Source organism: Streptomyces sp. NPDC088252 (assembly GCF_044740965.1).
Classification (GTDB): domain Bacteria; phylum Actinomycetota; class Actinomycetes; order Streptomycetales; family Streptomycetaceae; genus Streptomyces.
This window is the reverse complement of record NZ_JBIURS010000025.1, coordinates 56616-113403: the sequence shown is the minus strand read 5'-3', so window position 1 is coordinate 113403 and position 56788 is coordinate 56616. Positions and strand designations below refer to the sequence as shown.

Below are 56788 nucleotides of genomic sequence, written 5' to 3'. Positions count from 1 at the left end.
TGTGTCGGAATATCCCTGCGAAGCCTGATGTTGCGGGCCGGTTCCCGGGCGGCGGTCGAGGCCCTCTCCCCACGCGCCACTGGGCTTGATCCGCCTTGACGGACCACTGGGATCAGTGGGGGGCTGAGCCCCCGGAGAGACGGCCGGAGACCATGGCCGAGACGTCGGTCTGTGCAACGCGGTGACCGGTCCATCGGCCAAGCATCCGGTCCTGTGTGGCCGCGCTGCGCGCCTGCGACGTGGCTGGCGCGGAGCATGCCAGGGTCACCCACTTCCGCAGCATCGAGAAGCGGGCCGAGCGGGAGACGCGTGGGGCGGAATCACCGGCGTCTCGGGCGACGCACTCGTCAACCAGAGGCCAGTGGGCGAGAGTTGATCCCGGGGCCCATGTCCTTCGCGAGGGCCACCGCGAGCGCCCGGAAGATCCGCACCCCCGGGTTGTCGTCACCGGCCCGCACCGCGAGATAGCTGCTCTCCCACCGCGCATCGAGGACGGGTACGAAGACGGCGCCCGGCCACGCGTAGTACCGCGCGAAGGAGCGCAGGCCGGAGCCCGCGGACCGCCCGGTGACGACGCCGGTCAGCACCTCCTGCGGCGTGACGGCGAACTCGGTACTGCGGCGCTGGGTGCGGTCGTCGAAGTACAGATACTCGGTGAACGAGTGCGGGGTGTGCCCCGGGACTCTGAACAGCGGCAGGTCGGTGAGGTCCGCGACGCCGACCCCGGACGTCCGGGCGTCGGCCAGCGGCGACCGCTCGTGCACGACGACGATCCGCTGCTCGGTGGTGAGGACATCCGCGACGAGTCGCTCGTCGTCCGGGCTCGGTCGCACGAAAGCCACGTCCACCCGGTCCTCCACCAGCGCGGTCACATGCTCGGTGAAGTCCAGCTGCCGGATCTCCACCCGCACCTCGGGCCGGGCTCGCCGGTAGGCGTTGATGGCCGCGGGCGTCAGCTCCGCCGAACCGTGACCCATGATCCCCACCCGCAGTGGCCGCCCGCCGTCAGCCTCTTGTGTGATGTCCGCCAGATCGTCGAGTGCGGCATTCGCGGCGTCGAGGAGGGTGCGCGCGTGTCCGGCGAGCCGCACCCCGGCGGCCGTCGGCACGACGGGGGAGCCGGACCGGTCGAGGAGCCGCGCGCCGACCTGGCTCTCCAGGCGGCGTACGTGCTGGGTGACGGCGGGCGGCGACAGAAAGAGCCGCGCTGCGGCCCGCCCGAAGTGCCCCTCCTCGACGACCGCCAGGAACGACGACAGCAGCCGCAGGTCAAGCGCCATACGACCAGGGTAGACGGGGAGCCGGGCAGGCGGCGCGGGCCGTTCACGAATCGTGAACGTTCGGCGCGGGCCGAACGGTCGGGCACGTACGAATGGGAGCATGACCACACCCCCTGTCACCTCCCCTGTCGCCGCCGCCCCCGCGGCCACCGGCACCCGGGGCGTCCGCGCCGCATGCATCATGCTGGCCTCCGGATGGAGCGCCAACCAGTTCTCGGCCCTGCTCGGCGCCTACCGCAGCCACCTCGGCCTCACCGAGTCCACAGTGACCGGTCTGTTCGCGGTGTACGTCGTCGGTCTGATCCCGGCGCTGCTGATCGCGGGCCCGCTCGCGGACCGCAGGGGACGGCGCCGGGTGGCGCTCGTGGCCCTCGCCCTCAACGTCCTGTCCACCCTGCTCCTCATGGTGGGCGGCGCGTGGGGCGGTACCTGGCTGCTGCTGCCAGGCAGCTTCCTGACCGGCGTCAGCGCGGGCGCGCTGCTGGCCGCGGGCAGCGCCTGGATCAAGGAACTCTCCGACTCGCCGCGCCGCCCCGGCCTGTTCGTCTCCGCGGGCTTCGCGACGGGCGGCCTCGTGGCGGCGCTCATCGCGCAATGGGCGCCCTGGCCGATGGTGACGGCGTACGTCCCGCACGTCGTCCTCGGGGCGGCGGCGGGGTGGCTCGCACTGGCCGCGCCGGAGACGGTCAGACCGGTCCCGGTCCACGGCTCCGAAGCCAGCCCGGCCCACGGCCACCTCGGGCCTCCTGGTCGTCGCGGCCGGCACGGCGACCGCCGCCGTCGCCGCCGCGACGGGGAACGAGCCCCTCGCCCTCCTCGCCGCGATTGTTCTCGGCGCGGGCTACGGACTGGCCCTCACCTATGGCCTCACCCGGACCGCGGCCCTCGCCCCGGCCCACCAACTCGCCCGCTGGACGGCCCGGTTCTGGACAGCGGCGTACCTCGGCATGTTCACCCCGTACGTCCTCACACTCCTTGGCCACGTCACGACAACGCCGGTGCTGCTGGCGGTCGTCACGCTGCTCGCCCCCGCCCACGCCGGGTTCGGTTCGTACCAGGTCAAACGGCTGGCGCGACGCCATACGCCCGGGCAGACGCGGTCTGGCCGGGCGTGGTGCTCGCCGACGACCAGGTGATCGGGCAGGTCACTGTCGGAGGCATCCTGCCGCAGCCGCACCTGCGCCGCGGCTCCTCGGAAAGCCCGCCAATATCACGCTGACCAGCGCCGGGCCGCGTCTGCTCGACTTCGGCATCGCGGCGATCGTCGACGGCACCCGGCTCACCCGCGCCGGCGGCGGCCCGGGAAGGCTGACGTACATGGCGCCGGAGCAGTTCGGCGACGAGCCGGTCGGCCCCGCCGCGGACACCTGGGCGTGGGCGTGCTGCGTGGTGTGCGCGGCGCGCGGCACCAGCCCGTTCCAGGCGACCAGTACGGGCGCGGTGATCCGTCGGATCGTCGGCACCGCGCCCGAGCCCTCCGCGCTCGCAGCGGTGCGGGCGCTGACCGTCGACCCCGCAGGACGCCCGGTGCAGGGCGCAGCCCTGGTGGACTGCTGACCGCCCGCCAGGGGCCGGACACGCTTCCGGACGCGAACGCGGTGCGGGACCAGATCACCGAGGGCCGGCGCACCCTGCCCCTCTGATCACCGGAACACCATTCCCACGCCTCGGACGCTGCCGAGGCCCACAGAGGGAACAGCCGGCCCCCGCCGACACCGCCGCAGTCGCGCACACGTACACGTACACGGTCACGACCCGCACCCACCCCGACCATCTCACCGCGCGCCTGCCGAAAGCAGGCCGCGGAACGGCCCGGGCGAGCACAGCGGTGACGAGCGCTTCGTGCCGCTGCCGAAATCCCAGACTTCGGCAGCGGCAGGCACTCAGCCTTTCAGTTCGTGGCACAGGTTGAGAAAGAGATCGGCGTTGGGGATGTCCGCGAGAGACCCGGGCCCGACCACGAGGCGTTTGTCGTGGCCGTCGAACGAAACGTGGCCGTCGTGGGTTCGCACCTCGCCGATCCCCGACCAGGCCACGCCGCGCTCGCCGTCCCGCAGGCCGTGGCGGTCGGCTGTGAAAGGCCGGAAGCCCATCGCCTCACCGCGCGCGATGCGGGTGAGGACTCCGGGCAGCTGCGCCCGGGTGATGCCGCGAAGCATGTAGTCCCCCCAGTCGCCCGGATACAGGAACGGCGCACCGTGCACCACCTCGGTGATCCCCAACTGCTCCTTCTGCCGCTGGAGGAAGCCCCGGCTGCCCGGACCGATGTTCAGCGCGTCGCCGCTCGGGGCGATCAGTGTGTAACGGGCGTCCACCAGGGCGCCGTTGACCCGCCGGTAGTAGCGCAGTGCCCGCGTCGTGGGCCAGTCGTAGGCGGCCTCGAAGCCGTCGAAGCTGCTCAGCGCCGCCCACCGGTCCGGTGCTGCGCCCGCAGTGGCCCTCGTTCGATGGCGCCAGAAGCTGGTGGACCGGGTGCGCCTTACGGACACGGACCTGGAGATCGGAACCGGACCGGCCCCGGCCGGGCCCCGGCCTCTCCCTGCTGCTCGCCGTGTCGGGGTGCCGGGTGGCGCTGGACGACCTCTCCGGACCGGGTGCCGCCACGCTGGAGGAGGGTTCCTGACCGTTCGTCATCGGTTCCCTCTCCTCCCTTCGCCCGCTTCCTGTTCCTCTGCTCGAACAACCCTGTCGAACGGCGCTGTCAGTGGCGCGCGGTAGCTTCGGGATTGTTCGAGATCACGGGGTGAGAGGAGTGAATTCGTGAGTGTCAGGCATGCGTTGAGCGTCGTCCTGGTCGACGTCAACGACGAGGTGGTGACGGCTTGGCGGTCCGCGTTCGCGGACACGCCGGAGGTCGAGATCAGGCGGGGTTCCCTTCTGGATGTGGACGCCGACGCCTGGGTCTCTCCCACCAACGAGCGTGGCCGGATGGACGGTGGGGTCGACGCCGTCGTCAAGCGGTACCTCGGTGCGGGCATCCAGGTGCGGGTGCAGCGGGCGATCCGCGACCGGTTCGGCGGACGGCTGCCGGTGGGCAGTGCGGTGTGCGTCCCGTCCGGGGCGGACGTACCCCGGTACCTGATCTCGACGCCCACCATGCGCCAGTCGTCGCAGAACGTCAGCGACACGATGAACGTGGCCCTGGCCTGCGCGGCCGCCTTCCAGGCGGTGCATCTGCAGAACCGGGCGAAGCCGGGCAGCATCCGGTCGGTGGCCCTCGTCGGGATGGGCGCGCAGACCGGGCAGGTGCCCGCGAAGGTGTGCGCCAACCTGATGTGGACGGGCTACACCCTCTTCCACGACCACGGTTTCGCGGACTACGACGAGTTGCGGGCCGCCGTACTGGGGCAGCTCGACGACATCGAGGGAGCGGGGTCCGCACGGCGGGTCCGGATCAACGTGCCGCAGCGGCCTTCCTTTCGTCACTGACCCGAAGGCCTCGCAGGCCGGTGCCGCCCAGGGGGCGGACACCGGCGACGATCCTGCCGTATCTGTTCAGCATGCCGGGGCGCCCGTGGAGGCGTCCGGTTCGAGCATCGGGAGTTCCACCCTCGTGAATGATGTCGACGTGACGGCCGCGGGCGATGCCGGTTCCGCGGCCGGGGATCCGCTGGGACTGGCCGGCCTGTTCACCGGTGGCGGCGAGCCGTGGCTGCCGCTGCTGGGGCCGGTGATCGAGGCGCAGCCGGGAGCCGCCGACTTCATCGGCCCGAAGCGCAGCCCGGAGGTCGTTCCGGTGCGCGAGCTGACGTTCCAGGCGTTGAAGCCGCATCCGCCGGAGAAGTGGAAGGTGGTCGTCTTCGGACAGAACCCCTATCCGCGGGCGGAGAGCGCGACCGGCATCGCGATGTTCGACAACACCTTCAACGACTGGAAGGACAGCCAGTTCGGCCGGGTCGTCAGCATCCGCTGCCTCATCAAGGCGGCCGCGATGTGGAAGTACGGCATCGTCAAGAAGACCCCGATCGCCGACGTCCGCGCCCTGCTGAAGAAGGAGGACACGGTTCAGCCGCCCGAGTGGTTCCAGGCGATGCTCACCCAGGGTGTGCTGCTGCTGAACGCGTCCCTCACGGCGAGCGCGGACGGGGCGATGGCGACCGATCGGCACACGTCGTTCTGGCGCCCCGTGGCCGAGCAGATCGTCGAGGAGATCCTCCGGGCGAAGCAGGACGCGATGGAGGCGGACGACCGGGGGGTGGTGTTCGCCTGGTGGGGTGCGCACGCCCGGAGTCTGAAGAGGGTCGTCCAGCGGCTGGAGAAGAAGTACCCGGGGGTGCAGGTCCGTCACCTGGACCACGCGAATCCGGCTGCGCAGGGGGATCTGTTCTGCGAGGGCGACCACTTCGCCCAGGTGAACGACGCCCTGGTGGCGGTGGGGGCCGAGCCGGTCGACTGGCTGCCGCGGAAGGGCTGGGACCAGGGGACGGGCGGGGCCGGCGGGCCGGAGGACGGTGGTGTCGCGCAGCGGATGGGGGCGTTCATCGCGTCCACGATGGAGTTGCACCAGCTGTATCTGGAGCGGCTCACCAGCGTCAAGGACGAGGGCCTCGTCCTGCCGCCCGTCACCGGGGTGTTCGACACGCCGCTGATGGACTTCCGGAAGGCCGTCGAGCCGGTCTCGCGGGTGCTTGCGCACCTGGATCGGCATATCGACCTGTCGAGCCGTTTCGGGGAGACGAAGGCCGCGGAGGCGGCGTCCGCGGGCGCGCTGTCCGGGGAGGCCGTGAGCGCCCTGTCGGCCGACGCGATCTCGGCCCTCTACCTGTACACGTGCGAGTCGGGCTTCTACCGCGAGATCAACGCCGTGCTGCGCTCGTCGGACCGCGAGCGCGTGGTGCCGTACCTGCCGTACCTGCGGTTGCTGTTCTCGGCGATGGAGGCGTTGCCGGCGCAGACGCGGCCGCTGTGGCGTGGTGTGGCGCTGGATCTGCGGTCCCAGTACCCGCTGGGGCGGACGGTGACGTGGTGGGGCGTGTCGTCGTGCACGTCCGAGCTGGGTGTGGCCCACGCGTTCCTCGGCGGGCGTGGCCGGCGGACGCTGTTCGAGGTGACGCCCGTGCGGGCGGTGGGGATCCGGCGGTTCTCCGCGTTCACGGGTGAGGAGGAGTACATCCTCGCGCCGGGGACGCAGCTGAAGGTGACGGAGGTGAAGGCCGAGCGCGGGGGTCTGTGCACCGTGCGGCTGACCGAGCTGGATGGGGCCGGCCTGGTGTCGTGACGCCCCGGGCCGGGCATACGAGCGCCCCGTGGCGGGCCTGAGCCGTGCCGTGGAAGAGAACTGGCGAAGCCGTACCTCTCGCCCTTCACTCCGACCTGGACGGAGCTCGAAGTGCCGCGCAACGGCTGATCGTCTCCCGGAGGTTGTCCAGGGCCTGCCCCTGGCTCTGCCCGACGCTGACCAGTTGCCGTAGCTTCACCACCGCCGGTCCAGCGGCGGCGGCCGAAGGGCCACCAGCTCCGACGTGTCCGGAGGAGGGGCGGGACGGCCGGTCGTGGTGGTGCAGGCGGCCGCCGCGGCATAGGCGGGTGTGCCGGGGGCTTCGGCTCAGCGGGTGGCGTCGTATCCGGTACGGCCGGACGGGGCGTCGGCGTCGGCGGACTTGGGGGATGGCTCGATCGACGGTGCCGCTGGCGCCGAAGGCGGGACCGCTGGCGGGGCAGCCACTGGCAGTGCGGCGGACGTGGGCTGCCCGTTGGGGCGTGACCTGGGGGAAAGACGGGCCGCCCGATCCGATTCGGGTTTGCGTTTGGCTGCCGCCTCGCGGGCCTGGCGAAGGGTGCGCTGGGCAAGGGAGAGCGGTGGCGGGCAGGCAGGCTGGCCGCTGTGGCCGGTGGCGGCGTCGTAGTTCCAGTGGGCGAGCTGTCAGTGTTCCTTGGCGGACACCGCAGCTCGGGTCTGCCTCGGTGGGGTTTCCAGACTGCCCAGGCGCCGACGGCCAGGACATAGGCGCCGACCTTGAGCGGGGTGAGGGAGCTGGTCGGAGCGGATGCGTACGGTGAAGCCGTGCCCGTCGGCCAGCCAGAAGACCTGCCGCTTCTCGCCGTCTTGTTCAGCAGCGGTGATGCGGCCGTAGACGGCTACCGGGTGTCCGGGCTTCGCCCGGTGGTCAGACGCGCGTGCGGGCGGGCATGGCCGCCGGGGTGAGGCCGTGGCAGAACTCGCCCCAGTCGCCGGGGTTGACCACGCGTGGCGACGCCCGCGGTTCCCCGGGCACGCGTTCCCGCGCGCCGCGGGACTCGCCAGGGTGGTGCGCCCCCCCCACAAGCCCGACAGTTCCTGCCTCGCGTGGCACAGACCGCGTCATCATCCCGTCGCTGTCGATCCTTGCCGCGGAGCGGCAGGTCACGGGTGCGGGCAGAATGCGGCGTCCCTGCGGTTCGCGGAGAGCGTTCCGTTCACCGCGGCCCACGCGGCGGATGCGATGGACTGGAAAGCCGTGGACCGGCCGGTGGCTCACGCGGCTGCGATCGCCTGGCACGCGGTGAAGGCGGGGGAGCCGCTCACGGTCCTGTCGCTGGAACCCGAGCTGTACGCGGGTACCGGCATCACTCCGCTGAACCCACCCGACCCCGCCCCTCCGGGCGAGGCGCCGCAGTGGGTCCCGGCTCAGTCCAGACAGTCGTACTCGCCCGGCTCCCAATCGGCGAACAGCGTCAGTGCCTCCGCCGTCTCGGTACGTTCCGGCGCTGTGGAAGTGGCCGGCCACCAGTTCTCCACTTGATGTGCGTTCACGAGGACGAAGTCCCGGTATCCATCGAAGTCGCCGGGATCGCCTGCCACGCCGATGTGGATGGGCGCATCATCGGGCAGGTCTTTGAGCGCGTCGCGAAGCTGCGCGGCATTCCAGACCTGCGGGGTGTGCTCGAAGACGTCAGTCATGGGCACAGAGTGCCGGACCTGACCTTGCTACTGGTGGAGACACGGCTGTGCCCCGGGCCAGAGCACTGATCCGGGGCACAGGGGGTTGGAGCGGCGGCTGCACGAGACGTGCACCGCTGCGCGGCACGGCTGACAGGCACTGTCGTCCACCTGCGCCCGAATGGTCCGACACTTGGCTACGTAGGCGAGAACGAGGCCCATGACTGATCACCAATCACCAGGGCACGGCGTTCCGTCCCAGGAGCAGAAACCACCGGTGGGGCCGTCGTCCGGCAGCAGGGCCAGGCGGAGGGCACCCTGGGCGTCGCCTCCGGCAGCAGCGGCCCAGGGGTTGAGATCGGTGGCCTGCAGGCCGGGGGCGAGCGCGTTGACCTAGAAGCCGTCCTCGGCCAGCTTCGGGTGTGTCAATTTAACGGCTGATCTTGGTTGTTGAGGTTCAGTTGTTGGCTGGGGTGAGCCGGCCCTCGAAGGCGATCTGGACTGCGTTGAGGGGTGCCTTCCAGCGCATGGTCCATCGCTTGCGACCCTTGCCGGTCGGGTCGAGGCTCATCAGTGCCATGTAGACGCACTTGAGGGCGGCGGCCTCGTCGGGGAAGTGTCCGCAGGCCCGGACGGCCTTGCGTATGCGGGCGTTCACGGACTCAATCGCGTTCGTCGAGCAGATGACCTTTCGTATCTCGACGTCGAAGGAGAGGAAGGGCACGAACTCTGCCCAGGCGTTCTCCCGCAGTTTGATGACCGCCGGATACTTCCGGCCCCAGGATTCCTGGAACTCCCCGAACCGCTCCGTCGCCGCGTCTTCGCTGGGCGGGGTGTAGACGGGCTTGAGGGCTTTGGCCACCTTGTCCCAGTCCTGGCGGGCCGCGTAACGGAAGCTGTTGAGCAGGAGGTGGAGCCGTAAAGAATCAACTTGTCGGTGTGTCGCTGTCGACGGATGCCAGGAGCTCGGCGCCGGTGGTGAAGCGGGTCGGGCCGGGCGGCAGCGTGATCCCGGCTTCGTGCAGGACGGGTTGGGCGTCGGCGAGGGCGTTGTTGAGGGTGCCGAGGCTGACGCCGAAGGCGTCTGCCAGGACCTGTCGGGTGCCGAGCTTGCGCTGATAGAGGACGGCGGCCAGGAGGCGTTCGGCGTCGGTGATCTTCTGCCGGAAGACGCCTGCGCGGGTGCGGGGCTGGCGTGGCCCGCCCCGCTGCTGGTGTCGACGCCGCTCGATCAAAGCGGCTTGCTGGAGGGAGAGTTGGTCGATGAGGGCGGCGAGGTCACTGCGTTCCATCCCGGTCAGGGCCGGGTCGGCCAGGTGGTGCGTGCGCTGGAGCCGGGCGGTGACCGGGCCCCCGGTGCGTACGAAATCCTCGATCTCCTGGCCGCTTGAGAAGCACAGGGTGGTGGGCGTGAGGGAGATGCCGTGTTCCTGGAGGAGCCGTCGCACTTCCTTGATCGAGGGGCCGATGGTGCGCTGACACAGGCCCAGCATCTCGGCCAGCAGGTTCTGCGAGCACACGTGCCGCAGGTAGATCACGCTCAGTAGGACACGGTCCGCGGGGGTGAGGACCGGGCGCTTGTTGTCTCCGGCCGCATGGCGGCGCGGCCCGCCGCGCTTGCGGTGCAGGCGGTCCTCGCGCAGAGAGCCCAGCTCGGGTGTGATCTTCGCGGTCAGGGCTGCGAGTTCCTCGCGGCTCAGCCTGGTCAGGGCCGGCTCGGCCAGCAGGTCGAGGACACGTCGACGGGCCATCTCCCGGTCGGTGGCCTGCACGGGCTCCTCATCGAGGGGGCCGTCGGTGCGGACGGTGTAGTTCCAGGTGCTGTGCGTGTCGTGGTACTCGATCGGCAGCCTCCTCAACTGGGCCTTGCTGATCGCGAGCCCCAGGGGGTAGCGGCCGGTGTCGAGTTCGGCTTCGACCCGCAGCCCGCTGCGGGTCCGGGTCGAGGCGATGGCGTTGACGACGACTTCATAGCTGGTCAGCGGACGGCCCCGCCAGTTCATCGTGATGTGGGAGAACAGCCGGTGCTCGATCTTGTTCCACTTCGAAGCAGCTGGCGGAAAGTGACAGACGGTGACGGCCAGACCTGTTTCGGCGGCGAACTTGGCCAGCTCCGCCTTCCAGACGCGGTAGCGGTAGCCGTTGGAACCGCCCGCGTCCGCAGTGATCAGCAGCCGTCTGGCCCGTGGATAGTCCAGTCGGCCCCGCACCTGCCACCAGCGGCGGATCGAGGTGAGCGCGAACGTGGAGGTGTCGTGGTCGGTGCCGACGTTGACCCAGCCGGTGTCTGCCGAAAGATCGTAGGCGCCGTAAGGGATGGCGGCCTCGCCGGTCGGCCCGGAGAAGAAGCTGTGGTCATCGACCCGGACCGGGTCGCCCTTCGGCCGCCACTGCCGGCCCGGGTTGGGCAGCTGGCCGATCATCTCTTTCTTCTTCGTGTCCACGCTGATGACCGGCTCACCGTCGGCCTGATGCCGTTTGACCTGCTCGTTGATGTAGCGAAACTGGGCGTCCCGGTCCGGGTGTTGCTCGCCCTCCAACGTCTTGGCCTGGGCCTGGAGGCTGAAGCCGCTGTCCTTGAGGAGCCGCCCCACCGTCATCGCGGAGACCGGATGACCCTGGCAGGCCAGCTCGTCTGCGAGGTTCCGCAACGACTTCGTCGTCCACCGCAGCGGCGACATCGGATCACCCCGCTCATCCGGCTCGACCAGCGCAAACAGCGCGGGCAGCAGCCCCGGATCGATCTCCTCGGCCCGCTTGCGACCTCCACCCGGTCTGCGAGTCCGTCCTGAGGCCGGCGGGGCCTCGCCCGCCTCCAGCTCGAAGACGCCCCTGCGGACCGTGGTTTCGCTCACACCTGCGATCTGCGCGACGGTCCGGACACCGCCATGCCCCACCAACCTCGCCTCTGCAGCCAGCAGCAGACGCCTCTGCCGCTCGTCCAGATGCGGCAACAACACCTCGAACCGCACCGCGAGTTGACCGCGCATCCCCTCCGAAATCGCCATACCAGGTCAACGAGACACCCCGTCGGAGACAACACCTTGTTTCCGTACGGCTCCACGGTGAACCACGCAGGTCTGGACAATCGTGGGAGGCCGGACGGTCTCCACCGCCTCGGGCAGGCCCTTGAGGCCATCGCAGATGAGCATGAGCACATCGTCCAGGCCGCGGTTCTTCAGCTCGGTGAACACGTGCAGCCAGTACTTCGCGCCCTCACCGCCGTCGCCGGCCCAGACCCTCAGGATGTCCCGGGTGCCTTCCGTGGTCACGGCCATCACGACGTAGACCGGCCGGTTCGCGACCTGCCCGTCCCTGATCTCGACGTTGATGGCGTCCACGAACAGAACCGGATAGACACCTTGATTTCCACCGATGGTTGCGAACGCTCAGGAAGGAGATCGTTCGCATGCCTCGCGGAGGAGCCAACCGCAAGCCGACGGCGGCCAGACAGCGGTACTTCGAGCTGGTGCGCCAGGGTCTGAAAGGGGCCGGAGCCGCCCGCCAAGTGGGTGTATCCACCAGCTGCGGATCCAAGTGGTTCATCGAAGCTGGAAGCGTGATCATCCCAGATGCCTCCGTGGCACCACGCTTCCTCACTCAAGACGACCGCATCGCCGTCGCCGACGGCCTGCGCGCCGGAAAGGCTCCCGCCACGATCGCCGCCGCGATCGGGAAGAGCACGTCCACCGTCTACCGGGAGATCGCCCGGGGCGGGAAGGACGACGACAGCTACGACCCCTGGTGGGCGCACAACCCGCGATGCTCGACCGCGAACCAGAGACGGTCACCGACCGGCCAGGGCTGCTGGTGATCTCCGACAAAGGCTTCGCCTCCAAGGAGTTCGAGGCCGACCTGGCCTTGCGGGGTGCCGAGTTGCTGAGGCCGTCGTTCAAGCGCGAGAAGAAGCGCAAGGGCGAGAGCCTCCTGAAGTCGGTGCGGCAGCTGATCGAGTCGGTCAACGACACCCTCAAGGGCCAGCTCGACCTGGAACGACACGGAGGGCGGACGTTCGAAGGCGTCGCCGTCCGCGTCGCCCAGCGCATCCTCGCGATGGCCGCCGCAATCTGGCACAACCACAAGACAGGTCAGCCCATCACACGATCGCTGATCGCCTACGACCACTGATCACATCGGAATGATTCGTCTAGGCTGGCGCGGTGACTGATGAGCAGGAGCGGGTGCGGCCGTCGGGAGTGTGGGCCACGGCGGTGGGGGTGGCCAGAGTGCGGGCGCTGGAGACCGAGCGGGAGAACGCGCTGTTCCGCGACCCACTGGCACAGGCCTTCGCCACCGCCGGCGGCCTGTGGCCCTCCTCGCCGCCGCTGCCCGATGACGAGGCCGCGCGACGCCGTCGGCTGGCCGTGTCGTTCTCCATCGTCATCAGGACGAAGTTCCTCGACGACGTGTTGCAGCAGGCCTCCGCGTCCGGGGTCCGACAGGTCGTGCTGCTCGGCGCCGGCATGGACAGCCGGGCCTTCCGGATGGACTGGCCCGAGGGCACCCGGCTGTTCGAGGTCGACACCGCCGCCCCACTGGACTTCAAGGCTTCGGTGCTGCGCCAGGAGCGGGCCGTCGCGCGCTGTGAGCGGATCACCGTCGCGGTGGATCTGCGTGAGGACTGGCCGGGCGCGCTGGCCGCCGCAGGGCACGACACGGCCGTGCCGACTGCGTGGATCGCCGAAGGACTACTGATCTATCTGCCCGAGGATGCGGTGGAGCTACTGCTGGCCCGGATCAGCACGCAGTCGGCGGCAGGCAGTCGGATGGGGCTGACATTGGGCTCGCGCGGTGTGATCGAGCGCTTCGGCGAGGCCGCCGCGCCGGGATCGGCGGCGTCCATGTGGATCTCGGAGATGCCCGACGACCCGGTGGTCTGGCTGGCCGGGCACGGCTGGGAGGCCGACAGCCACACCCTGCGCGAGCGCGCGGCCGCCTACGGCCGCCCGATCAGCACCCCGCCGCAGCGCGAGGAGTGGCCCGGTGGACTGATCTCGGCGGTCCGCCGGTAGAGCGCCTCCGGGTTCCCCAGATGATCGATTCCAAGGGGGCCTGATGAGTGAGCTCTCTAGTGCCGCATCAGGCAACGTTCGCCCTGTAGTGAGGCCCAGCCTGTCGAGGGCTTCGGCCGCTGGCGATAATCAACCGATGAGCGCCATCGATCGCCCTATGCCGCCTCTGAACGCCGACGAGCGCACGACGCTTGAAAGCTGGCTCGATTTTCATCGCGCCACACTGGCCATGAAGTGCGAGGGCCTGGATGATGAGCAGGCCGCCGTGGCGTCCGTGCCGCCGTCCGGCTTCACGTTGACCGGCCTGGTCCAGCACATGGCGGAGGTGGAGCGGAATTGGTTCCGCCGCGTGTTCGCCGGAGAACAGGCTCCGCCCATCTACGACCCGCAGGCTGACCGGGATGGCCCCGACGGTGGTTTCGATGTGGCTACGGGCGCCGCTCTGAGCGACGCCCTCGCCACTTGGCGCGCGGAGATCGCCCGCGCCTGTGAACACTGCGCTGAGCATGCTCTGGCCGATACAGGTCGCTTCATGGAGCAGGAGGTCAGCCTTCGCTGGATCTACGTCCACATGATCGAGGAGTACGCCCGCCACAACGGTCACGCCGACTTGATCCGGGAACGCATCGATGGCGCTACCGGCGTGTAGCGCCGGATCAGGCAGTGTTGGCCCTGTCGACGACGGCGCGTAGGTGCTGGTCGTGGGCATGGCGGTTTCGCCAGATGACGTAGCGGCGGATCATGCTGCCCTGCTCCTTGTGGCCGGCGTGGTCGGTGCCATCGAGGGTGAAGCAGCGCAGCGCGGTGAACTGGGCCTCGATGCGGTTGAGCCAGGAGCTGGTGGTCGGGGTGTAGGCGATCTCGACGTTGTTGTCCGCAGCCCAGGTGGCGACCCGCTGACATCTCTTCGTGGTCAGGTGCGGGGAGAAGTTTTCGCAAACGATCGCGATGCGGACCTGCGGCGGGTAGAGGCTGCGCAGGTAGCGGCAGAATTCCAGGAACTGCGTCCGCCTCTTGACCGGCTTGATGTGGCCGTGAGCTTGTCCTTGGTCAGGTCCAGGGCGGCGAACAGGTGTCGTACTCCGCCGTAGCGGTTGTAGGTCGCCCGGCGCCGTCGCGGTCGGGGTTCTTGTGCTTGCCGGAGCGTTCGGCCCACTGCCGCCCGGGATGCGGCATCAGTTTGAGCGGCCCGAACTCGTCTATGCAGAAAACGACTTCGGGCTCACCCTCTTCGGGTATGACCTCGCCGTCGGCGATCGCGTAAAGGTGCTCGACCCGTGCCTTCTTGACCGCGTAGTCGGGGGGCGCGGGAGGTCTTCCAGGTCTTCAGGCGTTGAAACGAGACGCCTTCCTCGCGGAGCAGGATGCGCAGGCCCTCGTGGCTGATGTCGTCGACCACCCCCTCAGCGGCCAGGAAGTCCGCCAGCTTTGTCAGGCTCCAGGTCGAAATCGACAGGTCGTGGTCGGTCGGCTTGGACTTCGCGATCTTCTTGATCTCGCGCCGCTCAGGTAGGGTGAAGGTCTTGGGCCGACCGCCCTTGTACTTCGGATACAGCGAGTCGAAGCCGTCGGCGTTGAAGTTGTGGACCACATCCCGGACCCGGCCCGCGCTGGTGAACGACACCTCGGCGATCCTCGCCACCGGCATGCCCTGCGCGGACAGCAGCACCATCTGGGCCCGCCGCCAGGTCACCACCGAACCGGTACCTCTGCGGATATTCCGCAGTAGCCGCCGCCCCTCATCGTCATCGATCTCTCGGACGCGCACTCGTTCTGCCACCCGGATAGAATGACGCCCACACACCGTCCACCACGGCACCCGGACGGCACGTCACATCACAGCGAAGTTGTCTGACGCGGCGCCAGGAGATCCCCTCGGAAGATGGGCTCACGACTTGGGGAGCTCCCCTCGCTGGGTGATGATCCGCATCCACCCCTCCAGGGTCGCGACGAACTCGCCAAGATCGGAAGTGGTGTAGGAGGCCCGCTCATGGTGCCAGTCGGGGTCGAGGACGACGACGCGGAAGCCGCAGCCGCCGTACCAGCCGGCGTCTATGTTGATCTCCCGGGCCCGCAGCCCGCCCTGCTCCGCCACCTCTTGCTCAGTTAGCCACGGTGGTTGTGCGGTACGCGCCCAATACAGGTCCTCGGAGTCGTTGGCCTCGACCCTTCCATCCGGCAGGCGCCGGGCCGACAGTTCGTTGTAGATGACGTTCCAACCGGCCGGGACACGCAACGGGAGCAGATCCCAGTCCTCGGAAATGGCCACGGTCAGCGGGGAATTGGGTGGAAGCTGAAAGATCGGATCCATGCGCCGACAGCATAGTGAGTCAGGCGTGCGTCCCTAGATGCGCGGGTGGAGCCCGGCTCGGCCCCCACCCGCGTCGAAGTCTGCGTCAGTCAGTGCCGGGGCGCCGACTTCGGTGTCAAGCGGATCTGCCGGGTGCTCGGGGCGTCCCGTGCCGGCTACTACCAGCACCTGGCCACCGAGCAGGCCCGCGCCGAGCGCCGGGCCGAGGAGAAGCGGACCGTCAGCGAGATCCGCGCCATCCACGCCGAACACCATGGCGCCTACGGAGCCCCACGTGTCCATGCTGAGCTGCGTGCGAGGGGGCGAAGGATCAACCGCAAGCGTGTGACGCGGCTGATGCGGATCAACCGCATCGTCGGCCGTCACCTGCGGAAGAAGAAGCGGACGACGATCGCGGACAGGACCGCGCCGCCCGCTCCGGCCTGGTGATGCGCGACTTCACCGCGTACACGCTGAACACCAGGTGGTGCGGCGACATCACCTGCACAGCCGTCGGCGCGACGTGGCTCCGCCTCGCCACGGTCATCGACATCTGCTCGAGGAAGGTGGTGGGCTGGTCGATTGCCGACCACATGCGCACCTCCCTGGTCATCGACGAGATCGAGATGGCCGTTGCCGCCCGCGGCGGCCGGGTCCACGGCGTCGTCTTCCACACCGACAGGGGCACCCAGAGCGGCCGCCTTCGCTGACGTCTGCAGTCGCCACGGCATCCGCCGCAGCATGGGCCGGGTCGGCTCGAGCTATGACTGTGAGGATGGGGTCACCGTCGCCGGGGCGGCCTGACTGGTGTTATGACTGACCCCTCGGGTGTCTTTGCTGTTGGTCTGTCGGTCACTCCGGCGGCGGGTGTGATGCGGGCCGTCGACCGTGCGGGCAGTGACCGAATAGGAGCCTGTTGCCCCCAGGCACTCGTCACAGTCCTGTCCTCCCGCCCAGCCGACGGTCTCGCGCTGACCGCCGCTTCCGGGAGGGGAACCGACAGCCATGACCAGCATCCTGCAGGCCGAACCGATCGGGAAAGTCGTCGTCGGAGTCGACACCCACAAGTACATCCACACCGCCGTCGCCGTGGACGTCGTCGGCGGGGTCCGGGGCACTACCAGTGTGTCCTGTCCGTCGACTGTGGCGGCCATGAACAACTCGACACCTGGGCCCGCCAGTTCGGCCAAGTCCAGGCCTTCGGCGTGGGGGGCGCCGGCTCCTACGGCGCCGGACTCGCCTCCCACCTGCGCAGACACGGCCACAAGCTGGTGAGGTCAACCGACCCGACCGGCGGGTGCGCCGCCAGCGCGGCAAGTCCGACCCCATCGACACGGAGAACGCCGCCCGCGCGGTTCTGGCCGGCACCGCCACCGCGACTCCCAAGAGCGGCGAGGGCACGGTCGAGATGAGCCGCCACCTCAAGATTTCCCGCGACGGCGCGGTCAAAGCTCGCACCCAGGCCATGGTCACCCTCAAGGCCTTGATCGTCACAGTCCCCGACGAGCTGCGGCAGCAACTCCAGGGCCTGCCGAAGATGACCCTCATCGAACGATGCGCCGGCCTGCGGCCGGGCCCCGTGACCAGCCCAGCAGCCTCCGCGAAGCACTCCATACGCGCCATGGCCCGCCGCTGGAAAGATCTCCACGACGAGGTCAAGGAACACGACGTTCTGCTGGGGCAGCTCACCAAGGCCCACGCGCCCGACCTGGTCGACGCCTTCGGCATCGGCACGGACACCGCTGCCGAAGTACTGGTAACCGTCGGCGACAACCCCGAGCGCATCCGCTTCCAGGCCGCGTTCGCCAAGCTCGAAGGCGTCTGCCCCGTCCCAGCCTCGTCCGGCAGGACGAACCGGCACCGGCTCAACCGCGGCGGCCACCGGCAGCTGAACTCCGCGCTCTACCGCGTGATGATCGTCCGCATGCGCTTCCACCAACCCACCATCGACTACGTCGCCCGGCGCACGGCGGAGGGCAAGACCAAACAGGAGATCACCGCTGTCTCAAGCGGTACCTGGCCCGGGAGATCTACCAGTACATCAAGGCCAAGCAACCACCTACGAAAGCGATTCGACGAACTATAGGAGCGTCAATGCTCTCGCCGAGCCGTTCTTCCAGGGCCTCAAGCGCGAGTTGCTCCACGGGAGGAGCTGGACCTCCAAGGCACAGGCCCGGCTCGAGCTGTTCCGCTGGCTGTCGTACTGCAACCGGCGCCGTCGGCATTCCGCGCTCGGCCACCTCACACCAGCCGAGTTCGAACAGCAACTGATCACGTCACGTACGCTGTCACTCGTTGCATGAAACCCGGTGTCCACTCCTGGGGATCAACCTCAGCGAGGACGAGCGCCACCGTCGCAGTCACGCCCTTGCCGGTGGAGGCGCTGTAGAACGGGATGTCCGAGGCGACCGTACGGCCGCTGCCGGGATCGGCAACACCCGCCACCGCGTCCACCACAAGCTCACCGTGCTGGTACACCGCGACCTGGATAACCAGCTCGGCGCCCGACTACACCAGCTGGTCAATGGCCTGTTGCACAAGCTTCCGCATGATGTTCCCTCTCGATCTTTGGCTGCGGCTCTTGTGGGAACCATTCACCCGAGAGTCGGCACCAACGGTGGGATCTTGACATCTGCACAGCACTACTCGGCGCTGCCCGACCACCAGCTGGCCATGCCCGGAATGGTCTGGGACGAGAACCCGAACGAATGGGCGCATGCGCCCGCCCATTCGCGGCCCGCACTGGTGACGCTGGCAGGCGGAGGGCCGGGCGCGGCTGGAGGATGCCGTGCCCGAGGAGGTCGCCCGTGTCACGGCGCTCTATGCGGCCCGGCTGGAGGAGTTGGAGGCCACCGGCCCGTAGCGGTCGGTGTCTTCGAGGGCCAGAGGGAGCGCGGCCACGGCGGTGGACCCGGCATGCCTCCGCGGCTGGAGATGAGCAGGCATCAGCGCCCGCGCCAGGCGGGCGATCTGCTCCACGTCGTGACTCGGCCCGCAGGCGGCGCTGGACGGCCCAGAACCGGTCCGCTTCCTGGGACGTGTAGAAGCAGTTCTGCTCGGCAACCAGGGCGGCTGCCGCGCCCGTAGGGCGCTGAGAAATCGTCGCAGCCGGCCTGCGATCTGCTCGGGCGACCAGCACAGGGCCAACTTGGTTGCCACCTGCCACCAGTGCGCGCAGGGCGGGCCGTTGGGCAAGCTTGGTCGCGGTGTCGCGGTGTCGCGGTGTCGCGGTGTCGCGGTGTCGCGGTGGGCTGGTGGTGAGGATCTACTGGTTCCCGCACTGTGCCCGGCGATGACAGGGGACGCCGCCCGGCGGCGGATGCCGTCGGGCGGTGCCTGGGGCGGGCGGCCTCAGCTGTGGTTCTTGGGGTACATGAAGCCGACCTGCACCTCGTCGATCTGGAGTTGCCTGTAGAACTTGGTCACGGTGGGTTCGGCCCAGGTGTCGGCGACGTCGAGCTTGAGGTAGCGGGTCTTCAGGACCGGGCCGCCAGGCTCGCCGAGGTCGATGAAGCGGACGCCCCGGGCGCTCTCCAGGATGCCTTCCTTCACCTGCCGCCAGTGGACGCCGTCATCGCTCGCGGAGATCGTGTAGTCCTTGATGCGTGCGGAGTCCTCCTTGCGGCCGAAGGTCTCCCGGTTGTGGGTCGGGGACCACTCACGCTGGTTGATGCCGAGGTAGGCGGCCTTGCGTACCTCGCCGAGGTCGAGGGTGAAGGAGGCAGGTAGCTGGCCCTTGTTGTCGGTGTAGGTGGTGAAGTCGCCGTCGGTCAGGGCCGGGTCGTCGGCTGTGACGGTGCCCGTGGGATAGATGCCCTGGCGGTGGCTGGTGGTCTCGACCTTGAAGACGGTGTCGTACGGGTCCCAGTCCTGGACCGATCGGATCGTGAGGGTGCCGTTGTACTGGTCGAAGGGGATCTTCTTGCCGGTGCGCAGGTCGGTGATCCGCTTGACGCGGTGGCCATTGTCCCGGATGTTCACCTGGCCGCCCGTGGTGGGGCGGGTGGTGACGTGGATGTACTGGGTGGTGTCCGGGTGGACACGACTGACGGTGGTGTAGCCGTACGCGCCGTCGTTCCAGGCGCCCGGCTGCATACCGCCGTACATGAAGCCGCCGCCGTCCACGCCGTGCAGGGATTCCCAGATGGGCGGAAGGTAGTCCTTCATCAGATCGATGAACTTCTCCTGTTGCGGCGGGAACTTGCCGTCGACCATGGCGGTGAAGTCCATCAGGGAGCGGATGGAGTTGCCTGCGTTGGCGATGTATCGGTCGACGTTGAGGTCGGTGGCGACGGGCCGGTCCTTGCCGTCGTACCACCAGGATCCGGAGTTCGGGACCTTGTAGCAGGACTCGGCCAGGCGCGGCATCGGGGTCCAGATCGCCGAGGGCTGGTCGTAGGCCGGGGTCATTCCGGTCTTCTGCTCGTGGGACACCATGTCCATGATCGAGGTGTCCTCGTTGTTGTTGCTGAGCGTCATGTCCGGACGCGTCTCGTAGATCTTCTCGTACAGGTTGTTCTGCAGCCAGTACTCGTTGTTGTTGTCGATCCAGAAGCCCGCGAGCTTCGGGTAGTTGTGCATGACCTCGAAGAAGTTCTCGTAGGAGAACTCGCCGAAACCGGGGCGGGTGGTGAGGTCGACGTCACGGCCCTTGTAGGCGGAGTAGGCGGCCGAGTCGAGGGTCTCGAAGCCCTGTTCGTCGTGCCATTTGGGGTCGTCGGTCATGTAGAGGATGGTCTTGAGGCCCTTGGCCTCGGCGGCGTCGATCAGCTCACCGAGGATGTCCCGCTTGGTGGAGCAGGAGCCGGGGATCTTCGACGGCCAGGGGCGGGCGTAGCCAAGGCGGGAGTGGAAGGTGGCGAGGACGATGTAGCTCGCCTTGATCTTCTTCGCCTCCTCGATCCAGTAGTCGGGGGTCCAGCCGCCGTCGGTGACGGCCTTCTCCCATGACTCGCACGTGTCGTACTTGGGTGCGGTGAACATGCCCCAGTGCAGGAAGAGTCCCGCAGTGGCGTTGCGGAGCATGGCCTGGCGAGGCGGGTAGGCGGGCGCGGTGGCGGATTCGGGGGCCGCGGGGGCGGCGTCCTGGGCCTGGGCGGCCGGGGTGGCGGTCAGGGTGAGTCCGGCGAGCAGGGAGAGTACGGCCGCCGACAGCACTCCGTGTCTGCGGCGGCCTACGCGGACTCCAGGACCGCGCACCTGATGCGTTCCGGTGGGGGTGGTGCGATTCACGCGTTCACCTCTGTTCCGTTGACGAACACTTTCCTGAGGACCAGATCCGGGGCGAACCCGATGATGTTCGGGTTCGCCGTGTCGGTGAAGTCGCAATGCTCGATGTGGATGCCGAGGAACGGGTCGGAGCCACAGACGTCGAACCAACGGTTCGGGAAGTGCGGCGGGTGGATACGGGCAAGGATGCGGGGGCCTGGCGCGGGGCGTTCCGGCCGACGGGCTCGGCGTCGGGTTGCGCGGCGGCGCCGGCCCGGTCGGGCAGTGCCACGGCCATGGCGGCCGAGAGGGTGGCGGCAGCCTTGCGGTCGTTCGTCTGGACAAGGCGCGTACAACGACGGTCACCTTCCTTGGAACGTGTGGGGGATGTCGGTGGGGGATGTGGTTTGTCCACGCGGCCCGGTCGTCCTTGCCACGGGTCACCAACTGGGTCGGATTGACGAAGCGCAGCGCGGCAGACCCTAATTTTTTCATCGGATGAATTGCGGCCGGTCACTCCACGGACGCAAGGAACAGCGTCGAGTGCAACACCGTCGACGCCCCAGCATGACAGTCTTCGGGTTGGGGTCGGGTACCCGGATTGAGGTGCGAACACGGCGGCTCCTACGGACGTCGGCGGGGGTAGTTCCGATAGGGTGAGACGACGCTCTCGATCCGTGTGCTCGAACAAACTCCTGCGATACATCGGATCTGTCAAGGCGGTACACCCAGACTCGATCACTCAATTCACGAATCACCAGGTCAGCGGGGAGCGTCTCGGGCTCGACATCGCCCTCCCTCGACATCATCCGGGCCGGCGCTTCCTGCGGGAGTCGGCCGAGGACGTGCCATCGATCCCCTCAAATGATCGCAAGGCCCCACGCGGCGAGCGCGAGCGAGCTGCCGATCCGCCCGGAGGTCAACCAGAGGCCGTGCTCCGTGCCGGATCAGGACGCGCGCAGGTGGACCAGCGCCGCGTTCCAGGGTGCCCGCGCAGGATCCGGTAGCCCAATTGCTCCCGGCGCCGCACCGGACGCCTGAATGCCCGTAATCTCCCAGATCGCCGACGGGTCGGGCGGGGCCACGAGCGAGGCGCGGTCGCTCCGATGCGGGTGGAACCCCGAGACGCGGATGAACTTTGAGCAGCCCACCGTCCGGACCGCCGCCGGGTTCGACACCTTCGACCTGACCGTGGACCGGGTCATTGACTCCGACCCCGACCTCAGCCGGTACGAGTGGAAGGACGTGGACGAGTACGCGCACGTGCGGCGGCCCGGCACCGGACACCAGGCCGTTGACGACGCCCGCCCCCAGGCCCTTGCGGTGCTCGCCGGTTGCTCGGGCCAGTTCGAGGCTGCCGCCGAGCGGAGGTCCTGGCGCTGGAACCCGGCCTGATTCAGGCCGTGCCCGTCCCGGCGTGCTGAGGCTCCGGGACCGGCGAGCGGTCCGCGCTCCTGACCGTCAACACCACCGTGAGCGCCCCCGAACCGGTCGGCCGTTGACCGGCCACCGTGGCCCGGGACAAGCCGGGTGACCCCGGGGCAAGCCCCTCCGCGTGGCGGCCTGCCCAGGCCGCGGGGTGGCGCGTCGGGCTGGGTGCTGCTCGTGCCGGACACTCCGACGCTGGACTCGAGGAAGCCGAACAGCGGCTGAGCGTCCCGCTCGAAGGCACCGTGAGCTGCGCTCGGGACCCCGCCCGGGTAGTGCGGACCTGTACGCCCCGGCTGGACCGGCTCGCCGGAGTCTCTCCCGCAGCCTGCAAGTGATCTCGAACATGCCGCCGATGTCGAAGGTCGAGCTGTACGCGGCGATCCGGCGCGATCCCTGCGCGGGCAAGCAGCAGGTCCGACGCGGAGCGGGCACGGTGCAGGGCCCTGGTCATCGGTTTCTCCTGGGAACGCGAGCGCATCATGAAGTCGGCGAACGCTTCAACCGGCGGCGGCGCGGCACCGGGAACAGCGTCGATGCGACGCCGTCGGCGGCCGGCCACGAGCCCCTCGGCTTGATCAGTGGTCATGGCCAGGGCGTGACCGGTGAATAGGGTTTCCAGGGCTTGGGCGCGGGCTGTGGGGCAGTGCCGGATGCGCAACGGCTTCCCTCCTTATGAGCATGAGGGCGGCCCGCCCAACTCCATTGGCCGCCTGTCAGAGGCAATACGCTTGCGCACCCGCCGCACCCGCCGCACCCGCCGCACCCGCCGCACCCGCCGCACCCGCCGCACCCGCCGCACCCGCCGCACCCGCCGCACCCGCCGCACCCGCCGCACCCGCCGCAAGTCGCCCGGACGTCGTGATCCGACAATGACGTAAATTCCGGCGAACAGTCGGGAAACGCTTGGCTTTTCACGTATGAGACGGCTTGTTGTGTGCGTATCTACGCGCGTATCTTGAGCCCGACTTTCGGTGCTTCTCCCTCAGAACCCGTACATCACGAGTCCATACCTGACGTCCGCAAGCACATCCGCAAGAAAGAGCTCACCGTGCCGCCTTTCATACCCCCGGCCCTGCGCGGCCGACGTGCCAAGGCCATTGCCATTGCTCTGCCCATCGGTCTCGCCGGGTCGCTCATCGCGCTGCCGTTCACTGCGCAGGCGACCGCGTCCTCGGATGCCGTCATCTCCGAGGTCTTCGGCGGCGGCGGGAACGCCGGTGCCAATCTCACCAATGACTTCATCGAGCTCGGCAACGCCGGCGACGCTCCCTTCGACCTCACCGGCTGGTCGGTCCAGTACTTGAGCGGCTCGCCCACCGCCACCTCCAAGTGGCAGGTCACCGAGATCAAGGGAGCCATCCCGGCCGGTGGCAACTACCTCGTGGAGGAGGCCAAGGGCGCTGGCGGCGACACCGCGCTGCCCACCCCCGACGCGGTCGGCACCATCGGCATGTCGGCGAGCAGCGGCACCGTCGCGCTCGTCCACTCCACCACTCCGCTGGCCTGCCTCACTGCCGCCGACTGCGCCGCGGACAGCAGCATCAAGGACCTGGTCGGCTTCGGCACCACCGTCGTAAGGGAGACCTCGCCCGCCACCGGCGCCGACAACACGCACTCGGTGAGCCGCGATGCCGTCTTCACCGACACGGACAACAACTCCGTCGACTTCTCCGGCTCGACGCCGAGCCCGCGCAACAGCGCCGGTACGGGCGGCGACGGCGGCGGCGGGGACCCGTCCCCCACCCCCTCGCCCACCGACACCACCCCCGGTGACGTACGCATCCACGACATCCAGGGCGCCACGCGGCTCTCCCCGTACGCGGGCAAGAGCGTCACCAACGTCCCCGGAGTGGTCACCGCGATCCGGGCCACCGGTACTTCGCGCGGCTTCTGGATCCAGGACACGAAGCCGGACAGCGACCCGGCCACCAGCGAGGGTGTCTTCGTTTTCACCGGCTCTTCCACCCCGCAGGTGAAGGTGGGCGACTCGGTACTGGTCTCCGCCAAGGTCACCGAGTACTACCCGGGCGGCAAAGCCTCCGGCTCGCAGTCCGTCACCGAGCTGAGCGGCCCGACGACCACCGTCCTGTCCTCCGGCAACGAGGTGCCCGAGCCCGAGGCGATCGACGCCAAGACGCTGCCCCGGGCCTACGCGCCGAACGCGGACGGCGGCAGCATCGAGCCCCTCGAGCTGGAGCCGTCCAAGTACGCCCTGGACTGGTTCGAGTCCCGTGAGGGCATGCTGGTGCAGGTCAAGGACACCCGGGTGGTGGGTGCCACCAACACGTACAACGAGACCTGGATCACCACCAAGCCCGAGCAGAACCCGACCCCCAGCGGTGGCACCGTTCTCACCGGCTACAACGACCCGAACTCCGGGCGCCTGCTGGTCGGTTCGCTGACCGCCGACCAGCTCAAGGCCAACGTCGGTGACACTCTCACCGGTACGACGGCCGGCCCGCTGGACTATGCCAACTTCGGTGGCTACAACATCCAGGCCACCACCCTCGGCAAGGTCAAGTCCGGCGACCTCAAGCCGGACGTGGCGAAGCCCGGCAAGGCCAACGAGCTCTCCATCGCCACGTACAACGTGGAGAACCTTGCCCCGCAGAACCCGCAGAGCAAGTTCGACCAGCTGGCCCAGGGCATCGTCAAGAACCTCGCCACCCCGGACGTCGTGAGCCTGGAGGAGATCCAGGACAACAACGGCGCCACGGACGACGGCACGGTCGCCGCCGACCAGACGCTCGCCAAGTTCACCGACGCCATCAAGAAGGCCGGCGGCCCGGCGTACGAGTGGCGCTCCATCGACCCGGAGAATAAGACCGACGGCGGCCAGCCCGGCGGAAACATCCGTAACGTGTTCCTCTTCAACCCGAAGCGCGTCAGCTTCGTGGACCGTCCGGGCGGCGACGCCACCACCCCCGTCAAGGTCGTCGGCAGCGGCAAGAAGGGGATCACCCTGTCGGCCTCTCCCGGCCGTATCAACCCGACGTCCGATGCCTGGAAGAGCAGCCGCAAGCCGCTGGTCGGCGAGTTCACGTTCCAGGGCCAGCAGGTCTTCATCATCGGCAACCACTTCAACTCCAAGGGCGGCGACCAGCCGACCCACGGCGTCTTCCAGCCGCCGACGCTGGGCTCCGAGACGCAGCGCCTGTCCCAGGCCAAGGAGGTCAACACCTTCGTCTCCAGCCTGCTCGCCAAGGACAAGAACGCCAAGGCCGTCGTTCTCGGTGACATGAACGACTACCAGTACTCCACGCCGCTCACCACGCTCACCCGGGGCGGTGTCCTCACCGACCTGATCAACAGGCTGCCGGTGGGCGAGCGGTACAGCTACGTCTACGACGGCAACTCGCAGACGCTGGACCACATCCTCGTCACCCCGGGGATCCACAACCCCGGGTACGAGCTGGTCCACGTCAACGCGGAGTTCTCCGACCAGACGAGCGACCACGACCCGCAGGTCGTTCGCATCAAGTAACGCGAAGATCCCAGTGATTTGTGGCGTGCACGCGTTCGACGCGTGCGCGCCACACGTGCGTTCAGACACGCTCAGCCGCTCAGATCGCCTTGCCCGGGTCGAGGACGACGTGCGGGCTGAAGACGGACTTCGGCCGCCGCTGCGGAGCGAGGCTGTCCGGGGCGCGGTTTTTGAGTTGCCCGTGAATGCCTGCCGCTCGTATGAGGGGACGTGTCCAGGTGGGGAGTGGGTAGAGCCGGCATCGGCGGTGGGCTGTGCCGTCGTGGATTTTGACGGTGGCCGCTGTTGCGCTGATGTCGAAGCCGCGGATAAGCGCGAGCCGGCTGAGTCTGCCCCGGTGGCCGCGTGGATGGTCAGGGCTGTGACGTGCAATGGGTGCGCCACCGTGGCCAGTCGGGCGGTGAGGACGTCTGCTGGTGTGCGGTCATGTGGCGGTGCTCCGCTTGTCGTGGAGGCGAACTCGGGTGCGCCTTGGCATCGGGTGTGTGCGGGACGGTCTATGACCATGTCGGCGGGCGGCGTCTGAGGGGTGATCCATTGCCCATCGCCTTGTCGGTGTGGCGGTTCCGGAGAACGCTGCGGCCCGGCGCTTCTCGTGTAGGTCGGCGGGTGCCTTGTCTGGCTCGGAGCGATACGGGCTTGGGGGAGGGGGGCGATGAGGCGGTGCGGGGTTTCTTCGAGGGGTGTTCTCAGGGCGGGGGTGGCCTGCCGGTGCCACAGGAGGGTGAGGCGGATGCCGCACCGCTCGCGGAGGGCGAGCAGTTGTCCCTGGCGGGCGGTGGTGAGGCGGCCGGGCGCCTCGCCCACCAGGCACGGCGCGGCGCGGAGTACGGCGTGCGGACCGGTCCGGTGACGGTCGACCTCACCGCTGTGAGGGAGCGCAAGCGGGCGATGGTCACGGGAGCGCGGGAGAACTATGCGAGCCGCCTGACGCAGGACGGGCTTGACCTGATCGAAGGCGAGGCCCATTTCACGGGGCCCAAGACGATCGAGATCGCCCTGAGGGGCGGTGGGAAGCAGGAGATCAGCGCGCCGGTGATCGTCATCGACACGGGCACCAGGCCCAAGCCGCTGGCGATCAACGGCGCGCAGAACGTCCCTGTCCTGGACTCAACGTCGATCATGGAGCTGGGTGCACTCCCTGAGCACCTGATCATCCTCGGCGGGGGCTACATCGGACTGGAGTTCGGGCAGATGTTCCGCAGGTTCGGCAGCGAGGTCACGATCGTCCAGACCCGTCCGCGCCTGATGACGAGAGAGGGCGACGACGTCTCCGACGGGCGCTGTCACGTTGTTGGGTGTGTGGGTGTCTGATGGTGTGTCGTGGCATGGTGAGGCCTGTGCTCAGGCCGTGGTGGACAGACCGGCGGTGCCGGTGACCTGCTCCCAGGTGGTGAAGCGGTGCTGCCTCTCGGTGCGGTAGCCGGGGGCGGTCATCAGATGGCGGCGGGGCCGGAAGTGCGGTGAGATACCGCTGAACGCGGACAGGAACCGCTGCGCCCCGCCAGCGGAGCGGAAACCCTTCAATCGCACGTTCACGCTGCCGGGTGGGCTGGTGGCTGTTCTCCGCCCGGTTGTTCAGCCCCTTGTGCGAGCGGTGCTCGACCGAGGGCATGACCTCGCGGTGAGCGGCGCCGTAGGAGCGGAGCCTGTCCGTGACGACCACCCGCGGCACCGTACGGGTCGTCTTCACCAGACGACGGAAGAATCGCCTGGCCGCGGTCTTGTCCCGCCGGTTCTGTACGAGGAGGTCCAGCACCATGCCGTCCTGGTCGACAGCCCGCCAGAGGTACTTCTGCTCGCCGTTGATCTTGACGAAGACCTCGTCCAGGTGCCACTTGTCACCAGGCCGGGGCCGGCGGCGGCGCAGCGAATTGGCTTACTGCTGCCCGAACTTCAGGCACCAGCGGCGGATGGTCTCGCAGGAGACGACCACGCCGCGCTCAAGCATCAGCTCCTCGACCTCACGGAAGCTGAGCGGGAACCGGAAGTACAGCCACACGCAGTGGGAGATCACCTCGACCGGGTACCGGTGACCCCTGTACGACGGCGACGCGCTCCCCACGGACGACTCCCCCTCCACCGTGATCAACCGCCCGCGACCACACGACGCCAGCGAGGCACCGATGAGCAGTACGCACATGGTCCTCCACGACCCCGAAGGACGCCTCGAAGCGGAACTCCCCTCGATCGGGAGCTCCACAAGTGCCTGGTCAAAGCCGTGCTGGGATGGACCGGCAACCCCGGCCTACCGCCTGCGGACCTTCAGCAGATCGTGCTGCTGCTCACCGGAACCGCCCGCGCCGTCGCCGCCGACGTCCGCCGCGCCGCGGACCTGCTGCCCGAAGACCACGCCGCCCGCGCCCTCGCCGACGTCGTCCTCGAGGAAGCCGACCAGCGCCTGTCCGTCCCGCTGGAAGGCACCGCGCGCTGCGCCCAGGGCCACGCCCGGCTCGTACGCGCCCTGTACGAGCGCCTGGACCGCCTCGCAGGCATCGCACCCCAGACCGTCACGACCCCCTGAGACCACCGCGCACCCGGCCGGGACCGATCTCCCGGGTGCGCGGTGCACAGCACCACACCCAGCCCAACCCGGGCCGGGAGAGCACCACTCGCTGAGATGAAGGTGAGCGGATGACCAGGACCGATGAGTTGCCGGCGGTTGGCGACGAGGTGATGGAGGGCAGGGTCCGTGCGATCGTCACCGACATCCGGGGCGGTGTCATCTGGCTGCGTACCACCGGGCGGGCGGAATGGCCGGCGGAGAACCCGACGCAGCTGAAGGTGAGGCGGACCCGCGCCGAACTGATCGCCGCGGGGGATCTGTGAGAACCCGCCGCAGGAGCGGGCCGTGGCCCGCCCAAGAACCCCGCTGCCCGCGCCTCCCCCGTCACGGGCAGCGGCCGGAAGCGGTGTTCTGGAACCCTCCCCGTGATGGGTTCCGGGACACCGCTGCGTTCCAGTTCTGGCGGTGTCATGCCCGGCCGGAGCCGGGTCAGCGCCGCATGCGAGTCACGGTGAGGGTGCCGTGCCGGCCGCTCTCGGCCAACACCTCGACGACCATGTCGGTCTCCGGTCTCCACCCGCGTGTACGTCTCCCCCCTGTGCCCGGCGGTCTCCCACCACGGTCGAACTGGTCAGGGCAGAGCCGATACGTGCAGCGAGAACGGGCTCAAGCCGGGCCGGCAACCGGACCGGCCCGCCCGCAGATGTCGGTCGCGCTGGCTTGGCTGATGCAACGCTCGCCGAACATCCTGCTCATCCCCGGTACGTCGTCCACCGCCCACCTGCGCGAAAACATCGCAGGCGCCGGACTCTCTCTTTCCGACGAGGATCTGGCCGAACTGGATAGCATCGGCCACTGAGTAACACACAGGTCACCGACCGAGACCAGGCAGTTCCTTCCACTCGGACTATCGGGCAGACCATAGGAGTATGATCACAGCGCGGATGCTGCGTTTCCGCAGGTGATCGCGGCAACGATCCGATGATCTAAACGAAACGGCCTACCCCTGCGGTGCGGCCCGTCGCACTGCCAAGTAGTCGGACCAGTTCCCGCCGGCGAGGGTGGCCCAGCGTTCGGCTGTCTTGGGGTGGATGCCGAGCAGGTCGGCGATGACCATGGGCGGCAGGTCTACCAGGGCGTCCATCATGGCGGTGTTCCGTGCTGCGCGGGCGGGCAGACCGTGGTGTCTCAGGGTGTCGGCGAGGCCGAGGGGGTTGCGCGGGCGTCCGGGGCTGTGACCGGGCAAGAGATATCGGCGCCTGGCCGTGTTGCTGTGCCGGGGGCCGTGCTGGAGCTGATCGTCGATAAGACGGGCGAGCTTCGGCGGGAGCACGAAGGGGTGCTGGTTGACCGCCAAGTAGGTGTGCTCCTGGTCGCGGCTGATGTGGTCCTCGGGAGCTCGACGATGCGGGTCAGGGGAAGGGCGTAGAGACGGATGAGAGCAGCCGCGACCCAGACGTCCAAGGGCAACGCGGTGTCGTTCAAGCAGCGCAACAGCTCGTTTCGGGCCTCGTCCTCGGCTTGGAAGTGGCCGAGGAGTTGCGAGGCTGGGTGCTCGATGCTCAGACCGGGCGGGCAGAGGCGTCGTGCGGTGCTCCAGCGGAGGAATGGGTTGGAACGGGAGCGCAGAGTTGGCCTGTCGGTCGCCCAGGTGTCCGGATGCGGCTGCTGGAGTCGACGGAGGCTCAGGTGCTGGGAGTCGAGCCAGTTCAGGAAGTCGATGGCGGCCAGCACGTTGCCGCAGTCGCCTTTGTGTGCGGCGTAGGTGTAACGGCCTCGGGCTGAGCGTCGGCGGGTGTCGCGGATGATGTGCCACTCGGCGAACGGACGAATGAGATGGGCGTGCCGCGCTGGGAGTTCGGCCACGGTCCGTGCGACCCAGTTGGTGAGCAGGGCGAGATTCTCATCGCGTGGCGGCAGGATGCCAGCGGTGACGAGCAACCCGCGCACGTAGGCGGTGGCAGCCCGTTGGGGCAGCGTGTCGAGGGATTCATGGTTCAGCGCTCCAGGATCGAGGACCAGGCGCCCCAGGAGACGGGCGGCGGGGCTTCGGCGCAGCCACTGCAGGACGCGGTAGGGGTTTTCCGCGCCGGTCAGCACGACGGCGAGGGGTTGGAGTGGCTGGGCCATGCTTGCGCCGTCTACGGAAAGCAGATCGGTCACGCGGGCGGCCAGGGTGCAGCGGGGACAGCGGTGGCCGGAGGGGAGGTCCGCCGGTTCACCGCAGGCCGAACACTGTTCGACCGGTTCGTCGGGGAACGTGCATGCCTTGCACAGGAAGGTTCCCTCGGCCGTCTGACCGATCAGAATGCGATGTCGACTGCACGAGGCGCACGGCGCAGGGGTCGACAGAACTGCTCGGTAGCAGGAGTCGCACACCGGCCCTCGCGGCCAGAAGACCTTGACCTTCGCCACCTGGCCGCACAGGGCACAGGCGCACGGCCTGCCGCAGCTGGTAGCGCAGCCGGTCGACCAAGGCCCGGTTCTTGTCCAGGTCGGATATGTCGCCGCCAGGCATGGCTACGCCTCGGTCGGCTTGTGGGCGTGCTTGAGCGCCATGCGGGCCTCGACACGGTCGCCGACGTCGACGGAATCCCAGAACGGGTGCGTGGACACGGTGATGCTGAGCTCCAGCAGCCGCGCCCGGAAATTGGGATCGGCTGGAGCCGTTCTTACCTCGTGGTGGTGCACGTGGGGGTCGGTGGAGTGATCAACGGGGTGCTGTACCGGGTGCGGACGGGCGTGCAGTGGCGGGATCTGCCGGAGCGGTTCGGGCCCTGGGAGACGGTCTATAAATGGCATCGCCGCTGGTCAGCGGATGGGACGTGGGAGATGCTGCTGTCGAAGGTCCAGGCCGCCGAGGACGCCGCGGGCCGGATCGACTGGGACGTGTCGGTGGACTCAACAGCGGTGCGGGCCCACCAGCACGCGGCAGGCGCGAGGAAGGCGCCGCCGGCCGCGGTCCCTCAAAAGGGGGGCCGGGCAGGGGACGAACCAGGGCGATCCGGCGCTGCGGAAACTGGCCGCCCGGCTGGAGGATGGTGGCCGCCGCGCAGGCGGCGCAGACGTCGGCGAGCCGCCAGAGGCGGCCGCCGTGTTCCCGGGTGAGGACGAGCAGGACCGGACCGGAGCAGCCGCGGTGACGCGGATGCCAGCTACAGCCGCGCGCGTCGCACTGACAGGTACGCAGATGCTGGGGCAACGCGTCGCGGCGTGCGTGCCGGGCCAGGTGGACCAGTGCCTGGGCGCCGCAGCCCGCACGGGCGGGGTGCCGGGCGGGCACTGCGGGCAGTGGAGCGACGGTCCGCCGCGCCCCGGGCGCAGTTCCACGGTCCAGGTGCGCTGCACCACTGGATGCGTCGTGCACAGCCTCATGAGGCGCGCCTTCCTCCTACCTTCGTCGGGTACCAGTCCGTGCCCCGCTTGTGCGGGTGGGGGAGCGGGGTGCTGGCCGCACACCGTAGTGCAGACCTTTGCCCTCGTGCGCGGTGCGGCGACCTGCGGAAATAGGGCAGAGGTCTGCACTGGCAGGGCAGGGGTCTGCACCTTCGGATGGGGGAGTGACACCTTCCCGCCCGACCCGAACCTCACCGCCCTCCGCCCGGAGCTCGCGCGGCTGAGGAGCGAACGCGGCTGGACCTACGACGAACTCGCCCGCCGCACCGGCCTGGCCGGGCGCACTCTCATCGAGATCGAGCAGGGTCGCACCATCGGATCCCTCAAGACCTGGCACGCCCACGCCCACGCCCTTGACGTGCCCGTCGACCACCTCTTCGGCGCCCTCTGCGAAGGGCACGAGCCACCCGCCGGGTCCGCCGAATAGCACCACTGGCACTGGTGCTGAGCATCACCCGATCCAGTCACCGACGGGAGCTCCCGTACGAGAAGTCGTACACCTGTCCCGCCCGGTTGAGCCATCCGCAGGACATTCCGGCACGCTCACCGCAGCCGCGGCGCGGCGCCTGTCACCTTCGCGGCCATGTCCTCCACTGCCTCATCCGGCCGCCGATGGGACGGAACCCCCAACCGCCCCCACCACCGCCAGCGGGCCCTGTGCGTCGCCTCCGACAGCCCCACCCGCCTCGTGCACAGCGCCCAGCCCAGCCGCTGCTGCGACTGTGGCAACCGCATCGACTGGCACACCCGCCCTGACGCCCGCCCCGTCAGCCTCCACCCGCAAGAAGTCGACGCCACCACCGTTCCGGCCGCCAGCCGCTGGCACGTCAGCTCCGGCATCGCCCACCCCGCCCACGACGGCACCCCCTGGTGCCGCATCCCCCACCTCGCCCTGTGCCCCGCACACACCGCCCCCACCCCGCTCACCCCTCAGATCGCCGCACTGCGCCGCCACCTCGCCCTGAACACCCGCCGGCTCCTCGACAGCGGCACCTTCACTTCACCGACACCGGACACAGCCTCACCCGCAACCGTCCCAGAACTGTGCCGCCCGGCCCGGCCCGGCCCATAGTCCTGGTCCTCCACGCCCGCTACCTCGCCGTCCAGCCCGTCGACACCATCCAGCGCGTAGCCCAGACCCGGCTCCGCCACCGCTGCACCCGCCCTGTCCTCAGTCTCGACGCACCGGCCGGCACATGGACACTTGTCCTCGCCACCGGACGACGCGGACAACTGACCATCCCCGACGGCCTGATGGCCGTCTACGACCTCACCCACCTCACCTACGCGGAACAGCTGCGCTGGCACCACCAACGCTGCCCCGACCGCGCCGCCGCCCCGGGCGCAGCCGACCTCGCCCTCTGCGACTGGGAAGCCTTCGACCCCCTGCTGCACCACCAGCACATCCACAACCGCCTGCCCACCACAGCCCGCCACCGCACCCAGGCACGGGCCTGAGAACTGCACACGGCCACGCGCAGTCGAACTTCACCGAGACAGTGCTCCGAGGGCCCGTGCCGCGTATCCGCCGAGCCCACACCGCGAGCCAGGTGCCGGCACACCCCCAGCCGAAAACGCCCACAGGCTCGACATTGCTCTGGAACGGCATCTGGCCCTCGCCACCCTCAGCAATAGCTGACCGCTGCCACACGCAAGCTCACTCACATCCCCGCACACCGACGGAGTACCAGGGTGCTCAACCTGAGCCCCACCGACGAACAGACCGCCGCCGCCGACGCCTTTCACGCCGGCGACCACCTCGCCCTCCAAGCAGGCGCCGGCACCGGCAAGACCAGCACCCTCGCCTTCCTCGCCCACCACACACACCGCCGCGGCCGCTACCTCGCCTATAACAAAGCCATCGCCCAGGACGCCGCTGCACGCTTCCCCTCCACCGTCACCTGCAAAACCGCCCATGCCCTGGCCTACGCGGCCACCGGCCACCACTACGCCCAGCGCCTGAACGCCCCCAGACGCCCTGCCTGGCAGACGGGCCAAGCACTCGGCATCACCAAAACCATCCGCATCGGCGAACGCGACCTGTCACCCAAGGCCCTCTCCTACGCCACCCTGCGCACCGTAACCAGCTTCTGCCACTCCGCCGCACCCACCATCACCCGCCACCACGTCCCCCGCCTACGCGGCCTCGAAGACCCCGACCTGCACACCCAACTCACCAAATACATCGTTCCCTTCGCGCACCGAGCCTGGACCGACTTCCAGCACACAGACGACGGCGCCGTCCGCTTCGACCACGACCACTACCTCAAGATCTGGGCCCTCACCCAACCCAAAATCAACACCGACTTCCTCCTCCTCGACGAAGCCCAGGACACCAACCCCGTCGTCGAAGAAATCTTCCTCAACCAGCGCAGCCACGCCCAACTGATCATGGTCGGCGACTCCGCACGAGCCATCTACCAATGGCGCGGAGCACGCGACGTCATGACCACCTTCCACGCCACACAGCTCACCCTGTCGAAATCCTTCCGCTTCGGACCCCACCTCGCAGCCGAAGCCAACCGCTGGCTCACCATCGCCGACGCACCCCTGCGCCTCGAAGGAACCGACACGGCCCCTACCGAGCTCGGTCCCGTCGAGGTCCCCGACGCTGTCCTGTGCCGGACCAACGTGGGCGCCATGCGCGAAGTCATGCAACTACTCGAAATGGGCCACCGCGTAGCTCTGGTCGGAGGAGGGAAAGCGCTGCGGGCCTTGGCCCGGGCCGCCAACGACCTCAAAGAGGGCCGCCGCACCTCCCACCCCGAACTCGTCCTCTTTCCGACCTGGGGCGAACTGCAGGACTACGCTGACCACGACCCGGCCGGCGGCGACCTTCAGCCACTCGTCGGCCTCGTCGACACCCACGGCACCACCACCGTCCTCCGGGCCATCGACCAGCTCGACGACGAACACACAGCCGAGGTGACCGTCTCCACCGCGCACAAAGCCAAAGGACGCGAATGGCCGCGTGTACGAATCGCTGACGACTTCACCCCGCCGCCGGACAGCGACGAGCACGACGACAAGGGCCAACCTCTTGCTGGGCCTATCGACGACGGCGAGGCCCGGCTCGCCTACGTAGCGGTCACACGAGCCCGCCACCGCCTCGGCATCGGGGGCCTCGCGTGGATCAACCACCACCCTGACGGCAGCCTCGCATGACACAGACAAACCGCTCTACTGCCGCAGCACGGCTATTCGCAACCGACCCCGTCGCCGTCCCGGTCGAGATGGCGTCAATAGCCGGCGTCCTCGGCGTGGATGGGCGCGGCGCCGACTGCGCGGACAGCATCGCAGTTGGCGTAGTGCGTACTGCTGTTGCTCCCGCCCGAACCTGCTCCGCCGGACGTGCCATTGTCCCTGGCTTTGGGGGCGACGGTCACTTTGACGGTCTTCGTCCTGGTGACGGTCGGCACCGGTTCCGGGCTTGCGGTCACCGTCTCGGTAGATGCTGGAATAGCGGTCACGGTCGCTGTTGCCGTCACCGTGGTGGAAGGTACGGGTTGTGCGCCAGCAGCCTTCTGGGTCTTCGCGGCGTCATCCGCACTGCCAATTCCTATGCCGACCACGAACAAGATGACGCCGGCCGGGATCAGGACTCGCTTCCGTGTCCACTTCGGACGGCGCTGTGGGGCTGCGGGTTGGCGTAGGGGTTGTTGCTGGGCGGCTGGGGCTGTTGCCCCCGCGGCGGCTGCTGGCTTTGAGACATACATCCCCCCGAGTGTGGTCCGTGGGGGGACGACCGTAGCCACGCCGTATGGAGCACGGGAGTCATATATTCCGTTGGTGATGGAGTTATGACCAAAGGGCGGAGGATGTGCGGTTGGATGCCTACCGCTGCCAGGGCCTCTCGATCCGATCAGGAGCCGTTCCCGCCGATCCTGCGGCCTGTCGGCGTCGTTTGAACCGTGACCCTCTGGCGGCGGATCAAATCTGACTCACTTCGTGGCATCCATACGAACCTGATCTTGATTGGAGATCGGGAGGAAAGGGTGATCCAAGTGGAGGACTGGGCAGAGATCCGCAGGCTGCACCGGGCCGAGGAGATGCCGATCAGGGCGATCGCCCGGCATCTGGACATCTCGAAGAACACGGTGAAGCGCGCGCTGTCCACCGACCGGCCGCCGGTGTACTCGAGGCCGCTGAAGGGCTCGGCGGTCGACATGGTCGAGCCACAGATTCGTGAGCTGCTGAAACAGACCCCGACGATGCTGGCGACGGTGATCGCGGAGCGGATCGGCTGGGAGCGCGGGATGACGATCCTCAAAGACCGCGTCCGCGAGCTGTGGCCCGCCTACCTTCCCACCGATCCGGTCTCGCGCACGACGTACCGGCCCGGCGAGCTGGCCCAGTGCGATCTGTGGTTCCCGCCAGCCGATATCCCGCTCGGTTACGGGCAGCAGGGCCGGCCGCCCGTGCTCGCGATGGTCTCGGGCTACTCGCGGATCATCACCGCACGGATGCTGCCGACCCGGATGGCGGGCGAGCGGCTTGGAGCCCTGTACCAGGCAGGACTTCAGAATGGTGGCTCGTCCAGCCACAGGTGTGTCGTCGGTACGGCGGGCGGTGGTGGGTTTGTGTGCTGCAGGAGGGCCAGGGCGTCCTTGATGCGGCCGAGGTCGATGAGGTAGCCGGCCAGGGTGCTGGTGTTGGCGGGGGCGTACTGCTCGAGGACGATGACGGCGTCCTCGGTGCGCCCGGCGTTGGCCAGCAGCGTGGCGACGTGCTCCGCCGCATACGAGGTGGTGCCCTCAGGGTGGGCTCGGGTCAGCTCGACGGCCTCGTCGACCCGGCCGCAGGCGGCCATCAGTGGGAGCCTGATCCAGAACAGCTCCCACTCCTCCTTGCCACGACGGGCCTTGAGGTCGTCGAGCCAGGTCAGGGCGTCCTGCGGGCGGCCCTGGTCGGCGTACAGGGTGCACAGCACGTCGACGATCCAGTCCTCCGCGCCGCCGGGGGCGTCGGCCAGCGCACGCATCACCGCGATCGCGTCGTCGTAACGGTCGTGCCGTGCCAGGAGGCGTGCGAGTTCCACTGCCGCGTTGCCGCGGCGAATGGACGCTTTGCTGGCCTGCCGGTAGACGGTGATCGCGCCGTCGACGTCGCCGCGCTCCTCGAGCAGCTCTGCAAGGCGCCGCGCGGCGTACCCGAGAGGTTCGGTGTCCGCGTAGGCGCGCAGCTCGTCGATCCGGTTGTGCCGGGCGAACAGGTCGGCGAGTTGGTCACGGCCGTTGAGTGAGGTGAACTGGCAGGTGGACAGCAGGGCGACCGCCTCTTCGACGCGGTCCTGGCGTTCGTGGACGGTGGCGAGCAATCCGATTGCCAGGTGGGGCTCCAGGCCGCGGCAACACCACGGGGAGTCGCACTCGTGCCCGGCCGGGATCCGGGCGGCGAGCAGTCCGGCGGCCTCCTCGTCGCGGCCGGCGCCTTGCGCGACGTCGATCAGTGCCTTGGCGAGGGACCAGTCGTCGATGTGGGGCTGCAGCAGGTCGAACGCCTCGTCGGCCAGGCCGTTCCGGGCGAGCAGCCGCGCGAACGACGCCAGCGTCAGCCCGCCCCCGGTCTCAGCGTACGAGCGGGCCGAGGCCATGTGCGTGCGGGCGAGGGCGACCGCCTCCTCACCGCGTCCCCATTCCTCCAGCAGCCCGGCCGTGGCTGCGGCTGCTGTCCACCAGCCCGTGGCCAGGTACGGGTCGAGCACCTCGAGCGCCTCGACCTGCCGGTCCTGCCCGCCGAGCACTCTTGCCCACTCCAACGCGCAGAACCACTCCCCGCGGCCTGCCTGGCGCTCCACCTCCTCGGCGTGGCCGAGCTCGAGCAACCGCGAGACCAGCTCCGGCGGGATGCAGCCGGACCGTGTCCGGGCCCGGTATTCAAGATCAGAAGCGTCCACGACCACGTACCGTAGCGCCTGCCTCTGACACCCTGCCCGTACCACCCACCGACAGCTTCGAGTACAGCACAGTTGGAAGGGTCTGCCGCACTGGCTGGACGAGAAGCGCCGGCCGTCGAACACCAACCTGGAGCGCATCGACGCCGCCTACCGCCAGATGCGCCGCCAGAACGTCGCCCGGCACCTCCTGCGACGCCTGAACGCTGGCGGCGGGACGCGGGTGTAGCCGAGCGGGCCGGACTGCCCACCATCACGCCCACGCCCGCCGAACCTCGTCAAGTACGACGTCCGCGTGATCCCCAGCTCGTCCGCAAGGGATCCAGCCAGAAGATCGGTTTACCGTCACTCACCGGCAAACCGGCGATATCACCACCGCCCACCCACTACACAGGAAGGCCGGATGGGACACGGTGCGCGACGTCATCCACCGCTTCAACCAGATCGGCTTGGCCGCACTGGACCCTCAGTGGGCGGGAGGCCGTCCCCGCCTGCTCAGTCCTGACGACGAGGAATTCGTCGTCGCGACGGCCATCACCCGACCGACCAAGCTCGGGCAGCCCTTCACCCGCTGGTCCATCCGCAAACTCGCCGCCTGCCTGCGCAAAGTCCATGGCCGGGTCATCCGCGTCGGCCGCGAGGCCCTGCGCTGCCTGCTCGCCCGACGCGGCGTCACCTTCCAGCGCACCAAGACATGGAAGGAGGCCACCGACCCCCAGCGCGATGCCAAGCTGGACCGGATCGAGCACGTCCTGGAGCACTTCCCCGACCGGGTTTTCGCTTTCGACGAGTTCGGGCCGCTGAGAATCCGCCCCACCGCAGGTTCCTGCTGGGGCGCCCAGAACAAGCCCTCCCGGGTCCCGGCGACCTACCACCGCACCCACGGCGTCACCTACTTCCACGGCTGCTACTCCATCGGTGACGACACACTGTGGGGCGTCAACCGCCGTCACAAGGGCTCCGCGCAGTCCCTGGCCGCGCTGAAGTCGATCCGCGCCGCCCGGCCCGACGGCGCGCCCCCATTTACGTGATCAGGGACAACCTGTCCGCCCACAAAGGGCAGAAGATCCGAGCCTGGGCCAGGAAGAACCGAGTCGAACTGTGCTTCACCCCAACCAACGCCTCCTGGGCGAACCCGATCGAGGCACACTTCGGACCCCTGCGGCAATTCACCCTGGCTAACTCGAACCATCCCAACCACACCGTCCAGACCCGCGAGCTGCACCGCTACCTGCGCTGGCGCAACGCCAACGCCCGCCACCGCGACGTCCTCGCCGCCGAACGCAAGCAACGCGCCCGCATCCAGATACGTGGAGAGTGCTGCTGAGCTGCAACGATGGGACTTGCCAGGGGTTCTGCCCGCTGCAAGGAAAGAAGCACTCTCCAGGTGAACGAGCGCATCGGGCCGTACCCACCTGTCCGAGCCCTTGTCGGCGGTGGCGCGGGGTCTCGTAGGCGCCCGCAAAATGGCTGGTCACGGGTGCGGTCTGTGCAGGACCCTGAGCGTATGCCTCGACGTCTCATGTTCGTGCAGTTGAAGACTGGTTACAACACCGACCGCGGACCCTCGTGGATCGGGTGGGTGGACTTCTCGAAGACCTGGAGCACTGGGTACTTTCACGGGAGGACACTGCGCCGGGCAGGGGGATGTTCGATGCGAACTTCTACGATGTGCAGACCAACGAGGAGTTCTGGGTCTCCGGGCCGAAGCGGGACCGCACCGACACCCGCTACGGCCCCTCCAACCCTGAAATCGATCCGGAAGCCGTCGAGACCTATCACGCCTTCCTGGAGGGTGCGCCCCTGCCGGGCCGGGAAAACGGCTAACCTCGCGCCCTTGCGAGCGGGCTTGTCCGGGTCTTGATCAGATAAACGGAGAGTGCTTCTGACCTGCAACGATGGGACTCGATGAGGGTCCTGTCAGCTGCAAGGGAAGAAGCACTCTCCAGGTGAACAAGCGTATCGGGTCGTATCCGCCTGTCCGCGTCCAGGGCGACGGCGGCGCGGTGGTCTCGCAGGCCGGCGGGGTGCTGCTGGCGGAGACCGTCCGCAAGACCGGTCTGGACACGGCGATATCGGCGGCGCTGGTGCCATGGCGCAAGCCGCGGGCGGTGCACAACCCGGGCAAGATCCTGCTGGACCTCGCGCTGGCGGTCGCGCTGGGCGGGGACTGCTTGTCAGACGTGGCGGTGCTGCGGGCCGAGCCCGCGCTGTTCGGACCAGTGGCCTCCGATCCCACCGTCTCCAGACTGGTGGACACCCTGGCCGGGGCCGGCTCTCATGCGCTGGCCGCGATCCGCCGGGCCAGGGCCGAAGCGCGCGAGCACGTATGGAAGTTGGCCCAGGCCGATGCCCCCGACGCGAACGGCCAAGTCATCGTGGACATCGACGGCGTGCTGGTCCTGGCGCACTCCGAGAAGCAGGACGCCACCGCGACCTGGAAGCGAACCTTCGGGCACCATCCGCTGGTCGCGTTCGTCGACCGGGTCGGCCGGGTCCGGGGAGCTGGTGGCCGCCCTGCTGCGGCCGGGCAACGCAGGCAGCAACACCGCGGCCGACCACATCACCACCACCCGGCTGGCCCTGGCCCAGTTGCCCAAGCAGTACCGGCGCGGCCGCCGCACCCTGATCCGCACCGACTCCGCCGGCGGCACCCACGAGTTCCTGGACTGGCTCACTGCGCGCGGCCGGTGGCTGTCCTACTCGGTCGGTATGACGATCACCGACGCCGTCCACCACGCTGTGCTGCGGATCCCGGACTCGGCCTGGACGGCAGCGGTCGAACCTGACGGCCAGCTCCGCGACGGCGCCTGGGTGGCCGAGCTGGCCGGGGACCTCCTCAAGGGCTGGCCGGCCGGGATGCGGTTGATTGTGCGCAAGGAACGTCCCCATCCCGGAGCGTAGTTGAGGTTCACCGACTCCGACGGCATGCGTCTGACCTGTTCGCCACCAACACCACCGGCACCGCGATCGCGGCCTTGGAACTGCGGCACCGCCAGCGCGCCCGCGCCGAGGACCGCATCCGCGCGGCCCGCGACACCGGCCTGCGCAACCTGCCCCTGCACCGCACTGCCCAGAACCAGGTCTGGCTGGAGATCGTCCAGCTCGCCCTGGACCTGCTGGCATGGATGCCGATGCTCGCCCTGACCGGCACGGCCCGCCGCTGGGAACCCAAACGCCTACGGCTGCGACTGTTCACCGCCGCAGCCCGCCTGGTCACCACCAGCCGCCGACGCATCCTCCGCCTGGCCCGCCACTGGCCCTGGACCGACACGCTCACCAGCGCCTTCGCCCGGCTCCAAGCCCTGCCGAACCCCAACTGAACAGCAACAACGACCCACCCCGACCAGCAGCCGAACGCCCTCGGAGCCGTGGAACCCGACGCCCACCCGACGCGACAGCCGGGCCATCAACATGCCCACAGCCGCCCCGACAAGCCGAAACGGCCCACCGGAGAAACCAAGGACCGTCACGAAACATCGAGGCTAGCTTGATTTCATGCGTCTGCCCAGTTGCCGACTTTGAGGTGGGGTCAGATGGCGCGCTGGCCGATGCACTGACCGAGGTCGAGGACGGCACCGCGGACGGCATCATCGCCCCGACGCTCGACAGATTCGCCCGAACCCTCGTTGTCCAGGAGGCCATCCTGGCGCAGATCTGGAAGCACGGTGGCCGCGCCTTCACCGCAGACACCGGGGAGGTTCTCCCGGATGATCCGGACGACCCGATGCGGACCGCCATGCGCCAGATGATGGGTGTCTTCGCACAGTTGGAACGGTCGGTGATCGTCGCTCGACTCCGTCACGGTCGGCGTGAGAAGGCCGCCCAGGGCGGCTACTCCTACGGCGCCCCGCCCTACGGCTGGCGGGCCCACCAGAAGGAACTCACCCCAGAGGAGACGGAGCAGGCAGGCCGCGCCCGCGCCCGCCAGCTCCGCGACGAGGGCGAGCTGTCGTACCGCGAGATCGCTGCCGTACCGGAAGCTGAGGAGATTCGGCCCAAGCGGGGCGAACGGTGGCACCCGGAGACCGTTCGCCGGATGCTCGCCAACGCCACCGATCGCCCGCCCACGCTGCGAAGGCGGACATCGTAGGCCGGAGCACGGGCCCACGCGGACTCACTCCTCCTTGCTGCGGGTGATCCACAGAACTCGAACCATGTCCGCAGCCGCGCGGCGCCGCGCTGGTTTCAGGGTGTGTCCGCGCCGGCCCCAGGTGCGGGCGCGGGGTGGCGTCATGGAGAAGCCGGCCTCGTCCTCGAAGACGATCCGGCCCCCACACGCCGCCGCGATCCTTTTACCGGCGGCCACACCTCCTTCTTCCACAGCTCAACGGCGTGATCGTCGTGCTCGGGTGCTCTGCGGGCGGGTGCCTGCCAGGACCAGCCGTGCCGTTTCAGCAGCCGCCATACTGTCGCCACCGACAGACTCAGCCGGAGCTGGTGGCGGATCACCGTCTGGACCCTGGCCAGGGTCCACCGCTCGTTCCCGAAGCCGTGCGCGGCCGGTCCCTTGCCCAATTCCTCTTCCAGTACGGCGAACTGGGCATCGGAGACGGCCGGGGAGTTCGCCGGTCCGGCCGAGCGCAATGCCTCCAGCCCGCCCTCGCGCCAGGCGCGGCGCCAGCGTTCCACCGACCGCACGCTCACCCGCAGATCCTTTGCGATCACCGCGGTCCTCTCACCCGCCGCGAACCGCCGACCGGCCCGCAACCGGATCCCCTCACGAAATGCCCGACGCTCAGCGGTCAGGCCCCCGCCCTCTGGACAACGCATACCAACGGCGTACCGCAGGGATCAACAACCGTCACTACCCGACGACAAACCCGAAATCCTCAGTAACGATCCTTTGGTCTAATGGAGTTGATCTGATGACAAGTACCCCTTGACCACCACGCCAGAGAGCAGGACCCATCCATGCCCGAACAGGAGATCCCGCGCGCCTCAATGACCGCCGAGGAGATCGAGGCAGCCAACTTGGGCACGGCCCCCAAGCTCAACAGCCGGATCACCCTGCGCGAGCACGACCCGCGATGGTCCGCGGCCTTCGAGCGGGAGGCCGTCCGCATGAAGGAGCACCTGGGCGACCTGGACCACCGGATCGAGCACGTCGGCTCGACCTCCGTACCCGGCCTCCCCGCCAAGCCGATCATCGACATGCTCCTGATCGTTCCCGACTCCGGGGACGAGGCGTCCTACATGCCCGCCCTCGAAGCCCTGGGCTACGAGCTCGCCATCCGCGAACCCGAGTGGTACGAGCACCGTGTCCTGCGCCGGTACGACACCGACCCCAGCGCCGACTCCGTCAACCTCCACGTCCTGTCCACCGGGTGCCCCGAGAACAAACGCATGCTGCGCTTCCGCGACCGGCTGCGCCGCCACAGCGGAGACCGTGAGCTGTACGCCGACACCAAGCGGGCCCTGGCCCGGCAATCATGGGAGTACATGCAGAACTACGCCGACGCCAAGTCCGAAGTGGTCGCGGGCATCATCGAACGAGCCATGGCCGATGGCGGCTGACGCACCTGGACGAGTTCGGCCTGCTGCGCGACCGCGACTTCCGGCTGTTCTTCACCGCCCGCACGGCGTCCCTGCCCGGAAACGTGATCGCACCGCTCGGCCTTGCCTTCGCCGTACTCGAACACCCCGCCGGCACGGCCACGCCAGCCGTGTGGCAGCTGCTCGCCGAGGTCGACGAGTCGGTGCTTGCCCGGCTGCGGTCCGCCCGTGCCGCTGCGCGGGAGAGGGCCTGGATGCAGGCCGCCAACACGGCGACGGCGCCCCTGCTGCCCTGGCCGACGGGCGCGAGATATCCGGTGCGGTCCTGGACCTCGACGCCAAGCCGACCCACAAGAGCGGCTTCGGCGACCACCCGCTGCTGTGTTTCTTGGCCCGGGCAACGCCGGGGCGAACACCGCGAGCGACCACCTCACGGTGCTCGACGAAACGCTCGTTCAACTCCCCGACGCCCACCGCCACCGGGCTTACTTCCGTGTACTCCACCGCGCCCAGGTCGCTTCGGTAGCTCGGTCTCGGCGGACCTGGCGGGAGTAGAGGGAGCGGAAGAGGGCCGTGTGCGTCAGGCCGCCGACGGCCGGGCCGAGTGGCGCGGACACGTTGATCCACTCGCAGCTGGCGAGGGTGTTGCCCACGGCGGGGCCGATGTTCGGGTTGGCATCGACCTGAATGCGTGGACCTCGACCAGCGAGTCCCCTGTACCGGCTCCGGGCATCGGCCGACGTGACGCGCGGATGCGTCGTTGCCCGGCTCGTGGCTGGTCGACCTCTCCCACGTCGCCCTGTTCCGCGTTCGCATCAACGGCCGCACCGTCGACGGCAACCGGCTGCCCTCGCCGTTCATGCCCAAGGGCGACCGGCCCGAGGGCCCGGCCTGGTACGTTACGCCGACCGTCGCCTACGCGGTGGAGCTCGGCTTCGACGTCGCGCCGATCGAGGCGTACGTGCGCACCCAGACCGGCCGCTACCTGGACTCCTGGTGCAAGCGGCTGCGCGACGCGTACGTGGAGACGATGGCCGACATGGGCGTCACCACCGCCCTCGGGGGCCAGGAGTTCCTGGACGCGATGGCGCGGCGCAAGCAGGTCGACCCGACGATGACGCTGCTGGAGACCGCGATCAAGGCGACGGCGAAGGGCGGCATCGGCAAGCTGAGGCAACGCAGCCGGGGCCAGGTGCCGTACTACGAGCCCTATCCGGCGCTGAAGCGGGAGACGTGGCACCCCGGCATCCGGGCCGCCGTGCTCGCGAACCAGCGCGTGGGTCTGCACTGCAAGCTGATGAAGACGGCGGCCGCCGCCGACCTGTACCCGGTCTCCATCGGCACCGACGCCATCGTCTACCCCTCGCCCGGCCCGTCCCCCGCTGGACGTCCTGCCGCACACGCCCGAGGGCAAGCCGGTGCCGGGCACGTTCCGGCTCGGGGTCTCGCCCGGGATGGTGAAGCACCAGGGCACCCAGACCGTCCTGTGGGCAGAGCAGCAGTTTGAGGAGCGCGGCGGCGTGTTCAACATCTCCAACCTGATCAAGACCGACCAGAGCGCCGGAGAAGGGGAGTAGCAGGTCATGGCCGACTCACTCGGGGGCAGCCTGGACCGCGCGCTGGAGGGGGGCGTTCACCCGCCGCATCCCGCAGAGCGCCCAGGCGCAGATGAAGTACCTGGTCAAACAGCTCAAGGGCACCAAGGCCGCCGCTCAGGCGCTCGGGATCTCCCAGCGCACCGTGGAGCGGTACGTCGCAGGGAAGTTGAAGCGGCCCCGCCGCGACCTGCGTGACCGCATAGAGCGTGAGGTCAAGAAGCGGTGGCAGCCGCAGATCCGCGCAAAGGCGAGGAAGAAGGCAGCGTCCACGGACGGCCTGGTCGTCTCCACCCGCGCCCGGTTCGGGTTCACCGCCGCCGCGGGCACGACCGAAGACGCCCAGATCCGCGACATCACCCAGGCCCTGCCGCCCCAGTGGGCCGACCGCCTGTTCACCGCCCACGAGCAGGGAGCCAACGAGCAACAGCTCCAGCAGATCGCCGCCGACGGCCTCGCGCAGATGTACTTCCGCGCCAACAACAGCAGGGCCCACGGCCGCGGAGTGGAGTTCACCGACGTGGAACGGCTCGACATCGAGCTGTAGGCCAGGCTCCTGCACAAGCGCCGCGTCCCCGCGTGGTCGGGTAGCCGGAGACCATCGCTGATCCCCGCATCCGGCTCAAGCAAACTCGTCTGTACCGTGGGGCCACTCAAGTGCTTACAAACAGGGCAGATGAGGGTGGGCAGGACGCGGCAATGGGCAGCGGCCCCCTGGCCAGGGGGCCGCTTTTGGGCTGCGGCGGTTTCGCTTAGGCGGCGCTGCGGGTCTTGCGGCGGCGTACTGCGACGGCGGTGCCGGCACCGGCGACGACCAGCGTGGCGGCCATACTGGCGATTGCCGCGGTGTTGTCGTTCGTACCGGTCTCGGCAAGGTCGGAGCCCATGGCCACAGTCGACAGGGCGCCGTCGGTCTTCAGGGCGCTGTTGGTCTTCAGGGCGCTGTTGGTCTTCAGGGCGTGGTGGTCTTCAGGGCGTGGTGGTTCTTCGGGGCGTGGTTGGTCTTCATGGTCTTGTTGATCCAGCCCGCGTAGGCGGGCGCGTTGGTGTAGAGGCCAGGACCCTCCGAGCACGGCACCTTCGGGGCACCGGGTCCCGAGGTGACGCCGATCAGCTCCCAGCGGCCATTCCGGCCCTTCTGGACCTGCGGCCCGCCGGAGTCCCCGAAGCACGCCATGGCCTTGGGCACGGTGGTGATGGTGCACAGCCGGGTCGGGCCCGCGTAGCCCGGCGCGCACTCGGACTCAGCGCCCCTGCGGGTGTTCAGCTCCTGCAGCCGGTCCGGGAACTTGAGCTCGGTGTCGACGGTGGTGCCGAAGCCCAGGAGCCGGGTCGGCGTGCCAGGGCGCCCTACATGCTCGGCAATCTTGATGGGGTGCTGGGCGACCGGGCGGTCCAGGCGTATCAGCGCGAGGTCGTTGTTGTTGGCGGCCTTGCCCTCGCCGTTCACATAGCCGGGGTGGACGAAGATCCGGTCGATCTTCCGGACAGTGCCGCCGGACTTGCGGTGATCGCTGCCGACGCGCACGATGCCGTCCAGCTCCAGGCCGTCACCCTTCACGCAGTGGGCCGCCGTCAGTACCCACTGCTTATCGATCAGCGACGCCCCGCAGGTCCCGTCGTTCAGACCGAGCGTGGGGGCCGACTCGGGGACGGTCGCCATGAACGGGTAGTGCTCGGTGGAGACCGATCCGTTGACGATGGCTCCGGCGCTGCCGGCCATGACAGTGGCGCAGGCCGCAGCTGCGAGAACGCCGATGGCAGCGGTGCGGGCGGTACGGCGGCGCAGTGGCTTGAAGCTGTACACAGAGGGTTCCTTTTTGTTCTGTGGATCCGTACGTATTTGCTCGGTGGATCCGTGCGCATTCAGCCTCGTTGTTTCGATGCCTGCCAGACCATCCGGGAAACAGGCCAGTCGATGGTATGGCTCTTTTCCCCTCCGTACTGGGGAAAACCCGAGGCCCGGAGTGTGGCTGCCGGGCGTGACGGCGACGGCGGTCACCGCGGCCACGACCGCGACGATCACGAACTCCCGCCGTCGCCACAACGCGCGGAAATACCTAGCAAGGGCCGGAGAAGACCCCCCGGAGGAAGCCACCGATCTGAGGGCCAAGACGCAGACGTACGTGCTACGCGTGCTCGTTGATGGCGCTATTTGAAAATGGTTCTGTCCGCACTTTAGTGAAGGTCCGGACGATGGGACTGGAGGATCGTTGCGCCAGGGCAGCGTTTGGTGGTGGAGGTCACTGCACGATCGATCGAAGAGCTTCTGCGGTCACTTTTCCTCTCGCATGGCTAAGTCACTGCGCCGCAGCACCTCCCACCGCGATAACCCGTGACACATCAGCCGCTCAAGCGAGGGAACATTGCAGCTTGTACGGGCGTGCCGTAGGTGGGTCTCGGTGTCTTTGGTGAGGTCGCCCAGCGGGACGCATGGAGCGCTGCTCATGTCGATCCCCGGCAGGGGGGACAGCACTTCGAGCCGAAAACACCGCTGCCCGACGTGCCTCTGTTGCCGCATTGCAAGGCGACAGGATTTAAAACACCGATTTTCTGGCTTGTTTGATATTAGGGCAAGTATTCACCTGCTTTCGCGTCGTGCCTCACCGCCAAGAATGAGAGCCGATACCGGTTCAGGGAAAGGTGTTTCGGCATGGCGGATTGGGTGAAGGTCACGGGCAGCCTCACGGCCATCTCGGCGGGGTCCAGGACGACCGTGTGGGGGGTGAACGCGGCGAGCAGCATCTTCCATTACACGAACTTCGACGCCAACCCGTGGGTCAGCCCCGTGGGGGCGCTGAGTGACATCGGTGCGGGTGCCGACGGCACCGTGTGGGGCGTCAACGGCGGCAACCAGATCTTCCGGTACACCGGGGACCAGGACAGCTCGAACCCGTGGAAGAACATCACCGGCGGTCTCAGCCGCATCGACGCGGGTTCCCGGACGAACGTGTGGGGCGTCAACCCGGCCAGTGAGATCTTCCGGTACACGAACATCGACGCCAACCCGTGGCTCAAGATCCCGGGTGCGCTGAGTGACATCGGTGCGGGTGCCGACGGCACCGTGTGGGGCGTCAACAGCGGCAACCAGATCTTCCGGTACACCGGGGACCAGGACAGCTCGAACCCGTGGAAGAACATCACCGGCGGTCTCAGCCGCATCGCGGTGGGCTCCCGGACCAACGTGTGGGGCGTCAACCCCGCCGGAGCCATCTACCGGTACACCAACAACGACGCGAACCCGTGGGTCAACATCCCCGGCCCCGGCAACGCCACCGACATCGCCGCAGGCGCCGACGGCACCGTGTGGCACGTCACCAGCGCCAGCGAGATCTACCGGTACACCGGCGATCAGCCAAGCTGACCCCCCCACTGACCGTGCGGGCCCCGACCGGGACAGGTCGGGGCCCGCACCCGTGCGCCCTGAACCCGGCAACCGAGGCGGTGGAAAGGGCTGGGATCGTGCGGGTCGATGCCCACGCCGTGGGCGGGTGTGCGCAGCGGTCTCGCGTGCCCGTGACGTACAGCAACATCAGCAACGTTTGCCAACAAGCATGCTGATTTGCCAACTGTGATGCTTCGTCACACCCTTCGACGGGCGGCGGAACACCGTCCAGCCGTCAGTCTCTGTCCACAGGCCGGTACCGCTGTGCTGATCACATGGCTGACGAGGAGAAGGCACAGCAGGCGGCTTGGACGCGCTCCAAGATCATGGAGGGCCTCGCCCGCGCGGAGCGCGCCCTGTTCACCCGGCCCGCACCGAAATCCGCGCGAGCCCAGATGAAATTCCTTCGCAAGCGGGAGAAAGGCTCCACCAAGAGCCTGGCGGATCGCCTGGGCGTCTCCCGCAAGACGGTGCAGCGCTACCTCTCGGGTGCCTCCACCAAGCCGAACAAGCGCCTCCAGGAGGCACTGGTCCAGGAGGCCGAGTCGGAGTGGCAACCGCAGGTCAGGGCGCAGGCGAGGCAGCGTGCGACCACCTCGGGCGGGCTCGTCATCAAGTTCCGGGCCTCCCTCGGCTTCACCGCGAACGGGTCCTCGGACGACGCCCGGGTACGGGACCTCATCGCCCTCCCACGCGGCCCTCATCCTGGCGGCACAGGAGGAGGGTGCGACGGACACCGACCTGCACGAGGCGGTCGCGGAGGCCATCGCGGACGCCTATTTCCGTCAAGGCGGTGGCGGTCGCGCGGGCCTGGAGGTGGAATTCAGGGACGTTCAATGGCTCAACATTGAGTTTTAGCCGCGCGGAATTCACGACTGCGATAGACCTGTCTGTGACCGCCGCGCCCGATGCGCAACGACCCGATATCCAGTCCCTTTCCCGTGACGATTGTGAGGCTCGTGTGAGCACCCCCGCGCCCCGATCCCGCGGCCGTCCCCGCGTTCCCGCGCCCGGCGCGGCCGCGCCCCGCCAGCCGGTCGACCAGGCGAAGGCCGGCCGCAGCTCGGTCCGCCGGCGCGCCAGGCCGCGGCCGCGCTCGAGGACGCCCGGCTGCACCGGCACATCGACCGCGAGGACCTGGCCGACGACGAACGCGGCCCCGCCGAAGTCGCGGAGTGGGAACGCATCACGCAGCTGCTCGCCACCACCGGCAGGCCATACGACCCGGAGTCCGACGCCGTTGTCCAGGACGAGCTCACTGTGACCACGCAGGAGAAATCCCCTGAGGCAGCGACGAGCTGCGATTTCTACGCGTCGAAGCCCAACCACAGCGGCTCCCGGATGACGGGCACCGGAGGCATCAGGACGTGCTCAGGTGGACCTGTGACCTGTACCAGCGAGGTGGACCTCGAGTACTACAGCAACACTTCGAGCCAGTGGTACACGACAGGGACCGCGCGTCAGTCCCTGTGCGCGCCACCGCTGCGGTCGTCGACCGCGGCGGCAACCTGCGTGAACCACCCAGATGACCCGAGCCGTGCCTTCCGTACCACTACGTACGGGACCCTCGTGAGCTCGAGCGGCTCCCACGCCAGCGGCACCGTATACAGCGACGTTCTGTACGTGCCCTGCACGTAGTGAGAAATTGGAGAGCCTGGTGGTCGTCGAATTCGTCGTCGGCCCCAGGCCTTCCACTCGCCGTCGAAAGGATCGACCGTGCCCCCCGACCACGACATGCTGTGGCGTCGTTGCGCTCATCTGGGCAGTGTCCTGCTGCCGTTGGTAGACCAGGAGCCATGGCGGCAGGCTCGTCGCCACGAGAACCTGCAGGCCTGGGGCATCGACATGACGGCAGGCGAGCGACTGATCGAGATCTTCGCGGCCCTGGCGACCCATGCTGTCGCAGTCGACACTTCATTATCCGCCGCAGAATTAGATGATCTGTCCCTCAAGACCGTGGCCGACGCGGCGACCGGCAAGCGCGACTACGAACTGCTCGCCGGGCTCCCGAAAACCTTCGCCGACGACCGTGACGGACACGCCGTCAACGTCTTCCGCCTGCACATCTACAGAGGCCAGTACGGCCATCGACTCACCCAGCTGAGCACGGAACTGCGTCATGCACTGCTCATCCTCGCCGAACGCGCGCCGATACGGTTACCCACGTGTGGGGACGTCTTCCGGCGGGCGGCCGAGGCTGGCCTACCGCAGTGATTCCAGAGGTCAGACGAGCTGAGGCCGCACTCCCCACCGCAGGTGGTGGCTGTGGTCCAGGCGACTTCCCGCGCTCCGGGCAGACAGCTCACTCGGCACCGGTCAACTCCGGCGGTCACCCGCCGGCGCAGACGCCGGTCCCGGCGCCACTGCCTGGCACGACAGCACGCCGAGCAGCACACGGCATCGGGCCGCGCCTCCCGCGTCAGCCATTCACCGCAGCCCTCGGACACCCACGCCAGCGCAGAACCCCAGAAACAGGCACCGAAACGGGCGGTCAAACTCGCCTGGCAAACGGTCAAGATCCCGGGAAGCGGACATACGGGGATGTTTTTGAGGCGGCATGACATCTCCCCCGGAGGAGCGTGGCAGGGGTGTCACGCTCACCGTGCGTCACATCAGGGGTGTCACGCTCCCTGCCGCGCCGACTGTCGCGCCCGCCGGGCCACCACGCAACAGCACCCGCCGAATGTCCGTATTGAACGCCTTTCGAGTGCCGGGAGGGCCGCGAACCCCCGTTCCAGGCCCGATCCGGCGTGACAGCGTGACACCCCTGCCCGGCGGCCCAGCCGGGTGATCACGCTCCGTGTCCTCTGACATCGAAGTTGGACTGCCGCGACGCCGACCTCCGCTGGGACTCCCGCGGCGCGCTCATTGCCCACGTCCGAGGCAAGGGCAGCAGCACCACAGTCGTCAACAGCGGGGGCGGCACCTTCATCGCCGGGAACAACTACGGCACCGTCGTCCAGACGGTCGGGAACAACTACGGCTCGATGGTCGCGGTGTCCGGCGGAGACAGGACCTTCTCCGGGGGCCGGTTCCAGTTCAACGGCGGCGGCACCGTCAACGTGATCCAGGGCTCTTCCCCTATCGAGATCACTGCCGTGGTGCCCGAGGGCGGCTCGATCACCGCCCGCACCCAGTCCGCCGACGTCGTCGCCGACGGTGCCTTCACCGCTGTATCCGCCTCCGCCCAGTCCGGCAATGTCCGTGCCCCCGGCCAGACCGAGCGGGTCACTGCCTCCACTCAGTCCGGCGACGTCGATGTGCCGCGACCGCCGATACCCACGACAGCACCGCGCGTCCTGCCGAGGTCTCACATGAACCAGCAGCACCAGGACGAGCGTGTCCGTATCCGCGAGGCCATGGACCGACTCCTGACCGGACAGGCCACCACTTCCAACGGCAGCCTCACCGTCGTCGCTCTCGCTGCCGAGGCCGACGTCCACCGCATGGCCCTGCTCAAACGACACGTCGACCTGAAGAACGAGTTCTACGAACGCGTCCGCGCCGAGACCCACCAGGTCCCGGAGGCCGAGAAACAAGGTACGTGCTGGGCACGGCAGAGCACCCCAAGCTCTACGCATATCTGGGCGAACCGGACTCCTGGGATCTGTACGTCCTGCTTAAGCAGGGATGACGCGGAAACGCTCTGGCAGGCACACGACGACGAACCCCACTGCTCGTGGAGAGGGGCGGGAGCTCAGGCTATTCCGATCAAGCCAGGGGGCGGAAACAGTCGTTTCCGCCCCCCCCAGCGGCCGCGGTTATGCGGCCCGTTGCCCCTGCGGTTCGTCGCCCTCGCTCAAGGGCTGCTGCACGTCGAGGGAGGGAGGGCTGGCGGCGTGCGCGGATCCGGCGGGCGACCCAGGCGCCGCCGGCCACGACGAGTGCGGCCCCGAGGCTCCCAAAGAATTCGGGCAGGGCGGAGCGGAGAAGGTTCACAGGCAGCCCGGAGCGCAAGGGCCCGACCGCTCCGGTACTCCTTCGTGAAATCGGCTTCGCTGATGGTGTGGTCTCCCCGCCCCGGGCCGCAGGCGCTCATGCGCTCCACCCACGGCTCGGCCAGGACGGCGGAGCAGTCGATTCGCGGGCGGTGTGGAGACCAGGACGAGTCTGCCGGAGTCGTTCCGTCCGTCGGACCGGTTGAACGTTTCTCTGCGGAATTTGATCCAAGTGACCCGCATTGTTGGTAAGGACGGCTATTGGTTGGGGGTGAATAGCCTCGGGCCTGTCGCAGCGGGGTGCGACAATCCGCCCGTGTCCGAGGAGCTTTCACGTTGGTATCGGGGTCGCCTGGTGGGCGGTCCGTTCAGGCCGTTCGACCCAGGCGAGTGCGCCGCGCTGGAACGGGAGATCGGGCTGCCCCTGCCACCCGCGTACCGCTCGTTCCTGGAAGCCGCCGGCGGGGAGAAGCTGGACTATTCGGTCCGCCTCCCGGCTTGTGAACCCGAACCAGTGCAGGGCTTCGACGGCCTCTATCAGTTGGGCCGTGACGACGCCGGTGAGTACGGCTGGGGCACTCTTCTGGGCGAGTACCGGCGCAGTCGCGACGGGTGGCTCGCCGAGAACGTGCCCCTGACTGGCCTGCTGCCCATCGCCCGCAACGGCGGCAGCGACACCCTCTTCCTGGACCTGAACCCGGCCACTCATGGCCAGCTCCATGCGTTCGTCCACGCCATCGCTTGGCCGGGGTATCTGGGCAACCATGTCTTCACGAAGGTCGCCGACAACTTCGACGCCTACCTCGACAACCTGTTCATCGACCCCGACACGGCGGAAGACGCCTGGGCCGACGTCGCTGACAGCGATCCTTCGGATCCTTGGCGTAGGACCGTCGAGGAGTGGCTGGACAAAGAGCTGCCGGCCTGGCGTGCCGAAGCCTGGGCCACCTCCTGACCTGGAGGCGCTTCCCTCAAGCGCCTTCGGGTCCCCGGGGACTTCGCAGGGCCGCGTAGCCCAGGTAGTCCGTTCCAGCGCGTTCGGCGTAGCGCATCGCCGTCTGAGGGGTCACGCCCAGGGCGTCTGCCAGGACGGCCGGCGGGGCTTCACGGACCATCTGGATCCAGGCTCTGGAGCGCGTGGCCATGGCCGGGATCCCGGATGCACGGAGAATCGTCGCAACGCTGTAGACGTGCATCGTCCGCCCGGGCATACGTCCGGGAAACACCAACGGGCAGTCCGGGTTCGCGGCCGTGCTCAGGCCAGGGCGAGAAGCGAGATGAACCCGGATCACGGCGGCTGCCGCCTCCGGAACGTCGATCCAGTCTCTGCCGAGCTTCACCTCCAGCCCGTTCGGGTCTTCACGGAAGTCGTCCATGCGCATCGTCACAACCCTGGCGAGGGGTTGTCCGAAGAGGACGAGCATGATGCCGATGGCCCGGTGGGCTGCCGGCAGGGTCTCATGGAGAAGCAGGGCGCGGAGCGCTTCGACATGGTCCTTCTCGCTCGCGAGAGGGCCGTTGCCGTGAGGCGCCCAGGGAACAGCGAGCTTGCTGACCAGCCGCTGCTTGAGGGCCCAGTAGAGAAAGTTGTTCGCGTGCCCGCGCGTGCTGGTGCCGTTACCGAACCAGGCATCGACGTCATGCTGACTGCACTCGTCCAAGCTCCTTCCGCGGTCGCCGAGCCATTGAAGGAACTGGATGGCGACGGTCGTGTGCTGCTTGGCACGCAGGAAGGCGTTGGCAGTTACGGGTTGTTGGTCGGAGTCGTCTCGTCGTAGACGCCGCATCACGTGCCACCGCGTGTAGCGCTCGATGAGGCGCCGGTGATCAGCATCGGGGATCGTGTCGAGCTTCGAGGTGAGCCAACGGCCGTAAGCGATCAGGTGCTCGTCGCGCCAAGGAAGGCAGTGGTGAGCGACGAGCAGACCCCGCAGGTATTCGATCGTTCTGGATCGCGGCAGTGAGTCGAGTGCGTCGTGGCTGAGCTCGATCTCCCCAACTGCCAGACCGCGTAAGAGTTCTGGCACGCGCCGGTTCATGTGGATCCAGGCCCATCCGCTGTTCGGACGGGGCATCCCTGTGATCGCCTCCGCGAGCGGCCGCAGCCTCTCGGGTATCTCCCCGTCCGGACCCGCCAGGAGCTTGTTGATCCTGTCCGTGAGCAGGCACCGCCAATAGATATTGGAATCGCTGGCCAGGTTCTCCTCGCCGCATCGCTTGCATCGCACGTCGAGCGGCACGTCGCAGCAGCGGACGCAGAGCGGTCGCGCTTCGGCGTCGAGCCCCGGGAGAATGCCCTCGTGACCGCAGGCAGCGCAGGTTCCCTGGCGGTTGCGGGCCGCGCGCACGCAGTAGAAGCAGACGATGCCCTCGGGCCAGTGGCGACTGGCGGGGTAGCAGGAGCCGCAACGCACACAGGATGGGTACCTGCTCGGATCGGAGGTGTACTTCCGGGGTGCGGGCATGGTCAGTCCTCGATGATGCGAGCGCGCTCGGGACGAAAGTCGGCATTGATCTCGATGACGGCCGCCTCACCAGCCGTTCGCTTGCGCCGGTCTGCTTCGACGTACGGTTCGATGAGGTCGGCGGGCGAGCAGGCGAGGATGTCGCAGAGCGCCGCCAGGACCGGCAGAGAGAGGCGCTCGGGCCGGTCGGTGACCAGGCGGTAGACCTGTGCGGTGGACAGGTTGATGCCGCGCTCGCGCAGGAGGGGGATGAGTTCGGTGGTCTTCCAGATGTTGTGCGCGGCCATGATCCGTCGCAGGTGCCAGTGGTAGCCGAGTCGCCTGATCATCGCGGTCCTTCCCCGGTCGCGGTGCTGATCGCTCGACCGATCGTGCCGTCCAGGACTTTGCGCAGCGTGCGGGTGCGAAAGTCCGACGACACGGAGGTGTAGAGCGCGGTGGTGGACGCGTAGGAATGCCCGACCTGCTGCTGGACGAACAGCGGGTCGTAGCCGGCTTCGATCAGGTGCGTCACGTAGGAGTGGCGCAAGCAGTGCAGCGTCAGCTCCTGCGGCAGCCCCAATGCATCCCGGTAGGCGGCGAACCGGTCTCCAAGAGCCCCCATGTCCAGGCGCGGTGACCGTTCACTCGGCCAGAGGGCGTCGCTCTTCGCGGCGGTGTCGAACACGGCGCGGTAGCTACCAAGCCATTGCTCCATCACCTTCACCGACCAGGGAAAGACGGTCAGCACGCTGCGGCGCTTGGGAGCGGAGCCCTTGGACGCCTTGCCCCAACGGACGTAGACCACGCCAAGGTCGCCGAACTCAGGAGCGTGCGGATTGTGTCCAAAGTCCGCAAGATCGAGCTTGATCACCTCACGACGACGCAGCCCCCAGGCGTAGGTGGCCTTCATCGCGGTCGCGTCTCGCATGGCCGGGAGCCAGCCCTTGCGGCCCGAGGTTCGGGCGGCTGCCACCTGGTCGTCGGCGTAGTCGAAGAAGCGCTGAAGTTCGGCCTTGGTCAGAGCACGGCGGCCGGGCCGGCCTTCGTACTCGGCGGCGTGCACGGCGGTGTTCCACTCGAAGAACACCTGGGCTGGATGGCTGCCGAAGAGACGCTCGCTGACCGCTGTCCACTCGTAGCGAGGGTCGGCGACGTACTCCAGGAACATGCGGACGTGACCGTGATAGCCGCGGATCGTGGAGTGGGACCGTTCCCGCCCGTCGCTCCGCAGGTGGGCGGTGTACTCCTCAACATCCGTAGGGCGCCACGTCCACGGCCACTCGCTGGTGAAGCGCTGGAACCGCCGTACCGCGAGGAGCCGGTCCGCGATCGTGTCCTTGCTCAGATTCCGGGCCAGCTGCTGATCACGCCACCCCGCCAGCATGCCCTCGAAGACCTGGGTCTCCGGGTGCAGGAGCGGAGCACCGCCCACGATGAACAGCGACGGTGCCGCCCCCGGCACGTTCCATGTGGAACCGCCCACGCCAACCCCCTACACACTGCGAGAAGGGCGAATGAATCGTTCATTAGATGAGAACGAGCAGGGTTGCCGCAGGTCACGCGGGCAGCCGACCTGTGGGCAGGGCAGATCTGCGGTGGCTCCGGGCTGCGACAAGCCGATGCCTGCCTGTTCAGGCGCCCCTACCAGCGAGGGGTGAGTCGTCGCACCTGATGCAATTCACGGAGATCCCACCACGAGGTTGCTTTGGACGGCTGGCCTCGCCGAGATCTCCCTCTCGTCTGTCGTCGGGCTGCCTGTCTCGTGTGAGGAGAGCGGAACCCTTGACGTCCCTTGACCGTACCCCAGAGCACTCTCATTCCACCGCTTGGCTTGCCTGGGCGATTACCGCCACCGCGCTGGTCTCGATCGTCGCGGCGGTGATCCTGGCCCTGACGCGCAACACCGAGGCCGCAACCGCCGTCGCCACCATCGGAGGGTCGGTGACCGTAATCGGGGGAGCCCAGGCGGGCATGCGCTCCCGCCGATAGCCCTGGTGGAGTGACCTACCCGGGCAAAGAAGAGCCCCGGACCGAACGGTCTGGGGCTTCCTTCGTGCTGGAGTCCGGCCGGAAGTTCCTTTGGTGCGGCGTGCACGCCGCCGACCGCCCGTTCCGGGAGCCTGCAGCGGTGGAGCAGGCCGGCTCACCTCTTTGGGTGGCCAGAGTGATGTCCGGGGCTGCTCAGCGGCGCTGTGACGGGCCGGAGCGGCCCCGGGGCAGCGGCGGCCGGTAGCTGGATGCCTGGGGTGAGATCCGGGCGGCGGGGGCTTCTTGTGCTTGCCGGATCTCTACCCGCGCCTGCGCTTCCGACTGGTGCAGCGACGGGTGGTGCTCGGCGATCCGGGCGCGCAGTGCTTTCTCGGTGCGTGCGTCGGTGGCGATGGCCCGGTGCATGGCTGCGTTCTTCCGGGCCTGGGCCGCCTGGCCGTGGGCGCGCGAGATCTTCTTCTGGTCGCTGGTGTCGATTTGCCGCACCCGGTCGGGGACGCGGGTCTCGCGCATCTCGGTGAGCCGGGCCGCGAGGGTGTCGATGTCCGGCGCCTGTCGCTCGGTGGCGCCCAGCACGGC

47 protein-coding genes and 16 pseudogenes (1 of these 63 running past the window's edge) are annotated in these 56788 nt (G+C 68.6%); 37 read left to right on the top strand and 26 right to left on the bottom strand.

What is annotated here, in order from left to right; all coding sequences use genetic code 11:
• Positions 1-347: 347 nt before the first annotated feature.
• Positions 348-1280 (bottom strand): LysR family transcriptional regulator, encoded by a 933-nt coding sequence (locus ACIOHC_RS35540; protein ID WP_351086305.1) that lies wholly within the window; start codon positions 1278-1280, stop codon positions 348-350.
• A 100-nt stretch (positions 1281-1380) separates the two neighbouring features.
• Between ACIOHC_RS35540 and ACIOHC_RS35535 the strand changes: the two genes are divergently transcribed.
• Together ACIOHC_RS35535 and ACIOHC_RS35530 are read left to right on the top strand one after the other, a co-directional pair.
• Positions 1381-2499, top strand: a complete 1119-nt coding sequence (locus ACIOHC_RS35535; protein WP_351086307.1) for an MFS transporter — start codon at positions 1381-1383, stop codon at positions 2497-2499.
• Positions 2382-2837: a hypothetical protein gene (locus tag ACIOHC_RS35530; RefSeq protein WP_401845590.1), complete on the top strand. Its 456-nt coding sequence runs from the start codon at positions 2382-2384 to the stop codon at positions 2835-2837. The genes ACIOHC_RS35535 and ACIOHC_RS35530 overlap by 118 nt, the downstream gene beginning before the upstream one ends.
• Positions 2838-3163: 326 nt before the next feature.
• Here the strand turns inward: ACIOHC_RS35530 and ACIOHC_RS35525 are convergent, their stop codons facing one another.
• Positions 3164-3769, bottom strand: coding sequence for a hypothetical protein (locus ACIOHC_RS35525; protein ID WP_351086309.1), 606 nt, complete (start codon positions 3767-3769; stop codon positions 3164-3166).
• 271 nt (positions 3770-4040) lie between these two features.
• On the opposite strand from ACIOHC_RS35525, the gene ACIOHC_RS35520 reads away from it, so the two are divergent.
• Together ACIOHC_RS35520 and ACIOHC_RS35515 are read left to right on the top strand one after the other, a co-directional pair.
• Positions 4041-4709: a macro domain-containing protein gene (locus tag ACIOHC_RS35520; RefSeq protein WP_351086310.1), complete on the top strand. Its 669-nt coding sequence runs from the start codon at positions 4041-4043 to the stop codon at positions 4707-4709.
• A 124-nt stretch (positions 4710-4833) separates the two neighbouring features.
• Positions 4834-6498, top strand: a complete 1665-nt coding sequence (locus ACIOHC_RS35515; RefSeq protein ID WP_401845552.1) for an ADP-ribosyltransferase domain-containing protein — start codon at positions 4834-4836, stop codon at positions 6496-6498.
• A gap of 1389 nt (positions 6499-7887) precedes the next feature.
• On the opposite strand, the gene ACIOHC_RS35510 is transcribed toward ACIOHC_RS35515, so the two are convergent.
• From ACIOHC_RS35510 to ACIOHC_RS35490, 5 genes and pseudogenes are all read right to left on the bottom strand, one after another.
• On the bottom strand, positions 7888-8160 hold the full coding sequence (locus ACIOHC_RS35510; RefSeq protein WP_351086314.1) for a DUF6225 family protein: 273 nt from the start codon (positions 8158-8160) through the stop codon (positions 7888-7890).
• Positions 8161-8367: 207 nt separating this feature from the next.
• Positions 8368-8553: pseudogene (locus tag ACIOHC_RS35505) on the bottom strand (short-chain dehydrogenase); the annotation flags it as partial.
• Positions 8554-8596: 43 nt separating this feature from the next.
• Positions 8597-9052: pseudogene (locus ACIOHC_RS35500) on the bottom strand (transposase); the annotation flags it as partial.
• Positions 9053-9065: 13 nt separating this feature from the next.
• Positions 9066-11147 carry an ISAzo13 family transposase gene (locus ACIOHC_RS35495; protein WP_401845549.1) on the bottom strand — a complete coding sequence of 694 codons (2082 nt, stop codon included), beginning with the start codon at positions 11145-11147 and terminating at the stop codon, positions 9066-9068.
• Positions 11148-11204: 57 nt separating this feature from the next.
• Positions 11205-11498 (bottom strand): annotated as a pseudogene (locus ACIOHC_RS35490) (transposase); the annotation flags it as partial.
• Positions 11499-11548: 50 nt separating this feature from the next.
• Between ACIOHC_RS35490 and ACIOHC_RS35485 the strand changes: the two are divergent.
• From ACIOHC_RS35485 to ACIOHC_RS35470, 4 genes are all read left to right on the top strand, one after another.
• Positions 11549-11953, top strand: coding sequence for a helix-turn-helix domain-containing protein (locus tag ACIOHC_RS35485; protein ID WP_351086508.1), 405 nt, complete (start codon positions 11549-11551; stop codon positions 11951-11953).
• On the top strand, positions 11950-12267 hold the full coding sequence (locus ACIOHC_RS35480) for a hypothetical protein (protein ID WP_401845545.1): 318 nt from the start codon (positions 11950-11952) through the stop codon (positions 12265-12267). The genes ACIOHC_RS35485 and ACIOHC_RS35480 overlap by 4 nt, the downstream gene beginning before the upstream one ends.
• A 32-nt stretch (positions 12268-12299) precedes the next feature.
• A complete protein-coding gene (locus ACIOHC_RS35475; RefSeq protein ID WP_351086510.1) occupies positions 12300-13151 on the top strand; it encodes a class I SAM-dependent methyltransferase in 852 nt (283 codons plus the stop codon).
• 136 nt (positions 13152-13287) lie between these two features.
• Entirely contained in the window at positions 13288-13800 is a 513-nt protein-coding gene (locus tag ACIOHC_RS35470; protein ID WP_351086512.1) for a DinB family protein, read from the top strand.
• Positions 13801-13807: 7 nt separating this feature from the next.
• On the opposite strand, the pseudogene ACIOHC_RS35465 reads toward ACIOHC_RS35470, so the two are convergent.
• Together ACIOHC_RS35465 and ACIOHC_RS35460 are read right to left on the bottom strand one after the other, a co-directional pair.
• A pseudogene (locus ACIOHC_RS35465) lies at positions 13808-14931 on the bottom strand (IS630 family transposase).
• Between the two features lie 108 nt (positions 14932-15039).
• The gene (locus tag ACIOHC_RS35460) at positions 15040-15462 is read right to left on the bottom strand and encodes a hypothetical protein (RefSeq protein ID WP_365693332.1); all 423 of its coding nucleotides are present in this window, start codon (positions 15460-15462) and stop codon (positions 15040-15042) included.
• A gap of 102 nt (positions 15463-15564) precedes the next feature.
• Between ACIOHC_RS35460 and ACIOHC_RS35455 the strand changes: the two are divergent.
• The 3 genes and pseudogenes from ACIOHC_RS35455 to ACIOHC_RS35445 all read left to right on the top strand — a co-directional run.
• Positions 15565-16209: pseudogene (locus ACIOHC_RS35455) on the top strand (IS3 family transposase); the annotation flags it as partial.
• Between the two features lie 529 nt (positions 16210-16738).
• Positions 16739-17527 (top strand): transposase, encoded by a 789-nt coding sequence (locus tag ACIOHC_RS35450; RefSeq protein ID WP_401845540.1) that lies wholly within the window; start codon positions 16739-16741, stop codon positions 17525-17527.
• A 7-nt stretch (positions 17528-17534) separates the two neighbouring features.
• Positions 17535-17744, top strand: a pseudogene (locus tag ACIOHC_RS35445) (integrase core domain-containing protein); the annotation flags it as partial.
• Here ACIOHC_RS35445 and ACIOHC_RS35440 read toward each other — a convergent pair.
• The 3 genes from ACIOHC_RS35440 to ACIOHC_RS35430 all read right to left on the bottom strand — a co-directional run bounded on the left by ACIOHC_RS35440 (position 17713) and on the right by ACIOHC_RS35430 (position 20673).
• Positions 17713-17919, bottom strand: a complete 207-nt coding sequence (locus ACIOHC_RS35440) for a serine hydrolase (protein WP_401845539.1) — start codon at positions 17917-17919, stop codon at positions 17713-17715. The pseudogene ACIOHC_RS35445 and the gene ACIOHC_RS35440 sit on opposite strands and share 32 nt — an antisense overlap.
• A gap of 342 nt (positions 17920-18261) precedes the next feature.
• Entirely contained in the window at positions 18262-18420 is a 159-nt protein-coding gene (locus ACIOHC_RS35435; RefSeq protein ID WP_351086519.1) for a hypothetical protein, read from the bottom strand.
• 372 nt (positions 18421-18792) lie between these two features.
• Complete coding sequence (locus tag ACIOHC_RS35430; RefSeq protein ID WP_401845537.1) at positions 18793-20673, bottom strand: alpha-L-fucosidase; 1881 nt, start codon at positions 20671-20673, stop codon at positions 18793-18795.
• A 1017-nt stretch (positions 20674-21690) separates the two neighbouring features.
• On the opposite strand from ACIOHC_RS35430, the gene ACIOHC_RS35425 reads away from it, so the two are divergent.
• The 4 genes from ACIOHC_RS35425 to ACIOHC_RS35410 all read left to right on the top strand — a co-directional run bounded on the left by ACIOHC_RS35425 (position 21691) and on the right by ACIOHC_RS35410 (position 26878).
• Positions 21691-22044 (top strand): hypothetical protein, encoded by a 354-nt coding sequence (locus ACIOHC_RS35425; RefSeq protein WP_401845535.1) that lies wholly within the window; start codon positions 21691-21693, stop codon positions 22042-22044.
• A 388-nt stretch (positions 22045-22432) separates the two neighbouring features.
• Entirely contained in the window at positions 22433-22690 is a 258-nt protein-coding gene (locus ACIOHC_RS35420; protein ID WP_351086525.1) for a hypothetical protein, read from the top strand.
• Between the two features lie 438 nt (positions 22691-23128).
• Positions 23129-25564, top strand: a complete 2436-nt coding sequence (locus tag ACIOHC_RS35415; RefSeq protein WP_401845533.1) for a lamin tail domain-containing protein — start codon at positions 23129-23131, stop codon at positions 25562-25564.
• A gap of 711 nt (positions 25565-26275) precedes the next feature.
• The gene (locus ACIOHC_RS35410) at positions 26276-26878 is read left to right on the top strand and encodes an FAD-dependent oxidoreductase (RefSeq protein WP_401845531.1); all 603 of its coding nucleotides are present in this window, start codon (positions 26276-26278) and stop codon (positions 26876-26878) included.
• A gap of 30 nt (positions 26879-26908) precedes the next feature.
• Here the strand turns inward: ACIOHC_RS35410 and ACIOHC_RS35405 are convergent.
• Positions 26909-27629, bottom strand: a pseudogene (locus ACIOHC_RS35405) (IS6 family transposase).
• 76 nt (positions 27630-27705) lie between these two features.
• Here ACIOHC_RS35405 and ACIOHC_RS35400 point away from each other — a divergent pair.
• From ACIOHC_RS35400 to ACIOHC_RS35390, 3 genes and pseudogenes are all read left to right on the top strand, one after another.
• Positions 27706-28088 (top strand): annotated as a pseudogene (locus tag ACIOHC_RS35400) (DUF6415 family natural product biosynthesis protein).
• A gap of 110 nt (positions 28089-28198) precedes the next feature.
• On the top strand, positions 28199-28393 hold the full coding sequence (locus tag ACIOHC_RS35395; RefSeq protein WP_351086933.1) for a hypothetical protein: 195 nt from the start codon (positions 28199-28201) through the stop codon (positions 28391-28393).
• Between the two features lie 380 nt (positions 28394-28773).
• Positions 28774-28929: pseudogene (locus ACIOHC_RS35390) on the top strand (aldo/keto reductase); the annotation flags it as partial.
• A 141-nt stretch (positions 28930-29070) separates the two neighbouring features.
• Here ACIOHC_RS35390 and ACIOHC_RS35385 read toward each other — a convergent pair.
• The 3 genes from ACIOHC_RS35385 to ACIOHC_RS35375 all read right to left on the bottom strand — a co-directional run bounded on the left by ACIOHC_RS35385 (position 29071) and on the right by ACIOHC_RS35375 (position 30761).
• On the bottom strand, positions 29071-29217 hold the full coding sequence (locus ACIOHC_RS35385; RefSeq protein WP_351086931.1) for a hypothetical protein: 147 nt from the start codon (positions 29215-29217) through the stop codon (positions 29071-29073).
• Between the two features lie 41 nt (positions 29218-29258).
• Positions 29259-30200 carry a hypothetical protein gene (locus ACIOHC_RS35380; protein ID WP_401845529.1) on the bottom strand — a complete coding sequence of 314 codons (942 nt, stop codon included), beginning with the start codon at positions 30198-30200 and terminating at the stop codon, positions 29259-29261.
• 390 nt (positions 30201-30590) lie between these two features.
• Positions 30591-30761, bottom strand: coding sequence for a hypothetical protein (locus ACIOHC_RS35375; protein ID WP_351086927.1), 171 nt, complete (start codon positions 30759-30761; stop codon positions 30591-30593).
• Here ACIOHC_RS35375 and ACIOHC_RS35370 point away from each other — a divergent pair.
• From ACIOHC_RS35370 to ACIOHC_RS35350, 5 genes and pseudogenes are all read left to right on the top strand, one after another.
• A pseudogene (locus tag ACIOHC_RS35370) lies at positions 30731-31109 on the top strand (transposase); the annotation flags it as partial. The gene ACIOHC_RS35375 and the pseudogene ACIOHC_RS35370 overlap by 31 nt on opposite strands.
• Before the next feature lie 532 nt (positions 31110-31641).
• A pseudogene (locus ACIOHC_RS35365) lies at positions 31642-31893 on the top strand (helix-turn-helix transcriptional regulator); the annotation flags it as partial.
• A gap of 156 nt (positions 31894-32049) precedes the next feature.
• Positions 32050-32538: a DUF6083 domain-containing protein gene (locus ACIOHC_RS35360; RefSeq protein WP_401845526.1), complete on the top strand. Its 489-nt coding sequence runs from the start codon at positions 32050-32052 to the stop codon at positions 32536-32538.
• Positions 32511-32924, top strand: coding sequence for a hypothetical protein (locus ACIOHC_RS35355; RefSeq protein WP_401845524.1), 414 nt, complete (start codon positions 32511-32513; stop codon positions 32922-32924). Before ACIOHC_RS35360 ends, ACIOHC_RS35355 begins: the two co-directional genes overlap by 28 nt.
• Before the next feature lie 243 nt (positions 32925-33167).
• Positions 33168-34631 (top strand): UvrD-helicase domain-containing protein, encoded by a 1464-nt coding sequence (locus tag ACIOHC_RS35350; protein ID WP_401845588.1) that lies wholly within the window; start codon positions 33168-33170, stop codon positions 34629-34631.
• A gap of 74 nt (positions 34632-34705) precedes the next feature.
• Here the strand turns inward: ACIOHC_RS35350 and ACIOHC_RS35345 are convergent, their stop codons facing one another.
• On the bottom strand, positions 34706-34906 hold the full coding sequence (locus ACIOHC_RS35345) for an excalibur calcium-binding domain-containing protein (protein ID WP_401845523.1): 201 nt from the start codon (positions 34904-34906) through the stop codon (positions 34706-34708).
• A gap of 555 nt (positions 34907-35461) precedes the next feature.
• Here ACIOHC_RS35345 and ACIOHC_RS35340 point away from each other — a divergent pair.
• Positions 35462-35950 (top strand): annotated as a pseudogene (locus ACIOHC_RS35340) (helix-turn-helix domain-containing protein); the annotation flags it as partial.
• 35 nt (positions 35951-35985) lie between these two features.
• Here ACIOHC_RS35340 and ACIOHC_RS35335 read toward each other — a convergent pair.
• A complete protein-coding gene (locus ACIOHC_RS35335) occupies positions 35986-37362 on the bottom strand; it encodes a hypothetical protein (protein ID WP_351086923.1) in 1377 nt (458 codons plus the stop codon).
• Positions 37363-37727: 365 nt separating this feature from the next.
• Here ACIOHC_RS35335 and ACIOHC_RS35330 point away from each other — a divergent pair.
• The 4 genes and pseudogenes from ACIOHC_RS35330 (at position 37728) to ACIOHC_RS35315 (ending at position 41452) form a co-directional block, all read left to right on the top strand.
• A pseudogene (locus ACIOHC_RS35330) lies at positions 37728-38686 on the top strand (IS630 family transposase).
• 251 nt (positions 38687-38937) lie between these two features.
• Positions 38938-39186: a hypothetical protein gene (locus tag ACIOHC_RS35325; protein ID WP_351086388.1), complete on the top strand. Its 249-nt coding sequence runs from the start codon at positions 38938-38940 to the stop codon at positions 39184-39186.
• 122 nt (positions 39187-39308) lie between these two features.
• A pseudogene (locus ACIOHC_RS35320) lies at positions 39309-40682 on the top strand (IS1380 family transposase).
• 203 nt (positions 40683-40885) lie between these two features.
• Positions 40886-41452, top strand: a complete 567-nt coding sequence (locus tag ACIOHC_RS35315; RefSeq protein ID WP_351086386.1) for a recombinase family protein — start codon at positions 40886-40888, stop codon at positions 41450-41452.
• Positions 41453-41592: 140 nt separating this feature from the next.
• Here ACIOHC_RS35315 and ACIOHC_RS35310 read toward each other — a convergent pair whose 3' ends face one another.
• Positions 41593-42132 carry a winged helix-turn-helix domain-containing protein gene (locus tag ACIOHC_RS35310; protein ID WP_401845520.1) on the bottom strand — a complete coding sequence of 180 codons (540 nt, stop codon included), beginning with the start codon at positions 42130-42132 and terminating at the stop codon, positions 41593-41595.
• A gap of 141 nt (positions 42133-42273) precedes the next feature.
• Here ACIOHC_RS35310 and ACIOHC_RS35305 point away from each other — a divergent pair, with 141 nt between their 5' ends.
• The 3 genes and pseudogenes from ACIOHC_RS35305 (at position 42274) to tpg (ACIOHC_RS35295) (ending at position 44997) form a co-directional block, all read left to right on the top strand.
• Positions 42274-42876: a GrpB family protein gene (locus ACIOHC_RS35305; RefSeq protein WP_401845518.1), complete on the top strand. Its 603-nt coding sequence runs from the start codon at positions 42274-42276 to the stop codon at positions 42874-42876.
• Positions 42877-43615: 739 nt separating this feature from the next.
• The gene (locus tag ACIOHC_RS35300) at positions 43616-44362 is read left to right on the top strand and encodes a hypothetical protein (RefSeq protein WP_401845517.1); all 747 of its coding nucleotides are present in this window, start codon (positions 43616-43618) and stop codon (positions 44360-44362) included.
• A gap of 76 nt (positions 44363-44438) precedes the next feature.
• Positions 44439-44997, top strand: a pseudogene (gene tpg, locus ACIOHC_RS35295) (telomere-protecting terminal protein Tpg).
• A 205-nt stretch (positions 44998-45202) separates the two neighbouring features.
• Here the strand turns inward: tpg (ACIOHC_RS35295) and ACIOHC_RS35290 are convergent.
• On the bottom strand, positions 45203-45337 hold the full coding sequence (locus ACIOHC_RS35290; RefSeq protein WP_365692496.1) for an LAETG motif-containing sortase-dependent surface protein: 135 nt from the start codon (positions 45335-45337) through the stop codon (positions 45203-45205).
• A 65-nt stretch (positions 45338-45402) separates the two neighbouring features.
• On the bottom strand, positions 45403-46257 hold the full coding sequence (locus tag ACIOHC_RS35285; RefSeq protein ID WP_401845514.1) for a S1 family peptidase: 855 nt from the start codon (positions 46255-46257) through the stop codon (positions 45403-45405).
• Between the two features lie 846 nt (positions 46258-47103).
• Here ACIOHC_RS35285 and ACIOHC_RS35280 point away from each other — a divergent pair.
• The 3 genes from ACIOHC_RS35280 (at position 47104) to ACIOHC_RS35270 (ending at position 50049) form a co-directional block, all read left to right on the top strand.
• Complete coding sequence (locus ACIOHC_RS35280; protein ID WP_351086769.1) at positions 47104-47814, top strand: tectonin domain-containing protein; 711 nt, start codon at positions 47104-47106, stop codon at positions 47812-47814.
• A gap of 296 nt (positions 47815-48110) precedes the next feature.
• A complete protein-coding gene (gene tpg / locus ACIOHC_RS35275) occupies positions 48111-48686 on the top strand; it encodes a telomere-protecting terminal protein Tpg (RefSeq protein ID WP_401845513.1) in 576 nt (191 codons plus the stop codon).
• 865 nt (positions 48687-49551) lie between these two features.
• The gene (locus ACIOHC_RS35270) at positions 49552-50049 is read left to right on the top strand and encodes a hypothetical protein (RefSeq protein ID WP_351086770.1); all 498 of its coding nucleotides are present in this window, start codon (positions 49552-49554) and stop codon (positions 50047-50049) included.
• A gap of 763 nt (positions 50050-50812) precedes the next feature.
• Here the strand turns inward: ACIOHC_RS35270 and ACIOHC_RS35265 are convergent.
• Positions 50813-51004 carry a hypothetical protein gene (locus ACIOHC_RS35265; RefSeq protein WP_351086777.1) on the bottom strand — a complete coding sequence of 64 codons (192 nt, stop codon included), beginning with the start codon at positions 51002-51004 and terminating at the stop codon, positions 50813-50815.
• Positions 51005-51149: 145 nt separating this feature from the next.
• Between ACIOHC_RS35265 and ACIOHC_RS35260 the strand changes: the two are divergent.
• Together ACIOHC_RS35260 and ACIOHC_RS35255 are read left to right on the top strand one after the other, a co-directional pair.
• Positions 51150-51374 (top strand): annotated as a pseudogene (locus ACIOHC_RS35260) (hypothetical protein); the annotation flags it as partial.
• A gap of 631 nt (positions 51375-52005) precedes the next feature.
• On the top strand, positions 52006-52728 hold the full coding sequence (locus tag ACIOHC_RS35255; RefSeq protein WP_401845510.1) for an SMI1/KNR4 family protein: 723 nt from the start codon (positions 52006-52008) through the stop codon (positions 52726-52728).
• Between the two features lie 16 nt (positions 52729-52744).
• Here the strand turns inward: ACIOHC_RS35255 and ACIOHC_RS35250 are convergent, their stop codons facing one another.
• The 3 genes from ACIOHC_RS35250 to ACIOHC_RS35240 all read right to left on the bottom strand — a co-directional run bounded on the left by ACIOHC_RS35250 (position 52745) and on the right by ACIOHC_RS35240 (position 55703).
• Entirely contained in the window at positions 52745-54013 is a 1269-nt protein-coding gene (locus ACIOHC_RS35250) for a hypothetical protein (RefSeq protein WP_401845508.1), read from the bottom strand.
• 227 nt (positions 54014-54240) lie between these two features.
• Positions 54241-54567, bottom strand: coding sequence for a helix-turn-helix transcriptional regulator (locus ACIOHC_RS35245; protein ID WP_282696336.1), 327 nt, complete (start codon positions 54565-54567; stop codon positions 54241-54243).
• Complete coding sequence (locus ACIOHC_RS35240) at positions 54564-55703, bottom strand: tyrosine-type recombinase/integrase (protein ID WP_401845506.1); 1140 nt, start codon at positions 55701-55703, stop codon at positions 54564-54566. Before ACIOHC_RS35240 ends, ACIOHC_RS35245 begins: the two co-directional genes overlap by 4 nt.
• 299 nt (positions 55704-56002) lie before the next feature.
• Between ACIOHC_RS35240 and ACIOHC_RS35235 the strand changes: the two genes are divergently transcribed.
• The gene (locus tag ACIOHC_RS35235) at positions 56003-56209 is read left to right on the top strand and encodes a hypothetical protein (RefSeq protein WP_351086970.1); all 207 of its coding nucleotides are present in this window, start codon (positions 56003-56005) and stop codon (positions 56207-56209) included.
• A gap of 192 nt (positions 56210-56401) precedes the next feature.
• Here the strand turns inward: ACIOHC_RS35235 and ACIOHC_RS35230 are convergent, their stop codons facing one another.
• On the bottom strand, positions 56402-56788 hold the final stretch of the coding sequence (locus tag ACIOHC_RS35230) for an AAA family ATPase (RefSeq protein WP_401845505.1). 1605 nt of this gene lie beyond the right edge of the window; the window shows 387 of its 1992 coding nt (coding positions 1606-1992); its start codon lies beyond the right edge, outside the window; its stop codon occupies positions 56402-56404.

Bases quoted from the DNA above. Each gene is read 5' to 3' on its own strand.
- ACIOHC_RS35540 (WP_351086305.1), bottom strand. From the start codon at position 1,280: ATGGCGCTTGACCTGCGGCTGCTGTCGTCGTTCCTGGCGGTCGTCGAG.
- ACIOHC_RS35535 (WP_351086307.1), top strand. From the start codon at position 1,381: ATGACCACACCCCCTGTCACCTCCCCTGTCGCCGCCGCCCCCGCGGCC.
- ACIOHC_RS35510 (WP_351086314.1), bottom strand. From the start codon at position 8,160: ATGACTGACGTCTTCGAGCACACCCCGCAGGTCTGGAATGCCGCGCAG.
- ACIOHC_RS35495 (WP_401845549.1), bottom strand. From the start codon at position 11,147: ATGGCGATTTCGGAGGGGATGCGCGGTCAACTCGCGGTGCGGTTCGAG.
- ACIOHC_RS35485 (WP_351086508.1), top strand. From the start codon at position 11,549: ATGCCTCGCGGAGGAGCCAACCGCAAGCCGACGGCGGCCAGACAGCGG.
- ACIOHC_RS35470 (WP_351086512.1), top strand. From the start codon at position 13,288: ATGAGCGCCATCGATCGCCCTATGCCGCCTCTGAACGCCGACGAGCGC.
- ACIOHC_RS35460 (WP_365693332.1), bottom strand. From the start codon at position 15,462: ATGGATCCGATCTTTCAGCTTCCACCCAATTCCCCGCTGACCGTGGCC.
- ACIOHC_RS35425 (WP_401845535.1), top strand. From the start codon at position 21,691: ATGCCCGTAATCTCCCAGATCGCCGACGGGTCGGGCGGGGCCACGAGC.
- ACIOHC_RS35420 (WP_351086525.1), top strand. From the start codon at position 22,433: ATGTCGAAGGTCGAGCTGTACGCGGCGATCCGGCGCGATCCCTGCGCG.
- ACIOHC_RS35395 (WP_351086933.1), top strand. From the start codon at position 28,199: ATGACCAGGACCGATGAGTTGCCGGCGGTTGGCGACGAGGTGATGGAG.
- ACIOHC_RS35385 (WP_351086931.1), bottom strand. From the start codon at position 29,217: ATGATGGACGCCCTGGTAGACCTGCCGCCCATGGTCATCGCCGACCTG.
- ACIOHC_RS35380 (WP_401845529.1), bottom strand. From the start codon at position 30,200: ATGGCCCAGCCACTCCAACCCCTCGCCGTCGTGCTGACCGGCGCGGAA.
- ACIOHC_RS35360 (WP_401845526.1), top strand. From the start codon at position 32,050: ATGTCCTCCACTGCCTCATCCGGCCGCCGATGGGACGGAACCCCCAAC.
- ACIOHC_RS35310 (WP_401845520.1), bottom strand. From the start codon at position 42,132: ATGCGTTGTCCAGAGGGCGGGGGCCTGACCGCTGAGCGTCGGGCATTT.
- ACIOHC_RS35305 (WP_401845518.1), top strand. From the start codon at position 42,274: ATGCCCGAACAGGAGATCCCGCGCGCCTCAATGACCGCCGAGGAGATC.
- ACIOHC_RS35290 (WP_365692496.1), bottom strand. From the start codon at position 45,337: ATGGGCTCCGACCTTGCCGAGACCGGTACGAACGACAACACCGCGGCA.
- ACIOHC_RS35280 (WP_351086769.1), top strand. From the start codon at position 47,104: ATGGCGGATTGGGTGAAGGTCACGGGCAGCCTCACGGCCATCTCGGCG.
- tpg (WP_401845513.1), top strand. From the start codon at position 48,111: ATGGCTGACGAGGAGAAGGCACAGCAGGCGGCTTGGACGCGCTCCAAG.
- ACIOHC_RS35245 (WP_282696336.1), bottom strand. From the start codon at position 54,567: ATGATCAGGCGACTCGGCTACCACTGGCACCTGCGACGGATCATGGCC.